General features: G+C 71.3%; 50 protein-coding genes and 1 riboswitch (2 of these 51 only partly in view). Of the genes, 33 read left to right on the forward strand and 17 right to left on the reverse strand.

Annotated features, from left to right (window positions below; genetic code table 11):
* The 8 genes from carB to metK all read left to right on the forward strand — a co-directional run.
* Positions 1-595, forward strand: partial view of a carbamoyl-phosphate synthase large subunit gene (gene carB / locus IE206_RS12865; RefSeq protein ID WP_189962234.1) — the 3' portion only. It extends 2,714 nt beyond the left edge of the window; the window shows 595 of its 3,309 coding nt (coding positions 2,715-3,309); the start codon falls outside the window, past its left edge; its stop codon occupies positions 593-595.
* A 68-nt stretch (positions 596-663) separates the two neighbouring features.
* Positions 664-1,776, forward strand: a complete 1,113-nt coding sequence (locus IE206_RS12870) for a quinone-dependent dihydroorotate dehydrogenase (protein ID WP_189962235.1) — start codon at positions 664-666, stop codon at positions 1,774-1,776.
* Positions 1,773-2,606, forward strand: coding sequence for an orotidine-5'-phosphate decarboxylase (gene pyrF / locus IE206_RS12875; RefSeq protein ID WP_189962236.1), 834 nt, complete (start codon positions 1,773-1,775; stop codon positions 2,604-2,606). Before IE206_RS12870 ends, pyrF begins: the two co-directional genes overlap by 4 nt.
* Positions 2,607-2,979: 373 nt before the next feature.
* Positions 2,980-3,303 (forward strand): integration host factor, encoded by a 324-nt coding sequence (locus tag IE206_RS12880; protein WP_053724505.1) that lies wholly within the window; start codon positions 2,980-2,982, stop codon positions 3,301-3,303.
* Positions 3,304-3,341: 38 nt separating this feature from the next.
* On the forward strand, positions 3,342-3,935 hold the full coding sequence (gmk, locus tag IE206_RS12885; RefSeq protein ID WP_053724504.1) for a guanylate kinase: 594 nt from the start codon (positions 3,342-3,344) through the stop codon (positions 3,933-3,935).
* A 98-nt stretch (positions 3,936-4,033) separates the two neighbouring features.
* Positions 4,034-4,306 carry a DNA-directed RNA polymerase subunit omega gene (gene rpoZ, locus IE206_RS12890; RefSeq protein ID WP_005319902.1) on the forward strand — a complete coding sequence of 91 codons (273 nt, stop codon included), beginning with the start codon at positions 4,034-4,036 and terminating at the stop codon, positions 4,304-4,306.
* A gap of 119 nt (positions 4,307-4,425) precedes the next feature.
* Positions 4,426-5,658, forward strand: a complete 1,233-nt coding sequence (gene coaBC / locus IE206_RS12895; protein WP_189962237.1) for a bifunctional phosphopantothenoylcysteine decarboxylase/phosphopantothenate--cysteine ligase CoaBC — start codon at positions 4,426-4,428, stop codon at positions 5,656-5,658.
* A 233-nt stretch (positions 5,659-5,891) separates the two neighbouring features.
* Positions 5,892-7,100, forward strand: coding sequence for a methionine adenosyltransferase (gene metK, locus IE206_RS12900; protein ID WP_189962238.1), 1,209 nt, complete (start codon positions 5,892-5,894; stop codon positions 7,098-7,100).
* A 76-nt stretch (positions 7,101-7,176) separates the two neighbouring features.
* Here the strand turns inward: metK and IE206_RS12905 are convergent, their stop codons facing one another.
* From IE206_RS12905 to IE206_RS12920, 4 genes are read right to left on the reverse strand one after another with little or no spacing between them, the layout of a single operon-like run.
* On the reverse strand, positions 7,177-8,259 hold the full coding sequence (locus IE206_RS12905; protein ID WP_189962239.1) for a hypothetical protein: 1,083 nt from the start codon (positions 8,257-8,259) through the stop codon (positions 7,177-7,179).
* Between the two features lie 22 nt (positions 8,260-8,281).
* Positions 8,282-10,225 (reverse strand): hypothetical protein, encoded by a 1,944-nt coding sequence (locus tag IE206_RS12910; protein ID WP_189962240.1) that lies wholly within the window; start codon positions 10,223-10,225, stop codon positions 8,282-8,284.
* Entirely contained in the window at positions 10,222-10,977 is a 756-nt protein-coding gene (locus IE206_RS12915) for a toll/interleukin-1 receptor domain-containing protein (protein ID WP_189962241.1), read from the reverse strand. Before IE206_RS12915 ends, IE206_RS12910 begins: the two co-directional genes overlap by 4 nt.
* Before the next feature lie 28 nt (positions 10,978-11,005).
* Entirely contained in the window at positions 11,006-12,292 is a 1,287-nt protein-coding gene (locus IE206_RS12920) for a helix-turn-helix domain-containing protein (RefSeq protein WP_189962242.1), read from the reverse strand.
* A gap of 212 nt (positions 12,293-12,504) precedes the next feature.
* Between IE206_RS12920 and IE206_RS12925 the strand changes: the two genes are divergently transcribed.
* Positions 12,505-14,652, forward strand: coding sequence for a primosomal protein N' (locus IE206_RS12925; RefSeq protein WP_189962243.1), 2,148 nt, complete (start codon positions 12,505-12,507; stop codon positions 14,650-14,652).
* A gap of 96 nt (positions 14,653-14,748) precedes the next feature.
* On the opposite strand, the gene IE206_RS12930 is transcribed toward IE206_RS12925, so the two are convergent.
* The gene (locus tag IE206_RS12930; RefSeq protein ID WP_189962244.1) at positions 14,749-15,288 is read right to left on the reverse strand and encodes a hypothetical protein; all 540 of its coding nucleotides are present in this window, start codon (positions 15,286-15,288) and stop codon (positions 14,749-14,751) included.
* 346 nt (positions 15,289-15,634) lie between these two features.
* On the opposite strand from IE206_RS12930, the gene fmt reads away from it, so the two are divergent.
* From fmt to IE206_RS12950, 4 genes are all read left to right on the forward strand, one after another.
* Positions 15,635-16,579, forward strand: coding sequence for a methionyl-tRNA formyltransferase (gene fmt, locus IE206_RS12935; protein WP_189962245.1), 945 nt, complete (start codon positions 15,635-15,637; stop codon positions 16,577-16,579).
* A 38-nt stretch (positions 16,580-16,617) separates the two neighbouring features.
* Positions 16,618-18,105 (forward strand): RsmB/NOP family class I SAM-dependent RNA methyltransferase, encoded by a 1,488-nt coding sequence (locus IE206_RS12940; protein ID WP_189962246.1) that lies wholly within the window; start codon positions 16,618-16,620, stop codon positions 18,103-18,105.
* A gap of 235 nt (positions 18,106-18,340) precedes the next feature.
* On the forward strand, positions 18,341-19,024 hold the full coding sequence (gene rpe, locus IE206_RS12945) for a ribulose-phosphate 3-epimerase (RefSeq protein WP_053724494.1): 684 nt from the start codon (positions 18,341-18,343) through the stop codon (positions 19,022-19,024).
* Positions 19,025-19,116: 92 nt separating this feature from the next.
* Positions 19,117-20,166: a sugar-binding transcriptional regulator gene (locus tag IE206_RS12950; RefSeq protein ID WP_078966155.1), complete on the forward strand. Its 1,050-nt coding sequence runs from the start codon at positions 19,117-19,119 to the stop codon at positions 20,164-20,166.
* 35 nt (positions 20,167-20,201) lie between these two features.
* On the opposite strand, the gene IE206_RS12955 is transcribed toward IE206_RS12950, so the two are convergent.
* From IE206_RS12955 to IE206_RS12965, 3 genes are read right to left on the reverse strand one after another with little or no spacing between them, the layout of a single operon-like run.
* Entirely contained in the window at positions 20,202-21,290 is a 1,089-nt protein-coding gene (locus IE206_RS12955) for an amidohydrolase family protein (protein ID WP_226598736.1), read from the reverse strand.
* On the reverse strand, positions 21,291-22,640 hold the full coding sequence (locus IE206_RS12960) for a glutamine synthetase family protein (RefSeq protein WP_189962247.1): 1,350 nt from the start codon (positions 22,638-22,640) through the stop codon (positions 21,291-21,293). It lies immediately after the preceding gene.
* Between the two features lie 39 nt (positions 22,641-22,679).
* Positions 22,680-24,260 (reverse strand): ATP-dependent DNA ligase, encoded by a 1,581-nt coding sequence (locus IE206_RS12965; protein WP_189962248.1) that lies wholly within the window; start codon positions 24,258-24,260, stop codon positions 22,680-22,682.
* Positions 24,261-24,330: 70 nt separating this feature from the next.
* Between IE206_RS12965 and IE206_RS12970 the strand changes: the two genes are divergently transcribed.
* The 3 genes from IE206_RS12970 (at position 24,331) to IE206_RS12980 (ending at position 26,659) form a co-directional block, all read left to right on the forward strand.
* A complete protein-coding gene (locus tag IE206_RS12970; protein WP_189962249.1) occupies positions 24,331-24,753 on the forward strand; it encodes a guanyl-specific ribonuclease in 423 nt (140 codons plus the stop codon).
* Positions 24,750-25,088, forward strand: a complete 339-nt coding sequence (locus IE206_RS12975; RefSeq protein ID WP_189962250.1) for a barstar family protein — start codon at positions 24,750-24,752, stop codon at positions 25,086-25,088. The genes IE206_RS12970 and IE206_RS12975 overlap by 4 nt, the downstream gene beginning before the upstream one ends.
* 89 nt (positions 25,089-25,177) lie before the next feature.
* A complete protein-coding gene (locus IE206_RS12980) occupies positions 25,178-26,659 on the forward strand; it encodes a GuaB1 family IMP dehydrogenase-related protein (RefSeq protein WP_189962251.1) in 1,482 nt (493 codons plus the stop codon).
* On the opposite strand, the gene IE206_RS12985 is transcribed toward IE206_RS12980, so the two are convergent.
* Positions 26,656-27,726 carry a GDSL-type esterase/lipase family protein gene (locus IE206_RS12985; RefSeq protein ID WP_226598735.1) on the reverse strand — a complete coding sequence of 357 codons (1,071 nt, stop codon included), beginning with the start codon at positions 27,724-27,726 and terminating at the stop codon, positions 26,656-26,658. The genes IE206_RS12980 and IE206_RS12985 overlap by 4 nt on opposite strands.
* A 362-nt stretch (positions 27,727-28,088) precedes the next feature.
* Here IE206_RS12985 and IE206_RS12990 point away from each other — a divergent pair, with 362 nt between their 5' ends.
* Together IE206_RS12990 and IE206_RS12995 are read left to right on the forward strand one after the other, a co-directional pair.
* A complete protein-coding gene (locus tag IE206_RS12990; protein ID WP_226598734.1) occupies positions 28,089-29,558 on the forward strand; it encodes an amino acid permease in 1,470 nt (489 codons plus the stop codon).
* A gap of 10 nt (positions 29,559-29,568) precedes the next feature.
* Positions 29,569-30,024, forward strand: coding sequence for an Lrp/AsnC family transcriptional regulator (locus IE206_RS12995; protein WP_053724485.1), 456 nt, complete (start codon positions 29,569-29,571; stop codon positions 30,022-30,024).
* Positions 30,025-30,048: 24 nt separating this feature from the next.
* Here IE206_RS12995 and IE206_RS13000 read toward each other — a convergent pair whose 3' ends face one another.
* Positions 30,049-30,624, reverse strand: a complete 576-nt coding sequence (locus tag IE206_RS13000; RefSeq protein WP_189962253.1) for a Repetin — start codon at positions 30,622-30,624, stop codon at positions 30,049-30,051.
* 308 nt (positions 30,625-30,932) lie between these two features.
* Here IE206_RS13000 and IE206_RS13005 point away from each other — a divergent pair, with 308 nt between their 5' ends.
* Positions 30,933-31,730, forward strand: coding sequence for a carbon-nitrogen hydrolase family protein (locus IE206_RS13005; protein WP_189962254.1), 798 nt, complete (start codon positions 30,933-30,935; stop codon positions 31,728-31,730).
* A 91-nt stretch (positions 31,731-31,821) separates the two neighbouring features.
* On the forward strand, positions 31,822-33,513 hold the full coding sequence (locus IE206_RS13010) for a flavin monoamine oxidase family protein (protein ID WP_189962255.1): 1,692 nt from the start codon (positions 31,822-31,824) through the stop codon (positions 33,511-33,513).
* Between the two features lie 238 nt (positions 33,514-33,751).
* Here IE206_RS13010 and IE206_RS13015 read toward each other — a convergent pair whose 3' ends face one another.
* The 3 genes from IE206_RS13015 to IE206_RS13025 form a co-directional block, all read right to left on the reverse strand.
* Positions 33,752-34,681 carry an LLM class F420-dependent oxidoreductase gene (locus IE206_RS13015; protein ID WP_189962256.1) on the reverse strand — a complete coding sequence of 310 codons (930 nt, stop codon included), beginning with the start codon at positions 34,679-34,681 and terminating at the stop codon, positions 33,752-33,754.
* A 43-nt stretch (positions 34,682-34,724) separates the two neighbouring features.
* Entirely contained in the window at positions 34,725-35,465 is a 741-nt protein-coding gene (locus IE206_RS13020) for a DUF5995 family protein (protein ID WP_226598733.1), read from the reverse strand.
* Positions 35,466-35,557: 92 nt separating this feature from the next.
* Positions 35,558-36,934, reverse strand: coding sequence for a uracil-xanthine permease family protein (locus IE206_RS13025; RefSeq protein WP_189962257.1), 1,377 nt, complete (start codon positions 36,932-36,934; stop codon positions 35,558-35,560).
* Positions 36,935-37,179: 245 nt separating this feature from the next.
* Here IE206_RS13025 and IE206_RS13030 point away from each other — a divergent pair, with 245 nt between their 5' ends.
* Positions 37,180-38,457, forward strand: coding sequence for an alginate lyase family protein (locus IE206_RS13030; RefSeq protein ID WP_189962258.1), 1,278 nt, complete (start codon positions 37,180-37,182; stop codon positions 38,455-38,457).
* Between the two features lie 19 nt (positions 38,458-38,476).
* On the opposite strand, the gene IE206_RS13035 is transcribed toward IE206_RS13030, so the two are convergent.
* Complete coding sequence (locus IE206_RS13035; RefSeq protein ID WP_189962259.1) at positions 38,477-39,679, reverse strand: MFS transporter; 1,203 nt, start codon at positions 39,677-39,679, stop codon at positions 38,477-38,479.
* A gap of 120 nt (positions 39,680-39,799) precedes the next feature.
* On the opposite strand from IE206_RS13035, the gene IE206_RS13040 reads away from it, so the two are divergent.
* Positions 39,800-40,939, forward strand: coding sequence for an ROK family transcriptional regulator (locus IE206_RS13040; protein ID WP_189962260.1), 1,140 nt, complete (start codon positions 39,800-39,802; stop codon positions 40,937-40,939).
* A gap of 78 nt (positions 40,940-41,017) precedes the next feature.
* On the opposite strand, the gene IE206_RS13045 is transcribed toward IE206_RS13040, so the two are convergent.
* Positions 41,018-43,369 carry a chitinase C-terminal domain-containing protein gene (locus IE206_RS13045; protein ID WP_189962336.1) on the reverse strand — a complete coding sequence of 784 codons (2,352 nt, stop codon included), beginning with the start codon at positions 43,367-43,369 and terminating at the stop codon, positions 41,018-41,020.
* Between the two features lie 287 nt (positions 43,370-43,656).
* Positions 43,657-43,787: riboswitch (FMN riboswitch) on the forward strand.
* Positions 43,788-43,950: 163 nt separating this feature from the next.
* On the opposite strand from IE206_RS13045, the gene ribD reads away from it, so the two are divergent.
* From ribD to IE206_RS13095, 10 genes are all read left to right on the forward strand, one after another.
* Positions 43,951-45,039, forward strand: coding sequence for a bifunctional diaminohydroxyphosphoribosylaminopyrimidine deaminase/5-amino-6-(5-phosphoribosylamino)uracil reductase RibD (gene ribD, locus IE206_RS13050; protein ID WP_189962261.1), 1,089 nt, complete (start codon positions 43,951-43,953; stop codon positions 45,037-45,039).
* Positions 45,040-45,041: 2 nt separating this feature from the next.
* Positions 45,042-45,650, forward strand: a complete 609-nt coding sequence (locus IE206_RS13055; RefSeq protein ID WP_189962262.1) for a riboflavin synthase — start codon at positions 45,042-45,044, stop codon at positions 45,648-45,650.
* A 5-nt stretch (positions 45,651-45,655) separates the two neighbouring features.
* On the forward strand, positions 45,656-46,300 hold the full coding sequence (gene pnuC / locus IE206_RS13060) for a nicotinamide riboside transporter PnuC (protein WP_189962337.1): 645 nt from the start codon (positions 45,656-45,658) through the stop codon (positions 46,298-46,300).
* On the forward strand, positions 46,297-47,595 hold the full coding sequence (locus IE206_RS13065) for a bifunctional 3,4-dihydroxy-2-butanone-4-phosphate synthase/GTP cyclohydrolase II (protein ID WP_053724474.1): 1,299 nt from the start codon (positions 46,297-46,299) through the stop codon (positions 47,593-47,595). The genes pnuC and IE206_RS13065 overlap by 4 nt, the downstream gene beginning before the upstream one ends.
* A gap of 37 nt (positions 47,596-47,632) precedes the next feature.
* The gene (ribH, locus tag IE206_RS13070; RefSeq protein ID WP_053724473.1) at positions 47,633-48,118 is read left to right on the forward strand and encodes a 6,7-dimethyl-8-ribityllumazine synthase; all 486 of its coding nucleotides are present in this window, start codon (positions 47,633-47,635) and stop codon (positions 48,116-48,118) included.
* 34 nt (positions 48,119-48,152) lie between these two features.
* On the forward strand, positions 48,153-48,434 hold the full coding sequence (locus IE206_RS13075) for a phosphoribosyl-ATP diphosphatase (RefSeq protein ID WP_189962263.1): 282 nt from the start codon (positions 48,153-48,155) through the stop codon (positions 48,432-48,434).
* A 47-nt stretch (positions 48,435-48,481) separates the two neighbouring features.
* Positions 48,482-49,330, forward strand: a complete 849-nt coding sequence (gene hisG / locus IE206_RS13080; protein WP_189962264.1) for an ATP phosphoribosyltransferase — start codon at positions 48,482-48,484, stop codon at positions 49,328-49,330.
* 68 nt (positions 49,331-49,398) lie between these two features.
* The gene (locus IE206_RS13085) at positions 49,399-49,878 is read left to right on the forward strand and encodes a PH domain-containing protein (RefSeq protein WP_189962265.1); all 480 of its coding nucleotides are present in this window, start codon (positions 49,399-49,401) and stop codon (positions 49,876-49,878) included.
* Positions 49,879-50,061: 183 nt separating this feature from the next.
* The gene (locus tag IE206_RS13090; RefSeq protein ID WP_189962266.1) at positions 50,062-51,399 is read left to right on the forward strand and encodes a hemolysin family protein; all 1,338 of its coding nucleotides are present in this window, start codon (positions 50,062-50,064) and stop codon (positions 51,397-51,399) included.
* Positions 51,396-52,490, forward strand: a complete 1,095-nt coding sequence (locus tag IE206_RS13095) for a hemolysin family protein (protein ID WP_189962267.1) — start codon at positions 51,396-51,398, stop codon at positions 52,488-52,490. Before IE206_RS13090 ends, IE206_RS13095 begins: the two co-directional genes overlap by 4 nt.
* 8 nt (positions 52,491-52,498) lie before the next feature.
* Here IE206_RS13095 and IE206_RS13100 read toward each other — a convergent pair whose 3' ends face one another.
* Both IE206_RS13100 and IE206_RS13105 read right to left on the reverse strand, forming a co-directional pair.
* A complete protein-coding gene (locus IE206_RS13100; RefSeq protein ID WP_189962338.1) occupies positions 52,499-54,394 on the reverse strand; it encodes an AAA family ATPase in 1,896 nt (631 codons plus the stop codon).
* A gap of 334 nt (positions 54,395-54,728) precedes the next feature.
* The gene (locus tag IE206_RS13105; RefSeq protein WP_189962268.1) at positions 54,729-55,379 is read right to left on the reverse strand and encodes a uridine kinase family protein; all 651 of its coding nucleotides are present in this window, start codon (positions 55,377-55,379) and stop codon (positions 54,729-54,731) included.
* 269 nt (positions 55,380-55,648) lie between these two features.
* On the opposite strand from IE206_RS13105, the gene IE206_RS13110 reads away from it, so the two are divergent.
* Positions 55,649-56,904 carry the 5' portion of a C39 family peptidase gene (locus tag IE206_RS13110; protein ID WP_189962269.1) on the forward strand. Its footprint extends 109 nt past the window's final position, so 1,256 of the gene's 1,365 nt are visible here — the first part of the coding sequence; the start codon lies at positions 55,649-55,651; its stop codon lies off the right edge, out of view.

Consider the following 56,904-nt stretch of genomic DNA (forward strand, 5'->3'; position numbering starts at 1 on the left):
GGCCGTGATGCCGTGGAGCCGCTTCCGCGACGTCCACGGGCGCGGCGTCGACACCGTGCTCGGCCCGGAGATGCGCTCCACCGGTGAAGTCATGGGCATCGACTCGGTGTTCGGCACCGCGTACGCCAAGTCGCAGGCGGGCGCCTATGGCCCGCTGCCGACGAAGGGCCGCGCGTTCATCTCGGTCGCCAACCGGGACAAGCGCACGATGATCTTCCCGGCGCGCGAACTGGTCGCCCACGGCTTCGAGTTGATGGCCACCTCCGGCACCGCCGAGGTGCTGCGCCGCAACGGCATCAACGCCACGGTCGTCCGCAAGCTCAGCGAGGGCGAGGGCCCGAACGGCGAGAAGACGATCGTCCAGCTGATCCACGACGGCGAGGTCGACCTCATCGTCAACACGCCGTACGGCACCGGCGGCCGCCTCGACGGCTACGAGATCCGTACGGCGGCGGTCGCCCGCTCCGTGCCCTGCCTGACCACGGTCCAGGCGCTCGCGGCAGCCGTCCAGGGCATCGACGCCCTCAACCACGGTGACGTGGGCGTCCGTTCGCTCCAGGAACACGCGGAACACCTGACCGCGGCCCGCGACTAGCAGACGGCGACGAGGGGGACACCGGAAACGGTGTCCCCCTCTTCATGAGCCTCCTGAGGACACCGAACATGTACAAGCTCTTCTTCAACCTCGTCTTCAAGCGCATGGACCCCGAGCAGGCCCACTACCTGGCCTTCCGCTGGATCCGCCTCGCGGCCCGCATCCCCGTCCTGCGCACCTTCGTCGCCGCCGTGCTCGCCCCCCGCCACAAGGAGCTGCGCACCGAGGCCCTCGGCCTGCGCATGCACGGCCCGTTCGGCCTCGCCGCCGGCTTCGACAAGAACGCGGTCGCCATCGACGGCATGTCGATGCTCGGCTTCGACCACATCGAGATCGGCACGGTCACCGGCGAGCCCCAGCCCGGCAACCCGAAGAAGCGCCTGTTCCGCCTTGTGCAGGACCGCGCGCTGATCAACCGCATGGGCTTCAACAACGAGGGCTCGGCGGCGGTGGCCGAGCGCCTGGCGGCGCGCAAGGCCGTGTTCCGTACGACCGTGGGCGTCAACATCGGCAAGACCAAGGTCGTCCCCGAGGCCGAGGCCGCCGCCGACTACGTGAAGTCGACCGAGCGCCTGGCCGAGCACGCCGACTACCTCGTCGTGAACGTCTCCTCGCCGAACACCCCGGGCCTGCGCAACCTCCAGGCCACCGAGTCGCTGCGCCCGCTCCTGACCGCTGTGCGCGAGGCCGCCGACCGCAGCGTGACCGGCCGCCGCGTCCCGCTGCTCGTCAAGATCGCCCCCGACCTCGCGGACGCCGACATCGACGCGGTCGCCGACCTCGCCGTCGAGCTCGGTCTGGACGGCATCATCGCCACGAACACCACGATCGCCCGGGACGGGCTCGGCCTGAAGTCCCCGGCCGGCCTCGTCAAGGAGACCGGCGGCCTGTCCGGCGCCCCGCTCAAGGAGCGCTCCCTGGAGGTGCTCGGCCGCCTGTACGCCCGCGTCGGCGACCGGCTCGTCCTGATCGGAGTGGGCGGCATCGAGAACGCCGAGGACGCCTGGCAGCGCATCCTGGCCGGCGCCACCCTGGTCCAGGGCTACAGCGCCTTCATCTACGAGGGCCCCTTCTGGGGCCGCGCGATCCACAAGGGCCTCGCGGCCCGGCTCGCATCCTCCCCGTACGCAACGCTCGCCGAGGCCGTCGGCGCCGAGACCCGGAAGAAGGCCGCCGCATGATCCCCTTCGGTACCCGACTGCGCGAGGCGATGGACACCCGCGGTCCGCTCTGCGTGGGCATCGACCCGCACGCGTCCCTGCTCGCGGACTGGGGCCTGAACGACGACATCGCAGGACTGGAACGCTTCACCCGCATCACGGTCGAGGCGCTCGCCGACCGGGTGGCGATGCTCAAGCCGCAGTCCGCGTTCTTCGAGCGGTTCGGCTCGCGCGGCGTCGCCGTCCTGGAGAAGGCCGTCGAGGAGGCCCGCGCGGCCGGCACGCTGGTCCTGATGGACGCCAAGCGCGGCGACATCGGCTCCACCATGGCGGCGTACGCTGCCACCTACCTGGACCCGGCATCCCCGCTGTTCTCGGACGCCGTGACCGTCTCCCCGTACCTCGGCTTCGGCTCGCTGCGCCCGGCGCTCGACCTGGCGGCGAAGTCCGGCTCGGGCGTCTTCGTGCTTGCCCTGACCTCCAACCCGGAGGGCGCCGAGGTCCAGCGCTCGACCGCGGCCGACGGCCGTCCCCTGGCCCAGCTGATGCTGGACCACATGGCCGCCGAGAACGCGGACGCCTCGCCGATGGGCTCGGTCGGCGCGGTGGTCGGCGCGACGCTGGGCGACGCCGGGGTGAACCTCGACATCAACGGCCCGCTGCTCGCCCCCGGCATCGGCGCCCAGGGTGCGACCCCGGCCGACCTCCCCGGAGTCTTCGGCTCCGCGGTGCGCAACGTCGTCCCGAGCGTCAGCCGCGGCGTGCTGCGCCACGGCCCCGACGTGAGCGCCCTGCGCGAAGCGGCGGCCCGTTACGCCGACGAGGTCCGCGCGGCGATTCCCCAGGCGTGATCCAGCGCGGAGCCCCGGTGTGACATACGTCGCACCGGGGCTCCGCGCTTTCCGGACGTGCGACAACGGCCGCCGGACCGGTTCGCGGAGCGGCCAGAGCGCTCGTGCGGAGAGGCCGCGGGGTGTGCGCACACGGAACGTTGACAATTTCCTTACTCAAAAGCAGGGTGTTTTGTCCGAAAAGTCCCGGTCGGTTGAGGCTGACCAGGACTTTTCGTCTGTTCTCGCTGACTGGAGCGGCCTTGGCCGCTAGTCTCCGACGAGAGCAGACGAGCACGTGCGCGAGTGCGTTGTTCGTTGCTCGCCTGGTGTGGGGCGATTAGGTTCCTCACCGGTCCGTATCCGACAGTTCGACATCCGAGGTGACGTAGGCGTGGCTCTTCCGCCCCTTACCCCTGAACAGCGCGCAGCCGCGCTCGAAAAGGCCGCCGCGGCTCGCCGGGAGCGGGCCGAGGTCAAGAATCGACTCAAGCACTCCGGCGCCTCGCTCCACGAGGTCATCAAGTCGGGCCAGGAGAACGACGTCATCGGGAAGATGAAGGTCTCCGCGCTCCTTGAGTCCCTGCCCGGCGTGGGCAAGGTCCGCGCCAAGCAGATCATGGAGCGGCTCGGGATCTCCGAGAGCCGCCGCGTGCGGGGGCTCGGCTCCAACCAGATCGCGTCCCTTGAGCGCGAGTTCGGCGGCTCCGGGGCCTGACGTCTCGGGCATACCCGAGAAGCTGGAATAATCGCCGCATGGCAGCAACACCCCGGGGGACCACCCCCGTACCCCCGGACGCACGTCCGCGGCTGACCGTGCTCTCCGGCCCCTCCGGGGTCGGCAAGAGCACGGTCGTCGCTCATATGCGCAAGGTCCACCCCGAGGTCTGGCTCTCGGTGTCGGCGACGACCCGCAAGCCGCGCCCCGGCGAGCGGCACGGCGTGCAGTACTTCTTCGTCGACGACGAGGAGTTCGACAAGCTCGTCGCCAACGGCGAACTGCTCGAGTGGGCCGAGTTCGCGGGCAACCGCTACGGAACCCCGCGCAAGGCCGTGCTCGAACACCTCGAAGCGGGCGAGCCCGTCCTCCTGGAGATCGACCTCCAGGGCGCCCGGCTCGTGCGCGAGTCGATGCCCGAGGCGCAGCTCGTCTTCCTCGCGCCGCCGAGCTGGGACGAGCTGGTCCGCCGGCTCACCGGCCGGGGCACCGAGGCACCCGAGGTCATCGAGCGCCGCCTGGCCGCCGCGAAGGTCGAACTTGCCGCCGAGGCCGAGTTCGACACCACACTGGTCAACACCTCGGTCGAGGACGTGGCCCGTGAGCTGCTAGCCTTGATGCGAGTTGTTTGATCGAGTCGTATGACGTCATCTACCCGGCACGTTCCGGGCACCGGCGTCGGCTCACTTTGATTCAGCTCACATCTTCGATCCCCATCGGAAGGCAGAGAGTGTCCTCTTCCATTACCGCGCCCGAGGGCATCATCAACCCTCCGATTGATGAGCTCCTCGAAGCAACCGACTCGAAGTACAGCCTGGTGATCTACGCGGCCAAGCGTGCCCGCCAGATCAACGCGTACTACTCGCAGCTCGGTGAGGGTCTGCTCGAGTACGTCGGCCCGCTGGTGGACACCCACGTCCACGAGAAGCCGCTCTCGATCGCGCTGCGCGAGATCAACGCGGGTCTGCTGACCTCCGAGGCCATCGAGGGCCCCGCCCAGTAGGCAGCCCCAGTAGGCGACAGAACGTTCCACCACAGGCCCGGCAGCGCGACTGCCGGGCCTGTGGTGTGTCATGGGTACGTACACGCATCAGGCGCGCGCGGGGAGAGGCGAATTTTCCGATGGCCAAGCCGAAGGTCGTTCTGGGGGTCAGCGGCGGCATCGCCGCCTACAAGGCGTGCGAGCTGCTGCGCCGGCTGACCGAGTCGGGGCACGACGTACGGGTGGTGCCGACCGCGTCGGCGCTGCACTTCGTCGGGGCCGCCACCTGGTCGGCGCTCTCCGGCCACCCCGTCTCGACCGAGGTCTGGTCCGACGTCCACGAGGTGCCGCACGTCCGCATCGGGCAGGGCGCCGACCTCGTGATCGTGGCCCCGGCCACCGCCGACATGCTGGCCAAGGCCGCCCACGGCCTCGCCGACGACCTGCTGACCAACACCCTGCTCACCGCGCGCTGCCCGGTCGTCTTCGCGCCCGCGATGCACACCGAGATGTGGGAGCACCCCGCGACGCAGGAGAACGTGGCGACGCTGCGCCGCCGGGGCGCGGTCGTCGTCGAGCCCGCCGTCGGCCGGCTCACCGGCGTCGACACGGGCAAGGGGCGGCTGCCCGACCCGGACGAGCTGTTCGAGGTGTGCCGCCGAGTGCTCGCGCGGGGGAGTGCCGAGCGGGATCTGGCCGGGCGGCATGTGGTGATCAGCGCCGGTGGCACGCGGGAGCCGCTCGACCCCGTGCGCTATCTCGGCAACCGTTCCTCGGGCAAGCAGGGGTACGCCCTCGCGCGGACCGCCGTCGCGAGGGGGGCCAGGGTCACCCTGATCGAGGCGAACACCGGGCTGCCGGACCCGGCGGGCGCCGACGTGGTCCGTGTCGGCACCGCCATACAGTTGCGGGAAGCCGTCCTGAAGGCGGCCGGGGACGCCGATGCCGTGGTCATGGCGGCCGCGGTCGCCGACTTCCGGCCCGGGTCGTACGCCGCCGGGAAGATCAAGAAGAAGGACGGCGAGGAGCCCGCGCCGCTCACGCTGGTCCGCAATCCGGACGTCCTGGCCGAGATCTCCGCCGACCGGGCCCGGCCGGGGCAGCTGGTCGTCGGTTTCGCCGCCGAGACCGACGACGTGCTGGCCAACGGCCGCCTGAAACTCCGGCGCAAGGGGTGCGACCTGCTGGTCGTCAACGAGGTCGGTGAGCGCAAGACGTTCGGCTCCGAGGAGAACGAGGCCGTGGTCCTCGGCGCCGACGGCTCCGAGACGCCGGTCCCGTACGGCCCTAAGGAAGCCCTCGCCGACACCGTGTGGGATTTGGTGAGCCGGCGTTTCGGACAAACCGGCGCCGCGTCTCCCGACTGCCTCTAGCCTTCCCGGACCCGGGCCCGGGGCTTGATCCCGGGCCCGCGCGTACTGTCGTCGACGGCCCGAAACGGACGTTCGTACGACCAGATCCGGAGATCTCCGGACTCCACAGATCGAGACACGTGGTCCAACGAGCAGAACCGACCGATAAACTGGTCTCGGAACCGCAGCCGGGCGCAGCTCCCGGCGCGACCGACCATGATCAGCCAGCAGCCGCTGCAACCCCAGGGAGCGTTGTGTCCCGTCGTCTCTTCACCTCGGAGTCTGTGACCGAGGGTCACCCCGACAAGATCGCTGACCAGATCAGCGACACGATCCTCGACGCGCTTCTGCGCGAGGACCCGACCTCCCGCGTCGCCGTGGAGACCCTCATCACCACGGGCCTGGTGCACGTGGCCGGAGAGGTCACGACCAAGGCGTACGCGCCGATCGCCCAGCTGGTCCGCGACAAGATCCTGGAGATCGGCTACGACTCGTCGAAGAAGGGCTTCGACGGCGCCTCCTGCGGCGTCTCGGTGTCCATCGGCGCGCAGTCCCCGGACATCGCGCAGGGTGTCGACACCGCCTACGAGAAGCGTGTCGAGGGCGACGAGGACGAGCTCGACAAGCAGGGCGCCGGCGACCAGGGCCTGATGTTCGGCTACGCCACGGACGAGACGCCCGAGCTGATGCCGCTGCCGATCCACATCGCGCACCGCCTCTCGCGCCGCCTGACCGAGGTCCGCAAGAACGGGACCATCCCGTACCTGCGCCCCGACGGCAAGACCCAGGTCACCATCGAGTACGACGGCGACAAGGCGGTCCGCCTCGACACGGTCGTCGTCTCCACGCAGCACGCGAGCGACATCGACCTGGAGTCGCTGCTCGCGCCCGACATCCGCGAGTTCGTCGTCGAGCACGTCCTCAAGCAGCTCGTCGAGGACGGCATCAAGCTGGACACCGACGCCTACCGCCTCCTGGTGAACCCGACCGGCCGCTTCGAGATCGGCGGCCCGATGGGCGACGCGGGTCTGACCGGCCGCAAGATCATCATCGACACGTACGGCGGCATGGCCCGCCACGGCGGCGGCGCCTTCTCCGGCAAGGACCCGTCCAAGGTCGACCGCTCGGCCGCCTACGCCATGCGCTGGGTCGCCAAGAACGTCGTGGCCGCCGGTCTCGCCGCGCGCTGCGAGGTCCAGGTCGCGTACGCGATCGGCAAGGCCGAGCCGGTGGGCCTGTTCGTCGAGACGTTCGGCACCAACACGGTCGACAACGAGAAGATCGAGACCGCGATCACCCAGGTCTTCGACCTGCGCCCGGCCGCGATCATCCGCGACCTCGACCTGCTGCGCCCGATCTACGCCCAGACCGCGGCGTACGGCCACTTCGGCCGCGAGCTCCCCGACTTCACGTGGGAGCGCACGGACCGCGTGGACGCCCTGCGCAAGGCCGCGGGCCTGTAGTCGGCACGCCATTTCCCACGAGGGCCTCGGACCGGGTTCGGTTCGGGGCCCTCGTGTGCTTGCTCCCTGAATCCGGTCATGACTTCGGGGGTGGGGCCTCGGCGGGGTTCTCGGGCATCCTGCCGTCGAAGCGGTATTTGATCTCGGCGGCGGCTTCAGTCTTTCCGTGCGCCTCGGCCACTTGGACCAGATGCTCCGCAAACAGGGCCAGGTCGGGATCGTGCGGGCCGAAGCCGAACCAGGCGAACACGTCGTCCATCCGATGGTCCGGCCCTGCCTCTGGTGGTTCCTCGTGCCGTTCCTGGGCGGTCTCCGGACCGGGCGGGCTCTGCTCGTCGAAGTCCTGCTGCGGCGGAACAAGGGGAGGAGTCACCAGGTGGCGGAACTCCGGTGCCACCTCGTCGTTGTTGGCCGCGGCGGTGAGCCTGGCCAGGACTCCGATCCGATCCACGGTCTCCTCGATCCGGTCCTCGTTGCGGGACAGCCACCACACCACGGCGCTGCCGGTGTCCTTGAGGACGTCGTCGCCCAGATAGTCGCGCTTGTTGCGTTCGTGGTTTCGCTCGTGCTCCCAGACGTCCCGCTCCTTGCGTACGGTCGAGAGTTTGGCCAGCCGTTCCAGATCCGGATCGGGAAGGCAGAGCGAGACGTCCAAGGCCATGGCGAGCAGCCGTTCGCCGGAGTCGGGCCGCATCGTGGCGAGAGCGCCTGCCAGCCGGTGCTGTACCAGCGCGCTCCGGGACGGGGGCTGGCCCGCGGTGATCTCCCGGGCCCGGTGCAGGACGGCATCAACAGCGAGCCCGGACGGGTTGATGAGGGCGGCCCCGTCCGGCGATTCGAGAAGGCTCCAGCGCACTGTGGCCGAGAACAGGAAGTCGTAGTCGGCGACCGCACTCGGCAGTGCGACCCCGCTGACGCGGATCTCCTGGCGCGGGGCTGGTGGTATGGGCAGATCGGGTTCCATGGCCAGGTGGGGCGGGAACCCGTCACGGTCCCTGGACACGAGCCGATTGACCGCCACGGCGGCGGTGACCAGCACGGCGGCCAGGACGGGCCAGGCCCAGCGCGGCCACTGCAGGGCGACTCCCGCGATGACGAGCAGCAGCCCGAGCAGGAGGGTGACGAAGACGGTCATGGTGTTGCGACCTGAGCCGATCATGCTCTCCCCCGATGAGTGGACGTCAGACGGCAGGCACCAGGAAGCCGAGCCCCTGGGCGAAGTTGATCTTCTGGAGGAGCAGGCCCGAGATGCGGGGCCCGTCGAGCCCCGGCGGACCGGCCCGCTCCCAGTCGCGGGCGAACTGGTAGAGGCCACCGAGCAGGGCGGCTTCCTTCCGGCAGCCGTCCACAAGCACGTCGAGCAGCCGCTCCGGGCCGGAGCCGTCCACGACAGCCGTGAACCAGCGGACCGCATACGGCTGCCACTCCTCGCGCGGAAGCTTCCGGAAGACCGCGGCCCAGCCAGCGGTAAGTCCCGCGCGCACCTCCTGCGAGGCGATGAGCCGCGCGAACCGGGTGAGCGCGAGGAACAGACCAAGGTCCCTGGCCCAATCCGATTCATCCAGGCTGCGGCGGACGCGCTGGAGCAGTAGGCGGTACATACGGCTGTTGCCGAGCGCGAGGTCGAGCAGGGCACTGCGCGCGGTGTCCGCCACCCGCCCGTCCGCCCGACGGTCCAGGTGGTGGAGCCGTACCAGCGCTTGGTGCGGGTGGCTGCGCGCCATCGTCTCCGAACAGACCAGTACGAGTACTTGTTTGAGGTTCTGGGGCAGATTTCTGGTGGTCGACCAGTCGTAGATCTGCTGCCGGAATCTCTGGCCGTACTGCTCGTCGGCCAGACCGCGGTTGAGTGCCTGTGCCGCATCTGGGATGAGCCGGACCTGGCCTTGACGGCCGGTCCAGGCATCGGCCAGCCACAGCAGGTCGTCGGGCCGGTCGGCCCTGAGGCACTGCTCGGTGAACCGCGCGATGGCGGGACAGTGTTCGTCCGCGCCGATCCCGGGCCGTGCCAGGCAGTCATGGAACCAGCGACGGAGCGGTTCGGCCAGATCCGGGAAGTACGTCCAGAAGTGGTCCCGGACGCCGCGGTCGTAGTTGTGTGTCCGGAACCGGACGAGCCCGTCAGGGCCGGTTTCCGCGCCCAGCTCGGTCAACTCCCGATTCAGATCCGTCTGTTCCAGGCGCGGCCGTTCGTCGGGTGGGTGGGACAGGGTCGACAGCAGTGCGGAGGCGGTGCGCAGCACCGTGGCCGGCGGGGATTCGTGGAACATCGCGAGGGCGAGCAGCAGGGCCCGTCGGCGGCCCGAGTCGTGGGTGGCCAGGTCCGCGGCGACCTCGGCGCTGCGGTCGGCTACCCGCTTGATGGCCCCGTCGCGCCAGCTCGGGAAGCCTCCGGGAATGCCGCTGTCCCGCAGGTTGCGGATCCGGTCCGCGAGCTCGGCGACCTCCCGCATCGGAACCTTCGCCAGATGGCTCACGAGGCTCTGGACACCCAGCTCCGCGGCCGTCGGGCGGATGTTGTCGAGTTGGAGATACCGGCTGAGTACGTCACGGGAAGAGGGCCTGGTGAGCTCCGCGGTCTGGGCCTTGAGCTCGACCCTCTGCAGGTAGGAGTGATGGTGCGGCAGCACGACGGCGAGCAGGGCCCGCCGCTCGACGAGTCTGGCTCGGAAGTCCGGCAGCTGACGCTGGAGGGAGAGATAGCGGGCTTCGTCAACGGCCGACAGGTCGAGCATCAGCCGGTCACCCTCACTCACCTCGCTCGCGTCGAGAACGGACCCGCTGTCGTCTTCGGTGTCCGGCAGTTCGTACAACCCGCCCGATCCGTCCGCGAGTTCGTGCAGAAGCATCAGGGCGGCGGCCCGCCTGCCCGACCCCGGGCGAGCCGAGAGGAGTACGACGGAGTTCGTCCGGAGCAGCGTGCGTGCTCGCTGCATTCCGCCAGGGGCGACGAACCTCTGGTCCAGCCAGTCGCCGTCGCGGTCCGTGATGCTGCGCAGACTCAGCCCTGCCTCGTGCCGCAGCCGATCCGAGGCGAGGGCGAGCGAGATGTTGAGCTGGGTTCCGTCGCCGGTGTGCATAGGGCCGTAGGACTCGCTGATGTGCGCGCTGTACGGCTCGGTCACTTCTCGGTCCCGGGGCGCTTCGCGTCGCCGAACCGCTGGTGGATGCCACCATGGTTGTCCCGGGCCACGTGATTGGTTCCGTCGCCGTTGATCTGAGGCCCGTTGATCTGGCTGCCGGTCCCGGTGTGCAGGGGCCCGTGCGCCTCGTTGATGAACGAGCCGACATCACCGTGCACGGCGCCTATGCCGCCGCTCTGTTGATCATTGCGGATCGTCGTGGCGCCGGAGGGTATCTTGCTCGTGGCCTTGGGTTCGGCTCCGCGGCGGTCCAGCGAGGCGAGGTCGGGGACCTGGCGGACCAGCCGGTCGCCGAGCCGAGCGAGATCGGCTTGGCCAGTGCGCATGGCGTACCGCTCGTACTGACACTCGGCGAGGGCCTTCAGGGACCGGGGGAGCCGCAGCGGATCGAGCTGCTCCACATGGCGTCCGAGGAGGACCGGCACCACCAGGACCCCGGCGGCGAAAGCCTCTTCGATCTCGCGGCGCACCCAGTCGCCAGGGTTGGTGAGAGCCCTGCGGTCAGGTCGCTTCTGGTCCGGAGCATCGAGCCAGCTGGTTCCGATCAACGCGAGTAACACCCGGCATCGACGGACGCCTTGGATCAGCGTGTCGACGTAATTGGTTCCGGGGGCGATGGACTTCTGGGCGCGGAACACGCTGTCCGTGCCGAAGCGCTTGGACAGCTCGTCGTCGAACCTGTGGGCAGTCTCTTTGCCGTCCTGGGTGCGGTAGTTGATGAAGAGCTCGTGCACGGGATCGGTCCCTTCTCTGTGGACTTCGTCAGGAGGCGCGGTGCGGCAGAACCGATGTGAGATGGGGAGCCACCTCGCGTACACCGGCGTTGCGTGGGTGCCGGGCGAGCAGCCGGGCGAGCCGGCGCAGATCGGTGGCGATGGTCGCCGAGTCGACCGCGGCGGCGGACGAGAGCAGCTCCGACGTGATGACGCAGGCCTGGTCGATCTCACCGGCCGCAGCGTGCGCGAGGGCGCGGCGCGCACCGTGCCGGGCCCGAGCGCGCAGCGCATGCGTGGAGAGCCGGGCCGTTTGCCGGTCGAGGAGTTCCGCGGCCTGCCTCGGCCTGCCCAGTTCGTACAAGCACCAGCCTGTGTACATCGCGACGACATCGGGCACGTGCGAGGCGCCGAGCACGGGTGAGTCGGAACGGTCCTTGTCCGCCGCGAGCAGTTCTTGAGCCTGGTCCAGAGACCGCATGGCCGCGCTGTGCTCACCCGTCACCGCGAGGCTCTGTGCTCGGTGCTGGGCTGCCAGCCCGCGGATCCGCGGACCCGCCGGGCTCTGCAGTGCCTGCTCGGCAAGCTCCGCGGCCTGTGCCGGATCGCCGCCGAACAGGCAGATCAGCGACCGCCGGACCAGAGCGTATGCGGCGAGGGCGCCGTCGCCGCCGCCTTGAGCGAGCTGCACCGCACGGTCCGTCCACCACAGGGCCGTACGGTCGTCGCCGGCCTCCTGCGCCATCCAGCCCGTGTATTCCGCGTACCGGGAGGCGAGGACCAGTAACTCGCCCCTCGTCCGGGGCCCGGCGAGGCGGGCCAGCTGTTCCAGGGAGTGGGTCTGGGCGATCAGCGCCGGCAGCAGGCTCCGGGGCGTTACGGCCTGGCCGATCCTGCGGAACTGGTCGAACAGCATCCGGGATGCTTCGACGAGCGTGTTCGCTCCGGTGCCCACTGGCAAGGCGTCACCGCTCAGCTGGAGTGAGAGGGCCGATGCCGCGCCGACCGCGATCAGGCTGCGGCGTTTCACCGGCTGGAGCGTGCTGTCGCCGTCCTTGTCGAGATACATCAACCACACCTCGTCGTCGCGCCCGGGAGCAGGCAGGGACATCGGTGAAACTGCCGGTTCCAGCAGCCTGGCCAGGGCGCCGTCGGCAGCGAGTTCGGTGTCGCACAGGCGGGCGAGCTCAAGACTCGGGCGCTTGAGTCCGCGTTCCACCTTGCTCAGCTGGGCCTTGCTGTAGTGCACACGCCTGCCGAGCTGCTCCAGCGAGAGTTCCGCCGCGAGACGTCGCCGGCGAAGTTCTTCTCCGAAGCTGTACGGGTGCTGCTGCACGTGAACCTCCGTCGCTGCCGTCCGGGAGGCCGACGACGACGCGAATCAGCGTGCGGCAGCCGACCGAGCGGAACAAGGCGAATGGGGACGTTTCCCGTTTCCTCATCCGGAGCGAATCGCACCCCTTTCAGGCTGTCGAGGGAGCCAGGCCGGAACCGGCCAGCGACCTGCGGCCGAGGCCGTTGTCAGTCCGGTCTGGTAGGAATTTGGCTGTGAGCAGCGAGAACGAACGGCAGGGTGGGGGCGCCGAGGGCGCGGGGCCGGAGCAGCTTGCGCTCATTCGGGAGACGGTGCGCAAGGCCAAGGTGCCCAAGGCCAAGCCGCGCACCTGGCGGGGCGCGGCGCTCGCCAAGGAGCTGCCGGTCGCCCGGGTCGTGGTGAACAAGGGGGTGCTGCATCTTGATCAGTACTTCGACTACGCCGTGCCGGAAGAGCTCGATGCCGATGCGCAGCCCGGGGTGCGGGTGCGGGTGCGGTTCGGAGCCGGGGCACGCAATGTGCGGGACGGGCGCCGGGAGGGCGGCGGTCTGATCGACGGGTTCCTCGTCGAGCGGCGTGCCGAGTCGGACTACTCGGGCCCCCTGGCCGCGCTCGCCGGCGTCGTCTCTCCGGAGCGGGTGCTCAGCGCGGACATGCTGGCGCTCGCCCGGGCCGTCGCCGACCGGTACGCGGGCAGCCTCGCCGATGTGCTGCAGCTCGCTGTCCCGCCCCGCAACGCCAGGGCCGAGGCGAAGCCGTCGCCCGAGCCGTGCCCGCCCCCGCCCGAGCCGGCCGCCGCGACCTGGGAGCGGTATCCGCAAGGGCCCGCGTTCCTCAGGGCGTTGGCCGACGGCGGGGCACCCCGCGCTGTGTGGACCGCGCTGCCCGGGCCGCACTGGACGCAGGAGATCGCCCGGGCCGTCGGGGCCACGCTCGCCTCGGGGCGCGGCGCCCTCGTCGTCGTGCCGGACGGGCGCAGCGCGGGCCGGGTCGACGCGGCACTCACCGAGCTGCTCGGCGAGGGAAGGCATGCACTGCTCACCGCGGAGTCGGGTCCCGAGCGGCGCTATCGGCAGTGGCTCGCGGTACGGCGCGGCGCGGTGCGGGCCGTGGTCGGCACCCGCGCGGCGATGTTCGCGCCCGTCGAACGCCTGGGGCTCGTCGTGGTGTGGGAGGACGGGGACTCCAGCCACAGCGACGACAACGCCCCGTTCCCGCATGTCCGTGAGGTCCTCGAACTGCGGGCCGCGCACGACAAGTGCGGCTTCCTGCTCGGGAGTACGAGCTGCACGGTCGAGGCCGCCCAGCTGGTGCAGAGCGGCTGGGCCGCGCCCCTGGTCGCCGACCGGGCCGTGGTGCGGGCCGCGGCCCCGCTCGTACGCACCGTGGGAGACGGGGAGCTGGCGCGCGACGAGGCGGCGCGGGCGGCACGGCTGCCGAGCCTGGCCTGGCAGGCCGTGCGGGACGGGCTGAAGACCGGCCCCGTTCTCGTGCAGGTGCCGAGGCGGGGCTACGCGCCCCGGCTCGCCTGCGCCCGCTGCCGTACGCCCGCCCGGTGCGGACAGTGCGCCGGCCCGCTGGAGGCGCCGGACGAGCGGGAGTTGCGGTGCACGTGGTGCGGCACGGCCGAGACCGACTGGCACTGCGCCGAGTGCGGAACGAACCGGCTGCGGGCCCAGATCGTGGGCGCGAGGCGGACCGCCGAGGAGCTCGGCCGGGCCTTCCCCGCGGTGCCCGTGCGCACCTCGGGGCGCGACCACGTCCTGGACAGCGTGCCGGGCCGGCCCTCGCTCGTGGTGTCCACGCCGGGCGCCGAGCCCGTCGCCGAAGGCGGCTACGCGGCGGCCCTGCTCCTCGACGGCTGGGCGATGCTCAGCCGGCCCGACCTCCGGGCAGGTGAGGAGGCGCTGCGCCGCTGGATCTCGGCGGCCTCGCTGGTGCGCGGTCAGAGCGAGGGCGGCACCGTGGTCGTGGTGGCCGAGCCCACGCTGCGGCCGGTGCAGGCGCTGGTCCGCTGGGACCCGGTCGGGCACGCCGTGCGCGAACTGGCCGAGCGGGCCGAGCTCGGCTTCCCCCCGGTCTCCCGGATGGCCGAGGCCGTCGGGCGCCCCGAGGCGGTCGAGGCCTTCCTCATGGCAGCCCAACTGCCGCCCGACGCCCAGGTGTTGGGCCCCGTCCCGCTGCCGGTCGCCGATCCCGGGCGGCCGCGCCGGCCCGGTGACCCACCGGTCGGAGAGCGCTGGGAGCGGGCCCTTGTACGGGTCCCGCCGGGCAGCGGCGCGGCCCTGGCCGCCGCCCTCAAGGCCGCCCAGGCCGCGCGGCTGGCCCGCGGTGGCGGCGACCCGGTGCGCATCAGGATCGACCCGCCGGACATCGGCTGAGGCCCGCACAGCCGCCCCTGGCCATCACATGGGTGTGCCCTCGCGACACGTCCGAAGACACGTACAAACGCGAGGGCACGAAGGGGCGGAAGCGGGTCAGCCGTTGCGGGGGCCGGGGAAGGCGCTGGTGCGGACCTCCTCGCGCAGGGACTGGCTGCTCGCCGTCGGCTGGGGCGGCATAGAACGGGCGGCGGGCACCGCGGGCACGGTCGGCAGCGGCGGCAGTGTGCGGGTCGGCGCCGCGTCGACGGGACGCTCGGTGTCGACCTGGCCCGCGGCCTGGGCGGTCGCCCGGCGGGACCCGTAACGGCGGTGCACCGCCTGCTTGGTGACGCCGAGCGCCGAGCCCACCGCGTCCCAGGAGAAACCGAGGGAGCGGTCGAAGTCCACGGCCGCGGTCACCAGCGTCTCGACGCTGTCCCGCAGCTCCTGGGCGAGCCGTACGGTCGGGGCCGGGGCGCGTCCGTACACGACGAAGCCCGTGGAGGGGCCGGAGCGGCGCGGGCGGTAGACGTTGCCCAGCTGCGCGGTGAGGGTGCGCAGTGCGTCCACCTGCCGGCGGACCCGCTCGATGTCCCGCACCAACAGGTGCAGGCTGGCCCGCGCTTGGGCGTCGTGGGTTGCGTGGTCGGCCATGAGCAAGCCTCTCGAACCGGCGATGAAAGGGATGAGGAAGGGGATCGTGAAGACGGAGTTGTCATGCGTTCTGCTGTTGCTGTGTTGACGTGCTGGCAGTGCTGAAAAGGTGCGGGCCGCAGAAGCGGCCCGGTTCGGTCAATCTCTCTTGACCAACGCGCTACCCGCTGTTGTGGTCACGCTGCGGGGGCGTATGGGCACATGCACGGGGCGCACAAGTCCCCGTACGCCCCTGCCGTACCGCCTCGGCGGTCGGGGCGCACAGGGGCGGACACCTGGGCGTACGCCCGCCGCCCCGGGGCCCATAGACTGAGACGCTGCTCTCGACAAAGCGAGGTAACCCCCAGTGAAGCTCGTCTTCGCAGGCACCCCCGAGGTCGCCGTCCCCGCCCTGGACGCCCTGATCGCATCCGGCCGCCACGAGGTCGCCGCGGTCGTCACCCGGCCCGACGCACCCGCCGGGCGCGGCCGCCGGCTGGTGGCGAGCCCGGTCGCCGAGCGCGCCGAGGAGGCCGGCATCGAGGTCCTGAAGCCCGTGAAGCCGCGGGACGAGCAGTTCCTGGCCCGGCTGCGCGAGATCGCGCCGGACTGCTGCCCGGTCGTCGCGTACGGCGCGCTTCTCCCCAAGGCCGCCCTCGACATCCCGGCGCACGGCTGGGTCAACCTGCACTTCTCGCTGCTGCCCGCCTGGCGCGGGGCCGCGCCCGTCCAGCACGCCGTCATGGCGGGCGACGAGATCACCGGCGCCGCCACCTTCCTGATCGAGGAGGGGCTCGACTCGGGCCCGGTGTACGGCACGGTCACCGAGGAGGTCAGGCCCACGGACACCAGCGGCGACCTGCTCACCCGGCTCGCGTTCGCGGGCTCCGGCCTGCTCGCGGCGACCATGGACGGCATCGAGGACGGCTCCCTGAAGGCCGTTCCGCAGCCCGCCGACGGCATCTCGCTCGCCCCGAAGATCACCGTCGAGATGGCGCACGTCGACTGGGCGGCCCCGGCGCTGCGCGTCGACCGTGTGGTGCGCGGCTGCACGCCGGCGCCCGGCGCCTGGACCGTGTTCCGCGGCGAACGCCTCAAGCTGATCCAGGCGGCCCTGGTCACCGACCGCACCGACCTCGCACCCGGCGAGCTCTCCGTGGCCAAGAACAACGTGTACGTCGGCACCGGCTCGCACGCCGTGGAGCTGCTCTGGGTCCAGCCCCAGGGCAAGAAGCCGATGCGCGGCGCGGACTGGGCCCGTGGCGTCCGCATCGCCCCGGGTGAGCGCCTGGGAGCGGCGGACGTACGCTGAGAGGGTTCGCCCCATCTGATCAGCGGAGCACCTTTCACGTGAACGATTCGCCACGTCGCAGCCCGAACCCCAAGGCGGGCAAGGGCGGCAGCCCGAACCCCAACGGGGGCAGGACCGGCAAGCCGTACCGCCGTCCCAAGAAGGACCCGGTCCGCATCCTCGCCTTCGAGGCCCTGCGGGCCGTCGACGAGCGCGACGCCTACGCCAACCTCGTCCTGCCCCCGCTGCTCCGCAAGGCGCGCGAGGGCGGGGACTTCGACGCCCGCGACGCGGCGCTGGCCACCGAGCTCGTCTACGGGACGCTGCGCCGCCAGGGCACGTACGACGCGATCATCGCGGCCTGCATCGACCGGCCGCTGCGCGAGGTCGACCCGCCGGTGCTCGACGTGCTCGCGCTCGGCGCGCACCAGCTGCTCGGCACCCGGATCCCCACCCACGCCGCGGTCTCCGCGAGCGTGGAGCTGGCGCGCGTGGTGCTCGGCGACGGGCGGGCCAAGTTCGTCAACGCCGTTCTGCGGAAGATCTCGGCGGACGACCTCGACGGCTGGCTGGAGAAGGTCGCGCCCTCCTATGAGGACGACGCCGAGGACCACCTCGCGGTCGTCCACTCGCATCCGCGCTGGGTCGTCTCGGCGCTGTGGGACTCCCTCGGCGGCGGCCGGGCCGGCATCGAGGACCTCCTGGAGGCCGACAACGAGCGCCCCGAGGTGACCCTGGTCGCCCGCCCCGGCCGCTCCACCACCGACGAACTCCTCGACGCGCTCGGCGAGGAGGGCGGCCTGCCCGGCCGCTGGTCGCCGTACGCCGTGCGGATGGCCGAGGGCGGCGAGCCCGGCGCCCTCGACGCCGTACGGGAGGGCCGGGCAGGCGTTCAGGACGAGGGCAGCCAGCTGGTGGCCGCCGCCCTCGCGGGCGCCCCCCTGGAGGGCCGGGACGAGCGCTGGCTGGACGGCTGCGCAGGCCCCGGCGGCAAGGCCGCGCTGCTCGCTGCCCTGGCAGCCGGCCGTGGCGCCGCCCTGCTCGCCTCCGAGAAGCAGCCGCACCGCGCCCGCCTGGTCGAGCGCGCCCTTGCCGGCAACCCGGGCCCGTACCAGGTCATCGCGGCCGACGGCACGCGCCCGCCGTGGCTGCCCGGGTCCTTCGACCGCGTCCTGGTCGACGTGCCCTGCTCCGGGCTCGGCGCCCTGCGCCGTCGCCCGGAGGCCCGCTGGCGCCGCCGCCCCGAGGACCTGGAAAGCTTCGCTCCGCTTCAGCGCGGGCTGCTGCGCGAGGCCCTGTCGGCGGTCCGTGTCGGCGGTGTCGTCGGGTACGCCACCTGCTCACCGCACCTGGCCGAGACCCGGATCGTCGTCGAGGACGTCCTCAAGGGCCGCGGCGGCGCCGAGCCCGTCGAGGCCGAGTGGATCGACGTGCGCCCGCTGATGCCCGGCGTCGCGGGCCTGGGCGACGGACCCGACGTACAGCTGTGGCCGCACCTGCACGGCACGGACGCGATGTACCTCGCCCTCCTGAGGCGCACCGCCTGATGAGCCGGGCCCGGATCCGTCCGGGCCCGAACTCGGCGCCCCCGTACGGGAGTTGAGCGGATCACGGTTTGGCTGCCCGGGGTGCCGAAAGTGCTCCAGCCGCACGTCCCGGCAGCCGAAGGATCATGTTCCGGGGCCCACCGAATCCGCAGGATCGCCCGTTCCGTACGGATCCGGACAGGCTTCGACCGGCACCGTGGCAGGCAAGTTGCCCAGGGCATGGCAGGCTTGGGGCATGGCTCAGATCAACCCCAGCATCCTTTCCGCGGACTTCGCCAGGCTGGCCGACGAGGCAAAGGCCGTCCAAGGCGCCGACTGGCTGCATGTCGATGTGATGGACAACCACTTCGTGCCCAACCTCACGCTGGGGGTGCCCGTAGTGGAATCCCTCAGCCGGGCGACGAAGACGCCGCTGGACTGCCATCTGATGATCGAGGACCCGGACCGCTGGGCCCCGCAGTACGTGGAGGCGGGGGCCGGCTCGGTCACCTTCCACGTGGAGGCGGCGGCGGCCCCGGTCCGGCTTGCCCGGGAGATCCGTGCCAAGGGCGCCCGCGCCTCGATGGCGCTGAAGCCCGCGACGCCGATCGAGCCGTACGAGGACCTGCTCCCCGAGCTCGACATGCTGCTGATCATGACCGTGGAGCCGGGCTTCGGCGGCCAGTCCTTCCTGGACATCATGCTGCCGAAGATCCGCCGGACCCGTGAGCTGATCAGCAAACACGGACTTGAACTGTGGCTCCAGATCGACGGCGGCGTCTCGGCCTCCACGATCGAGCGCTGCGCCGAGGCCGGAGCCGACGTCTTCGTCGCCGGTTCGGCCGTCTACGGGGCCCACGATCCGGCCGAAGCGGTGCGCACCCTGCGCTCCCTGGCTGAACAGGCGACGGCGAGCGCACCCTGGGCATGCGCACACTGAGCCGCCACTGAGTGAACGGAACCCTTCGGGGCTGATCAAGGACCGTTGGATCTGACAGGATGAACAGCGAGTCCGGTGCGTGAACAGCAGTTGTGAACAGCAGTGAGGAGATCGCGGTGTCTGCAATGTCGGCGGGTCGGTCAGCCCTGCGGATGGGACCCGCGGAGCTGGTGCAGGCGGCGGCCATGGCCCGCCGCTTCTACCTGGAGGGCAAGTCCAAGATCCAGATCGCCGAGGAGTTCGGCGTGAGCCGCTTCAAGGTGGCCCGGGTCCTGGAGACCGCCCTGGAGCGGGATCTCGTACGGATCGAGATCCGCGTCCCCGCCGAACTGGACGCGGAGCGCTCCGACGCCCTGCGCGCCCGGTACGGACTGCGGCACGCGGTCGTCGTCGAGTCCCCGGCCGAGGGCGAGGAGACCTCGCCCGACCCGGAGAACCTCGGCGAGACGGCCGCCGACCTGCTCGGCGAGCTCGTCAGCGAGGGTGACGTCCTGGGCCTTGCCTGGGGCCGCTCCACCATCCACATGGCCGCCGCCCTGGACCGGCTGCCGCCCTGCACGGTCGTCCAGCTGACCGGCGTGTACGACGCGGGCACCGCCGAGCGCGGCTCCGTCGAGGCCGTACGCCGTGCCGCCCAGGTCTCCGGCGGCGAGGCCCACCCCATCTACGCCCCGATGCTGCTGCCCGACCCGGCGACCGCCGCCGCGCTGCGCAACCAGACCGGGATCGCCCGCGCCTTCGAGTACTTCGACAAGGTGACGGTCGCCGCGGTGTCCATCGGCTCGTGGGAGCCGGGCATCTCCACGGTCCACGACATGCTGACCGACGAGGAGCGGGCGCACTACGCCTCGCTCGGCGTCGCCGCCGAGATGTCCGCGCACCTCTTCGACGCGGAGGGCCGCCGGGTCGGCCGCGACCTGGGGGAGCGCTGCATCACCGTCGAGGCGGACCGGCTGCGCCGCATCCCGGAGGTCGTCGCGATCGCCGGGGGCCAGCGCAAGGCCGCGGCGATCGACGCGGTGCTCCGCTCGGGCCTGGTGACCAGCCTGGTCACGGACACGGCCGCCGCCGACTTCCTCCTCAACGAGACCGGTCCCAAGCCGCGGCCCGCGCTCGACCGCGCGGACCCGGACGGAATCTGAGGTACCGGGGGCCCGCGCCCCCGGTACCGCACGTCTCACGATCCGTAGACCCGCTCGGCGTTGCCCGCCGACACCAGCGCCGCCACCCGCTCCGCGTCCGCGGCCGACCACGCCCCCGACCCGGTCCAGCCGTTCAGGAGCCGGTCCAGGGCCTCCCGGTAGAGCCGCGCCCCCACGACGTACAGCTCCGCGAGCCCGTACGCGTCCGTCGAGAACAGCAGCTTGCCGAACGGGGCCAGTTCGAGGAACTCGGCGAGCACCGCCCCGGCCCGTGCCCCGGTGTGCGTGAGCGAGAGGCCCACGTCCGCGTACACATGCGGGTACACCTGGGCCAGATAGGCCGCATTGCGGTGGTACGGGTAGCCGTGCAGCAGGATCACCCGGCAGCCCGTCGGGCGCACCGCCCGGATGAAGTCGGTGAGCAGCAGCGGATCGCAGCGGTGCAGCCTGAGGTCGGGGTCGCCGAACCCGGTGTGCAGCTGGAGCGGAAGACCCGTCCCCGCCGCCGACCACAGCAGGTGGCGCAGCAGTACGGGCGAGGTGATCCGGCCCGCCCCGGCGGCCAGCCAGCCCGCGGTGGCCGCGCGGAGTTCGGCCGGGCCCGGCGGCTCGGGGGAGAGGTCGAGGCCGTAGCGGTATCCGGCCACCGACTTGAAGCCCGCGGCGGTGCGGGCCGCGGCGGCGACCGCATCGGCGAGGGCCGCCAGGAACTTGTCCGGATCTCTCACCTCCTCGGCGACGCGCTCGGCGAGGAGTTCCAGGCGTACGATCTCGCGCGCCGCGGCCCCGCTCGCCTCGGCCAGCTCGGCCGGGCTCGTCAGATCACCCGGCAGCCCCGTGTCGACCAGGAACGTGGCGATGCCGCTGGCGCTCAGGAGCAGCCGGTTGGCCTCCTGGGCGCCCAGTTCGCGGCGGCGGGCCAGATAGCGCTCCGGCGGGCAGTGCGCGTCGAGGCCGAGCAGCGGCGGGCACCAGCGGCGCACCGCGAAGCCGAGCTGGGTGTCGAAGAAGCTGGTGCCCGGTGCGGCCGGGGCGTCGGACTCGGTCAGGAACGCCTCGAACGCGGCGTCGTCGGGGTCGGAGCGCAGCACACCGTGACAGTGGTGGTCGACGAGCGGCAGCACTCAGTACCTCCCGCGCGTGGCCTCGGCGATCTCCTGCGGGCTGTGGCCGTCGAAGAGCTTCGTCTCCGCCTGGCGCACCGAGACGATCGCCTCGAAGAGCCGGTCGCCGAGCGCCTCGCGCAGCACCGCCGACTCCGTGAAGTGGCTCAGCGCCTCGGTCAGCGAGGCGGGCAGCCGCCGGGAGCCCTCGGCGTTGACGGGGTCGCCCGACACCGGCTCGGGCAGGCGCAGGCCCGCCTCCAGCCCGGCGAGCCCGGCGGCGATCAGCGAGCCCGTCACCAGGTACGGGTTGGCGGCCGGGTCGAACGACTTGACCTCGGCGTTCGCCGCCCCCTCGGCGCCGGGCGGCCCCGGGACGAACCGCAGCGCCGCCTCCCGGTTCTCCGGGCCCCAGCACTGGAAGGCCCCGGCCCAGCGGGACGGCGCGAGGCGCAGATAGCTCGCCGGGGTCGGGGCGCCGATGGCGAGCAGCGCGGGCAGCGCGTCGAGGATCCCGGCGAGGAAGGCCTCGCTGGTCGGCGTCATCCCGCAGGGGCCGTCACCGCCCCGGCAGAGGTTGCCGCCGTCCTGCCAGAGGCTGAGATGGACATGGCCGCCGTTGCCGACGCCCTCGGGGTCGACGACAGGACCGAACCACGGGGTCAGGCCGTGCTGGAGCGACACCGCCCGGATCGTCTCGCGGACCAGGACCGCGAGGTCCGCGGCCCCCACCGGGTCCGCCGGGGCGACCGACACCTCGAACTGGCCCGGCGTGTACTCCGGGTGGATCTGGAGCACCTCGACGCCCTGCGCCTCCAGCGCGCCGACCACATCACCCACGTACGCCGAACGCTCGACGACCCGGGCCATCCCGTACGCCGGACCCGCCAGCGGCGGGTCGACGACCCACTCCGTCTCGAAGCCCATCCGCAGCTCGATGCCGCGCTCGGCGGCCCGCTCGGTCATCCGGCGCGCGAACTGCCGCTGACAGGCGTCGTACGGCTGCCCCGACTGCTCGAAGCGGTCGACCGGCGCCCACGCCCAGCCGGGCTGGGCGGCGAGCACGGTGAGCCGGTCCAGGTCGGGGATGAGGCGGAGGTCGCCGTCGGGGCCGCCGATGTATGGGCTGCTGGTGACCGAGTCGTCCACCAGGTACACGTCGAAGACCGGCGACATGCCCACCCCGTGCGCCGCGACCTGGGCGAGCCGCGTCGTCGGCACGACCTTGACGCGGGTGAGGCCCGCGACGTCCACCCAGGTCAGCGCCACCGTCCGCACCCCCTCGGCGGTCAGCCTGGCGGCCGCGAGGCCCGCCTCCTGTGACCGCCGTCGTGCCTGCTCCCGCTGTGCCGTGCTGTGACCCTGCTCCACCGGTTCAATCCCTTCCGTCGCGATGGAGGTCCCCCCGGTTCATGGGGGTCCCCCCTGGCCCTCAAGGCCTTGGGGGAGAAGCCGAGAACCTGGGGGAGCCATGACTGTCGCGACCGTGTCCGCATCCGAGGCCCTCTTGTCCTCGCGATAGCGCACTACCCGTGCGAACCGAAGTGTCACCCCTTCCGGGTACCGCGATGATCTCTGTAGGCCGTCGAAGGCCACCTCGACGACGAGTTCCGGCCGCACTCGCACACCCCACGGCTCCTCGGCCACCGCCAACTCCCGCAGCCGCTCGGTCTGCCAGACGAGCAGCGCGTCGGTGAGCCCCTTGAACGTCTTGCCCAGCATCGCGAACGTCCCGTCCTCGCGGCGCGCCCCGAGGTGCAGGTTGGAGAGCGTGCCGCTGCGCCGGCCGTGCCCCCACTCGGCCGCGAGGACCACCAGGTCAAGCGTGTGCACGGGCTTGACCTTCAGCCACGAGGCGCCGCGCCGGCCAGCCGCGTACGTCGAGTCGAGCGCCTTGAGGACCACGCCCTCGTGCCCGCGCTCCAACGTCGCGGCCGCGAACTCCTCGGCGCCGCGCCGCAGTTGGGGATCGGCCGGATCCGCCACCACGAACCGCCGTACGCGCCGCGGCTCGGGCGCGATGCGGGCGAGCTCGGCATGGCGCTCGTGCACCGGCAGGTCGAGCAGATCCCGGCCGTCCACCGACAACAGGTCGAAGAAGACGGGGGAGAGCGGCAGTCGGCCCTGGGCGCCCTCGACGTCGAGCCGGGAGCCGACGCGTGAGGCGATGTCCTGGAACGAGCGCGGCCGCCCGTCGGGACCGAGGGCGATCACCTCACCGTCGAGCACGGCCTTGCGTGCCGTCAGCTCCCTTGCCGCGGCGACCACTTCGGGCAGTCGCTCGGTGATCTCGGCAAGGGTGCGGGTGAAGACCCGTACCGCGTCCCCGTCCTTGTGGACCTGGGCGCGGATGCCGTCGAGCTTCTCCTCGACCGCGCACGGGCCGAGCCGGTCGAGCGCCTCGGCGACGTCCTTCGCGCTCTGCGCGAGCATCGGCAGGACGGGGCGGCCCACATCCAGCCGGAAGGCGGCGAGCGCGGCCGGCCCCTCGGCGAGCAACGCGCGGGCCACAGTGCCGAGCGAGCCGCCCAGCATGACCGCGCGCCGCACGTCCGCCGCGGGTGCGCCGGCCGCCGCCGCGAGCCCCTCGACGGCCGCCGCGTCCAGCGCGCCCTGCCGCACCTCGCCGGTGATCAGCGCGAACAGGAAGCGCTGCTCCTCCTCGGTGGCCGCCCCCATGAGCTCCCCGGCGAGCCGCTTGCGCTCACCCTGGGCTCCCTTCCCGGAGACGGCCGAGATTCGGTCGAGGCGTTCGTCGACCTCGCGCACGGTGAGCCGGGCCGAAGCGGCGGGCGGCGGGCGGTCCTTGAGGGTGTTCCACCCGAGCCCGGTACGCCGCTGGGGCAGCCGCCCCGCGAGGTAGGTGACGACGAGCGGCGCCTCGTCGGGCTCGGTGGCCGAGAACAGCCGGGCGAGCAGCGCGGACTTCTCCGAGCGCGAGGAGGTGGCGGCGATCTCGGCCGAGGTTCTGGCCACGTCGGCGAGCAGCATGGATCCATCGTGACCGGGGACTTCTGGGTACGCATTCGCTCGTACCGCCATCGGATGGGAGCATCGGAGCATGATCAACAGGTTTGCCCGGATCACCTTCGCCTCGGTCCTCGCCTGCCTCGCCGTGCTGCTCGTCGGCTGCGGCGGCAAGGACAGCGCGAAACCGGCGGGCGCAAAGCCCTCCACAGCCGCCTCGACGCCCGCCTGGGTCAAGGGCATGGCCACGGTCCCGGCGGACCGGCTGCCGCCCGAGGCGCGCCAGACCCTCAAGCTCATCGACAAGGGCGGACCGTTCCCGTACAGCAAGGACGGCGTGGTGTTCGGCAACTTCGAGAAGCTCCTGCCGCAGCAGAAACGCGGCTACTACCACGAGTACACGGTGCAGAACCCGAAGTCCCGGGACCGCGGCGCATGGCGCATCGTCACCGGGCAGGGCCACGAGTTCTACTGGACCGACGACCACTACAAGAGCTTCAAGGCGGTGCTGCGATGACGGCCGACCCGTTCAGCGGCCTGCTCGCCGGTGCCCGCGCCGAGGGCTGGTCCACGGTGCTGCTCGACCTGGCCGGAGTCACCGGCAAACCCGCCCTGATGGACCGCTTCGCCCGTGCCCTGGACCTTCCCGACTGGTTCGGCCGCAACTGGGACGCCCTGGCCGACTCCCTGGGCGACCTCCCCACGGGCGAGAGCGGCCTGCTCCTGATCGTCACCGGCTGGCAGGCATACGCCGACGCCTGCCCCGAGGAGTGGGCCGTCGCCCGGGAAATCCTGGACTCGGCGACGGGCCCGGGGCTCTGCGCGGTGCTGGCGCTCGGAGGATCGCACTAGGCCACACGTCCCAGCCCTGGACGATCGGCCCGGGCGGCGCAATCGTACGAACATGGGACAATGAACTACGTGCTTTTCCCCTGGCTGAAATGCCTGGGGCCACCTCGAACGACTGGGATGTTCAGCACGTGCGTTTCCTCAACGACATCAAGCCGCCGTACGACCTGACGTACGACGATGTTTTCATGGTGCCGAGCCGCTCCGCGGTGGGCTCCCGCCAGGGCGTCGACCTGGCCTCCCCCGACGGCACGGGCACCACCATCCCGCTCGTCGTCGCCAACATGACCGCGATCGCCGGCCGCCGCATGGCCGAGACCGTGGCCCGCCGTGGCGGCATCGTCGTGATCCCCCAGGACATTCCGATCGAGGTCGTCACCGACGTCATCTCGTGGGTCAAGACGCGTCACCACGTGCTCGACACCCCGATCGTCCTGGCCCCGACCCAGACCGTCGCCGACGCGCTGGCCCTGCTGCCCAAGCGGGCCCACAACGCGGGCGTCGTCGTCGACGCCGACCAGAAGCCGGTCGGTGTCGTCACCGACGCCGACCTGACGGGCGTCGACCGCTTCACCCAGCTGTCCGAGGTCATGTCCAAGGACTTGCTGCTCCTGGACGCGGACATCGACCCGCGCGAGGCCTTCAACAAGCTCGACGGCGCCAACCGCCGCTACGCCCCCGCCGTGGACAAGGACGGCCGCCTCGCGGGCATCCTGACCCGCAAGGGCGCCCTGCGCGCGACCCTCTACACCCCGGCCACCGACGCCGACGGCAAGCTGCGCATCGCCGCCGCCGTCGGCATCAACGGCGACGTGGCCGGCAAGGCCAAGCAGCTCCTGGACGCCGGCGCGGACACCATCGTGGTGGACACCGCGCACGGCCACCAGGAGTCGATGATCGCCGCGATCAAGGCCGTGCGCGGCCTCGACCCGCAGGTCCCGATCGTCGCGGGCAACATCGTCGCCGCCGAGGGCGTGCGCGACCTCATCGAGGCCGGCGCCGACATCATCAAGGTCGGTGTGGGCCCCGGCGCCATGTGCACCACCCGCATGATGACGGGCGTCGGCCGGCCGCAGTTCTCCGCGGTCCTGGAGTGCGCCGCCGAGGCCAAGAAGTTCGGCAAGCACGTGTGGGCCGACGGCGGAGTGCGCCACCCGCGCGACGTCGCCATGGCGCTCGCCGCCGGTGCGTCCAACGTCATGATCGGCTCCTGGTTCGCGGGCACCTACGAGTCCCCGGGCGACCTCCACACCTCCGCCGAAGGTCACCTCTACAAGGAGTCCTTCGGCATGGCCTCCGCCCGCGCGGTCAGGAACCGTACGAGCGACGAGTCCGCCTACGACCGGGCCCGCAAGGCCCTGTTCGAGGAGGGCATCTCCACCTCGCGCATGTTCCTCGACCCGACCCGCCCGGGCGTCGAGGACCTGATCGACTCGATCATCGCGGGCGTCCGCTCCTCCTGCACGTACGCGGGTGCGTCCTCGCTGGCCGAGTTCGAGGAGAAGGCGGTCGTCGGCATCCAGTCCGCGGCCGGCTACGCCGAGGGGAAGCCGCTGCACGCCAGCTGGAGCTAGTCGCTCGACCCCGGTACGCCCCGGAGCCCCCGCGTCTTCTTTCGCGGGGGCTCCGGCATGTGCGGGGCCAGTGCCCTCGCCACCGCCGAGCCGAGAAGCGCATGCCCCTCGTCATTGGGGTGCAGGCCGTCCGCCAGGTGGTTAGGGGTCAACAGGGGCTTCCCCGGCAGCAGTTGGAGATGGCGGTCGCCCTTCGCGATGAGATGGCGCGTCGCGGTCTCCATGGCCTCCCTCAGCTCCGCCAGCGTCGCGCCCAGGGCGTTCGGGGTCTCCTCCGCTTCCGGGCGCAGGAGCGGGGAGAGAAGGAGCAGCGGGGTTTTCGGGTGGCCCCGGCGCACCAGGCGCAGGAACGCCAGCGTTGTCTCGTGCATCAGCGTGGCCGAAAACGGTATGCGCGACCAGCAGTTGGTGCCGAAGGCGAGCGTGATCACGTCGGCCGGGAGCCGCGCCAGCTGCTCGGCGGTGGGGAGTTCGCCGCGCGCCGCGCCCGCGTAACCTAGGTTCACCGTGTCCAGGCCGAGCGCGCGGCCCGCGACGGCCGGCCAGGCGTGCGCGGGCCGGGTCGACCACCAGCCCTCCGTGATGGAGTCCCCGTGTACGAGCCAGCGCGGGCCACGCGGCGCGGGTGTGATCCGGCCGCCGATCGCGCGCACGCCGAGCACCACAGGGGAGCAGCTCTCGGGCGGGTGGAGCATGAACAGGCCGTCGGGGCAGGGGAGTTGGATCGCAACGCTTCCCTCCTCGGCCGGGGCGGCGGCGGTCTCGTGGACCAGGTGGTCGCCCTCCCAGAGGGCGAAGGTGTGGGCGAGTCCGGCCAGCGCGTCCTTTGGCTCCGGCACCCGGGCGCGATAGTGGATCTCCACCGCCGAGGCGCCCCGTGCCGTGAACTCGACCCGCATCCCGATGGGCAGCGCGGCCCGCTCGCCGGTGTCCCACGGCAGCCGCATCGCATCGTCGGGGTCCGCGCGCACCGGCCGCCCCTCGGCATCCAGCCAGGCCACCCCCCGCAGGAAAGGGCCCGGATCGAGCCAGTTCATGGCCCCCTCGTACGGCACGTCCAGCTCCATGGGGCGCGACCCTGCAACAGGCCTGACGAAGTGTCAAGGCAGCCCCGTGATCAGAACCACTGGACAGGGCCGTGAACAGGGCCCTGAGCAGGGCTTGCGCACGGATCGAACGTTGATGTGCAACAAACACCCATCCGTCGCTCTTGCGCGCAATGATCAACCGTCGATGCGCAAGGTTGCTGCATTACGACCGGGAAGCGGAAACCCATAAGGTTCTCGCCGTACGTGGAGTGGCGGGGATCGCCTGCTCGGCGGAACCGGCCACGGGAAGGCTCCATGCTGCCCGAAATATCCCTCTGTGCGGGAAGGCCGGACCGTCGCGGTCGCCCGCCGCCGATTGGCAGCGAAAAGGAGCCACCTCAGTGTTGGATCACGGCGCAGCGCCACCCTCGACCGATGCCCCCGCAGCCGGGGGCCCGCGCCCCGGTCGCGGTCTGATGCGGCGCAAGCCGGTGGAAACGCTGGTCGCGGAGGGTGGCCAGGGTGAGGGCGGCTCGCTGAAGCGGTCGCTCGGCATGTGGCAGCTGACCATGATCAGCATCGGTGCGACGCTCGGCACCGGCATTTTCGTGGTACTTGGAGAGGCCGTCCCCAAGGCCGGACCCGCCGTCACGATCTCCTTCGTGCTCGCCGGCCTCACGGCACTCTTCTCCGCCCTGTCCTACGCGGAACTCGCGGGCTCCATCCCGGTCGCGGGCTCTTCGTATTCGTACGCTTACGCAACGCTCGGCGAACTCATCGCCTGGATCTGCGGCTGGTGCCTGATCCTGGAGTACGGCGTCTCGGTCGCGGCGGTCGCCGTCGGCTGGGGGCAGTACCTCAATGAATTCCTGGACGGCACGATCGGCGTCACCATCCCCGACGCGCTGTCCGCGCCGCCCGGCGACGGCGGGATATTCAACCTGCCCGCCCTGATCGTCGTGATCCTCGCGATGGGCCTGCTGCTCGGCGGCGCCCGCGAGTCGGCCCGCGCCAACACGATCATGGTCGGCGTGAAGATCGCCGCCCTGGTGCTGTTCTGCGTGATCGGCTTCATGGGCTTCAAGTCGGGCAACTACTCCAACTTCATGCCGATGGGCACGGCCGGTGTGAGCGGGGCCGCCTCGACGCTGTTCTTCTCGTACATCGGCTTCGACGCGGCCTCCACCGCCGGTGAAGAGGCCAAGAACCCCAAGCGCGACCTCCCCCGCGCGATCATGCTCTCGCTGGTGATCGTCACGGCGCTGTACGTGCTCGTCGCCTTCGTCGCCGTCGGCGCCCGCCCCTGGAAGCAGTTCGAGGGTTCGGAAGCCGCGCTCGCCGGAATCATGAAGGACGTCACCGGACACTCCTTCTGGGCCACCTTGCTCGCGGCCTGCGCCGTGATCGCCATCGCCAGCGTCGTCCTGACCGTGCTCTACGGCCAGACCCGCATCCTCTTCGCGATGTCCCGCGACGGCCTCGTCCCGAAGGTGTTCGCCAAGGTCAGCCCGCGCAGCGGAACGCCGGTCGCCAACACCGTCGCCGTGTCGCTGTTCTGCGGCGTGCTCGCCGCGGCCGTGCCGCTCGGCAACCTCGCCGACGCCACCAGCATCGGCACGCTCTTCGCCTTCGCGCTGGTCAACGTGGCCGTCGTCATCCTGCGCAAGACCCGCCCCGACATGCCGCGCACCTTCCGCGTGCCGCTCGGCTGGGTCGTCCCGATCCTCGGCTTCCTCAGCTGCGGCTACCTGATGTGGAACCTGTCCGGAGTCACCTGGGAGTACTTCGGATACTGGATGGCCGCCGGTCTCGTGATCTACTTCGGATACGGCTACCGCCGTTCCAGGCTGGCCACCGCCTCACAGAAGTGATCCACCCGCAGTGCGACTGAATGACCTCGATGAACGCATCGTCCACGCGCTCGCCGAAGACGCCCGGCGCTCCTACGCCGACATCGGCTCGCTGATCGGCCTGTCCGCGCCCGCCGTCAAGCGGCGCGTGGACCGGCTGCGGGCCGAGGGTGCCATCACCGGCTTCACCGTCCGCGTGGACCCGGCTGCCCTCGGCTGGGAGACCGAGGGGTTCATCGAGATCTACTGCCGTCGCAACACCTCGCCCGACGCGATCAAGCGCGGGCTCGAGCGGTACCCCGAGGTCGCGTCCGCCTCCACCGTCACCGGTGAGGCGGACGCGATCGTCCAGGTCTTCGCCTCCGACATGCGGCACTTCGAGCGGGTCCTGGAGCGGATCGCGGGCGAGCCGTACGTGGAGCGGACCAAGTCGGTGCTGGTGCTTTCACCGCTGCTGCGGCGCTATACCTCCGGGTCGCCCGCGTAGTCCTTCGGGCGGTGGCGGCGCAGCCTAGGCCTTGGGCTGCTCGTACACCGGCTGCCACGGCAGCACCTTGAAGTCGCCCGTGCCCTCCTTCACCTTTTCGAAGGGAGCCGAGCTCACGCACTTCGGCAGCTCCTGCGTCTCCGCGTCCTTGCCTATCCAGCTGTAGCCGAGCCGGTCGTGCTTGCCCTGGTCGTTCACGGTGACGCCGACCCGCTTGCCCTTGAACGGGGTGTCCGAGTCGGTCACGACACCGGTGACCACCGCGACCTTCCCGCCCGTCACCAGGCAGTCCACCTTCGCCTTCGCCCAGCCGGACTTCCCGTTCGGGAAGACGTGCCTGAAGGTGAACGTGCCGTACGCCGCCTCCGGGTCCATGTTGTCCTTGGCCGCGAGGTGGGCGTCGAAGCTGAACGTGATGTCGTCCCCGGCCGGCCGGTACAGCTTCGCGGTGCCGGTCAGCGCCGCGGCCTCTCTGGGCGTGTGGCCGTCGGCTCCGTTCCCGGCGGCCGACGCCCCTCCGGTGACCACGGCGGCGATGAGGAGAGCCGCGCCCACGGCGAGGACACGGGTGCGGGTGGGAGCGAACGCGATGCGGGACATGGCAAGACCTTCCGTAAGGTCGTGAGATGCGGATTGCCCGGTCGTTCCGGGCCATGACCAGCTTTCCGCGCCCGGCGGCCCGGCACATCGCACCGTCGGGTGGACCGTTTCCCCCGCGCGGGGGAGGCGGGCCTGGGACCTGCGGCGTAAGGGCGGCGTCAACGCGGCGCAACGAATCGCCGGAGATCGACGATCACGCGCAATGAATCGTGCGGCTGCGCGCAACGGTGGTGCCTTGTCCGGGCCGAACGGCGGAACGTACCGTCTATTGACCCCACCCTGCACTTCCGCCCCGCCGAGGACTGCCCATGCCGCCGTTGCGCACCGCCCTGCTCCAGAGCTCCGGCCGTCTCTCGGACGTCGCCGCGAATCTGAAGACCCTGGACGAGGCGGCCGGGCGGGCGGCGCAGACCGGCGCCGGGCTGATCGTCTGCCCCGAGCTCTTCCTCACCGGGTACGCCATCGGCGACGACGTGGCGCGGCTCGCCGAGGCCGCCGACGGCCCCTCCGCGCAGGCCGTCGCCGACATCGCCGTACGCCACGGCCTGGCCGTCGTCTACGGCTACCCCGAACGCGACGGCGACACCGTCTACAACGCGGCCCAGCTCATCGGCCCCGACGGCAGCCGCCTCGCGAACTACCGCAAGACCCACCTCTTCGGCTGCTTCGAGCAGGAGGCGTTCACGCCGGGCGACGAGCCGGTCGTCCAGGCCGAGCTGAACGGCCTCCGCATCGGCATGATGATCTGCTACGACGTGGAGTTCCCCGAGAACGTACGGGCGCACGCCCTGGCCGGCACCGACCTGCTCCTGGTGCCCACCGCGCAGATGCACCCCTTCCAGTTCGTCGCCGAGTCCCTTGTCCCGGTCCGCGCCTTCGAGAACCAGATGTACGTCGCGTACGTCAACCGGACCGGTCCGGAGGGCGAGTTCGAGTTCGTCGGGCTGAGCTGTCTGGCCGGGCCCGACGGCGTCGCGCGGGCCCGCGCCGGGCGGGGCACCGAACTGGTCGTCGGTGACGTCGACCCCGAGTTCCTGGCCGCATCGCGCGCGAACAACCCGTATCTGCGCGACCGCCGCCCCGGCCTCTACGCCTCCCTCGTCTGAGCCCCCCGCCCCCTGAGCCCAGGGCCCCCGAGCCCCGGGCCGTGAGGCCCTGCCCCCTCAACTTCCGTACTGTGCAAGGAGTCCGTACCCCATGACGTCCACGGTGCCCACCGCCGTCCAGCACATCGACGAGCAGCCGCCCGTCACGATGTTCGGGCCGGACTTCCCCTACGCGTACGACGACTTCCTCGCGCACCCGGCCGGGCTCGGCCAGATACCCGCGACCGAGCACGGCGCGGAGGTCGCGGTCATCGGCGGCGGCCTCTCCGGCATCGTCGCCGCGTACGAGCTGATGAAGATGGGCCTCAAGCCCGTCGTGTACGAGGCCGACCAGATCGGCGGCCGGCTGCGCACCGTCGGCTTCCCGGGCTGCGACCCGGAGCTCACCGCCGAGATGGGCGCCATGCGGTTCCCCCCGTGCTCCACCGCGCTCCAGCACTACATCGACCTGGTGGGCCTGGAGACCAAGCCGTTCCCCAACCCGCTCGCGCCGGACACCCCCTCGACGGTCGTCGACCTCAAGGGCGAGTCCCACTACGCGACGTCCGTCGACGAGCTGCCGCCCGTGTACCGCGAGGTCATGGACGCGTGGAACGCCTGCCTCGAAGAGGGCGCCGACTTCTCCGACATGAACCAGGCGATCCGCGAGCGCGACATCCCGCGCATCCGCGAGATCTGGGCGAAGCTCGTCGACAAGCTCGACAACCAGACCTTCTACGGCTTCCTCTGCGAGTCGGAGGCCTTCAAGTCCTTCCGGCACCGCGAGATCTTCGGCCAGGTCGGCTTCGGCACCGGCGGCTGGGACACCGACTTCCCGAACTCCATCCTGGAGATCCTGCGGGTCGTCTACACCGAGGCCGACGACCACCACCGCGGCATCGTCGGCGGCTCCCAGCAGCTGCCGCTGCGGCTGTGGGAGCGCGAGCCGGAGAAGCTCGTGCACTGGGCGCCGGGCACCTCGCTCTCCTCGCTGCACGAGGGCGCGCCCAAGCCGGCCGTGACCCGCCTGCACCGCACCGCGGGCAACCGCATCACCGTGACGGACGCGGACGGCGACATCCGCACCTACCGCGCGGCCATCTTCACCGCCCAGTCCTGGATGCTGCTCTCCAAGATCGCCTGCGACGACTCGCTCTTCCCCATCGACCACTGGACGGCGATGGAGCGCACCCACTACATGGAGTCCTCCAAGCTGTTCGTGCCGGTGGACCGGCCGTTCTGGCTGGACAAGGACGAGGACACCGGGCGCGACGTCATGTCGATGACGCTCACCGACCGCATGACGCGCGGCACCTATCTGCTCGACAACGGGCCGGACAAGCCCGCCGTCATCTGCCTCTCCTACACCTGGTGCGACGACAGCCTGAAGTGGCTGCCGCTGTCCGCGAGCGAGCGCATGGAGGTCATGCTCAAGTCGCTCGGCGAGATCTACCCGAAGGTCGACATCCGGGGCCACATCATCGGCAACCCGGTGACCGTCTCCTGGGAGAACGAGCCGTACTTCATGGGCGCGTTCAAGGCGAACCTGCCCGGGCACTACCGCTACCAGCGCCGGCTCTTCACCCACTTCATGCAGGACGCGCTGCCCGAGGACAAGCGGGGGATCTTCCTCGCGGGGGACGACATCTCCTGGACGGCGGGGTGGGCGGAGGGCGCGGTGCAGACCGCGCTGAACGCGGTGTGGGGGGTCATGCACCACTTCGGCGGTACGACCGATGCGGCCAATCCGGGGCCGGGTGACCTGTACGACTCGATCGCCCCGGTCGAGCTTCCGGAGGACTGAGCAGGCTCGGCCTTGAGGCGCCGGGGGCTCCGCCCCCGGCCCCCGGGTCGCGCCTTGAGGGCGCTCGTCCTCAACCGCCGGACGGGCTGGGAGTTGCCGCGAGCCCCCCCCAGGAGATGCGGCAACCTCCTTCGCCGAACGCCGAACGCCGAACGCCGAACGCCGAACGCCGAACGCCGAACGCCGAACGCCGAACGCCGAACGGGTTCAGGGGGTTGGGCCGCAGCCCCCTCAGTCGTTACAAGCCCGCTGCCCGCACCGCCCCGTACACCTCCGCCGCCACGTCCTTCAGCTCCTCCGCGTCCCGGGCCGAGCCCTGGAGGTCCAGGAGGAATTCGCCTATGCCGTCCACCGCGTGGGCCGCTACGTCCTCGACTATCTGGGCCGCGCTGCCGGTGAACGGCGGTCGCTCCGCGCCCTCGAACGGCTTTGACGAGTAGCGGGTGTTGACCCGCACGCATACCTCGATCGGGCGTTCGCGGCCGCGCTCCTCGGCCAGCTCCTTCAGCCTCGTCCACTCCTCGGTGAGCTGGGCGGCGCCCTGGGCCGCTGGCAGCCAGCCGTCCGCCCGGTCCACCAGGCGGCGGGCCGACTTCGGGCTCATGGCCGGGAGGTAGACCGGGATCGGGCGGGCCGGTTTGGGGCCGACGACCGAGGGGGCGATCGTCGTCAGCTCGCCCTGGTAGGCGACCGGATCGGGGCCCCACACGGCCGCGCACACGTCGAGCAGCTCGTCGAGGACCTTGCCGCGCTTCTCGAAGGGCGCCACGCCCGCCGCCGCGTACTCGTCGTGCGACCAGCCCGTGCCGAGCCCGGCGACCACCCTGCCGCCGCTCGCCGCGTCCAACGAGGCCAGCGAGCGCGCCAGTTGGAACGGTACGTGCAGCGGGGCGACCAGGACGCTGGTGCCGAGCCGGGCCCGCTCGGTCGCGGCCGCCGCCAGCGTGAGGGTGACCAGCGGGTCGGCGACCGAGCGGTAGATGTCGGGCCAGGGCAGGCCCTCGACCCCGTACAGCCCCTGCGTCGCCGGCTCGGGGAACAGCACCCGCTCGAAGACCCACAGGCTCTCGAAACCGATCTCCTCGGCGGCCCGCGCCACCGCGGGCACGTCGCGGCCGATGTCGTACTGCCTCATCTGCGGAAGGCCGAGTCCGAGCCGGATTGCCATGGAGTGCTCCTCCGTCGGGAACCGAAAGGTCGGGAACCGAAAGTCAGTCGGGAACCGGAAGCGGTGTCAGCAGACACCGGGTCACCAGACCCACGCCCGCGTCCAACCGATCAGTGAACTCCCGGGCCAGGGCCGGAAGTTCCCGCAACTGCCACAGGACTTTCGCCGCGGACCAGGAGGCGTCCCGCGCCCGCTCCAGACTCCACGACGCAAGCAGGTGGGTCATCGGATCGGCCACCTCGAACAGGTCGGGCCCCGGCATGAGTTCTTCGCGGATCCGCTCCTCAAGAAGGGTGAGCATGTCGCCGACCCGGTCGAAGTCCCGCTCCAGGAGGGCGGGTTCGCAGTCCAGCGAGCGGCAGCTGTCCACCACGGCGAGCGTCAGGTCGTGCCCGATGTGCGCGTTGATCCCGGCCAGTGCGAACTGCAGCGGCCGCACGCCCGGATGGCGCCGGTACTGGAACAGCGGACGCCAGCAGTCCGGTGGGCGCCGGCCCGCCGACGTCGCCTCCACGGCCCCGAGATAGCGCCCGGCGAAGAGCACGTCGAGCGTGGCGGCGGCCGCCGGATCGGCGAAGCCGTCGTGCGCGATGAGCCGGGAGATCTCCTCGGTCACCGTCAGGTAGACGCGGTTGAAGACCGCGATGCCGTCCCGGGCCGGCAGATCGGCCCGCAGCGCGCGCATCCGCCGGATCACGGGGTCAAGTGGCGCGGCGAACCGGTGGGTGCGCGCGAGGTGTCCGGTCTGCGCCAATCCCGTCGGCGTCCCTACGGTCTGCGTCATGGGGGCAGCGTCCCAGTCCAGTGCCGCGCCGAGCACCGCCGTAAGGGGGCTTGACCGGAACGGATGAACCGGGACGCTTCCGGGGCTGGGGGCTAGGCGTCCTTCTCGTACGACGACGTGCCCGAATCCAGCAGCGGCTCCTGCTTCTTGAGGTGGGCCGGGGCCAGCGCGCGCAGCACGTGGTAGCCGGTGATGACCACGATCGTGCCGAGCGCGATGCCGCTGAGCTGGAAGTTCTCGGTGAACTTCAGACTGACGTTGCCGATGCCGATGATGATGCCCGCGGCGGCCGGCACCAGGTTCAGCGGGTTGCGCAGATCGACCTTCGCGTTGATCCAGATCTGCGCGCCGAGCAGGCCGATCATGCCGTAAAGGATGACGGTGATGCCGCCGAGCACGCCGCCCGGGATCGCCGCGACGACCGCGCCGAACTTGGGGCACACGCCGAAGAGCAGCGCGAATCCGGCGGCGGCCCAGTAGGCGGCGGTCGAGTAGACGCGGGTCGCGGCCATGACGCCGATGTTCTCGGAGTACGTGGTGTTCGGCGGGCCGCCCACCGCGGTCGACAGCATGGAGGCGGCGCCGTCGGCGGCGATCGCGGTGCCCAGCTTGTCGTCGAGGTCGGCGCCGGTCATCTCGCCGACGGCCTTGACGTGGCCCGCGTTCTCGGCGACAAGGGCGATGACGACGGGCAGGGCGACGAGGATCGCCGACCATTCGAAGCTCGGCGCGTGGAAGCTCGGCAGCCCGATCCAGTCGGCCCTGCCCACGCCCGAGAGGTCCAGGCGCCAGTGGTCCACGGCCTCCGCGCCGCCGTGCACCGAGTGGATCTTCCCGAAGACGCGGTCGAGCAGCCAGGAGATGCCGTAGCCGAAGATCAGCCCGAGGAAGATCGCGATCCGGGACCAGAAGCCGCGCAGACAGACCACGGCCAGACCGGTGAACAGCATCACCATCAGCGCCGTCCACTGGTCCTGGGGCCAGTACGTGGAGGCGGTGACCGGAGCCAGGTTGAAGCCGATCAGCATGACGACGGCGCCCGTGACGATGGGAGGCATCGCGGCATGGATGATCCGCGCGCCGAACCGCGCCACCGCGAGGCCCGCGAAGAACAGCACCACGCCCACCACGAAGACCGCGCCGGTCACGGTGGCGCTGGTGCCTCCCGTGGCCCGGATCGCGGCGGCGACGCCGACGAAGGAGAGCGAGCAGCCGAGGTAGCTGGGCACCCGGCCCTTGGTCGCGAGCAGGAAGATGACCGTCGCGATGCCGGACATCATGATCGCGAGGTTGGGATCGAGGCCCATCAGTACGGGGGCGACGAACGAGGCGCCGAACATCGCGACCACGTGCTGGGCGCCGAGTCCGATGGTGCGCGGCCAGGAGAGCCGTTCGTCGGGGCGTACGACGGCTCCTGGAGCGGGGGTCCGCCCGTCGCCGTGCAGGGTCCAGCGCACGCCGAGGCGCATGGGTCGCTCCAGTTCGTCCGTAGGGGTCGGTGACTCGAAAAGTCTCGAAAAGATCAGGCCAAATATTAATGCCGGATCAAGGGCGCCCATCACCGGAGCGACGGGGCCGAAGGTCCCATCCGTGAATCCGCGCCCGGGGCATTGTCAGCCGGAAGGGTGGCCTCTACGCTCGCACGGTCTTGTTCGTGAATTGGGTTCATATACATGACCATGCCTCGCGTGTCCCGACTCGATGGGAGTGCTCGATGAGCGGAAGACCCCGCCGTGGGCTCGTCGCCGTGCTGTCCTTCGCGGTGGCGTTCGCCTCCGCGCTCGTACCCGCCACCACGTACGCCGCCCCGGCCGCCGGCGAAGCGCCCCGCACCGTGGTCCTGGACGGGAAGCGGCTCCAGGACACCAAGCGGCGGCTCGATCAGGGGGACGCCCAACTGCGTGAAACCGTACGGAAGTTGACGGCCACCGCCGACGGCTGGCTCGCCCAAGGGCCCTGGACCGTCGTCGACAAGCCGAAGCCGGCCCCGGGTGGCGACCCGCACGACTACCTCAGCCAGGCCCCGTACTGGTGGCCCTCGCAGCCGAAGACCGCCGAGAACCCCTGGGGCTGCCCGTACGTCCAGAAGGACGGCGAGCGCAATCCCGAGGTCGATTCCGGCACCGACAGGCCCGACCTCGGCAAGGTCTTCAACTCGGTCACCAGCCTCAGTCTGGCCTGGTACTACACCGGCAAGGAGCAGTACGCCGAGCACGCCTCCGACATCCTGCGCACCTGGTTCCTCGCCCCGGCGACACGGATGAACCCGAACCTGAACCACGGCCAGTTCATCCCCTGCAAGTACGACGGCCGGGCGATCGGCATCATCGACTTCTCGCAGCAGTACTCCAGCGTTCTCGACGCCGTCGCCATCCTCGACACCGGGGCGCCCGGATGGAAGGCGAGCGACCACGCCTCAATGCTCGACTGGAACAAGAAGTTCCTGGACTGGGAGGTGAATTCGGCGTTCGGCAAGGAGGAGTCGGCGGCCCAGAACAACCACGGCACCTTCCAGGACCTCCAGATCGCCGCCCTCGCCCTCGCCGCCGGAAACAAGGACCTGGCCCGCCGGACCGTCCTCGGCGCCGAGAAGCGGCGGATCGACCCGCAGATCGCGGCCGACGGCAGCCAGCCCCAGGAGCTGGACAGGACCCGGAGCTGGCACTACTCGACCTTCGACCTCGTCGCCCACACCCGGCTCGCCGCCATCGGCGAGCAGGTCGGCGTCGACCTGTGGGCGTATCGGGGACCGCACGGGCAGAGCCTGTTCAAGGCCGTGCGCTATCTGCTGCCCGCCGCCACCGGGGCCGTCGCCTGGCCGCATCCGGAGCTGGAGTTCTACCGGTACGCGGCGAGCGACGTCGTCCATGCCGCCGCCGACGCCGGGGACACTGACGCGAGGGCGGCCGTGCCGAGGCTCCAGGCGCCGCCCGGCGGTGACCTGTGGGCCCTGCGCCCGGCCGCCGAACAGCTCGACTCCATCGCCGGCTGACCCCGCGCGTGGCGCCGGTTCAGGCCTGATGGACCGGCGCCGCGTCCGCCGCCTCGCAAGGCCGGGCGCCCGCCCGCAGGACCCGCGCCCCCGCCACCAGGCCGAGCGCGAGCACGGTCACCAGGCCGAACGACGCCACCAGGGACGTCAGATCGGCGATCCCGCCGATCGCGGACGGGGCGACCAGACCCGAGGTGTACGTGATGGTCGCGACGCCCGCGATGGCCTGGCTGGGGTTGGGCCCACTACGGGCCGCCGCCGCGAACGCGAGCGGCACCACGACCGCCACGCCCAGGCCCATCAGGCCGAACCCGGCCATCGCCACCGCGGCGCCCGGCGCGACCACCACGAGCAGCCCGCCCAGGGTGGCGAGGATGCCTCCACAGCGCACCGTACGCACGGCGCCGAAGCGGTCCACGCCCGTGTCGCCCACGAGCCGGGCCACGGCCATGGCCAGTGTGAACGCGGTGGTGCAGGCCGCGGCCGTGCCCGCCGAGGTGTCCAGCACGTCCCGCAGATAGACCGCCGACCAGTCGAGGCTGGCGCCCTCGGCGACCACCGCGCAGAACCCCACCGCGCCGATGACCAGCGCCGATCGGGGCGGCAGCGCGAACCGGGGCGGCGGCGCCTCCTCGGGGGCGCTGCGCAGATCGAGCACGCCCTGGCAGGCGGCCAGGCCGAGCAGGGTCAGCACGGCGGCGGCCACCATGTGGTGCTGCCGCGCGTCGGCCCCCAGGTGCGCGGCCAGCGTCCCGGCCGCCGAGCCGACCAGCGCGCCCACGCTCCACATGCCGTGCAGCGAGGACATGATCGAGCGGCCGAGCCGGTTCTCGGTCTCCACGCCGAGCGCGTTCATCGCCACGTCCGCCATGCCCGCGCTCGCGCCGTACGCGAAGAGGACCGCGCACAGCGTGTAGACGTTCGGGGCGAGCGCGGGCAGCGCCAGGGCAAGCGTCCACAGCGCGAGCAGCCCGCGCAGGGCGCCCCGCGCCCCGAACCGGTGCGTGATGGCGCCGGACAGCGGCATCAGCAGGGACGAGCCGATCGCCGGGAAGGCGAGGGCGAGGCCGAGCTGCCCCGCCGAGACCCCGGCGTGCTCCTGGATCCAGGGGACCCGGGTGGCGAAGTTGCCCGTCACCGCGCCGTGCACACAGAACACCGCGGCGATCGCGATCCGCGCCCGCCTCAACTGCCGTTGATCCAGAGCCGGTTCGGCTGCCATCGACCCGATTCCCTCCCTCGGGGCGGCCTCCCCGCCGCCGCCCCGTAAACTATCAGGAACCCTGCCTGATAAATAGAACGGGTCGCAACCCGCTTTCGTTGATCTGGAAGGATTCCCGGCATGCCCGCATCCCCGAGCACCGCCCGGGCCATCAACGACCGGCTCGCCCTGCGCCTCCTGCAGGACGAGGGCCCGTTGACGGCAGGCCAGCTCAAGAACCTCACCGGACTCTCCCGGCCCACCGTCGCCGACCTCGTCGAACGCCTCCGGGGCTCCGGCCTGGTCCACGTGGTGGGGGAGTCGGGCGCCGAGCGGCGCGGCCCCAACGCGCGCCTGTACGCGATCGTCGCCGACCGGGCCCATCTCGCGGCCCTGGACGTCCGCACGCACAGCGTGTCCCTCGTCGTCGCCGATCTGCTGGGGGCGCCGCTGGCCGAGGCGACCCTGCCGATCGAACCGGAGGCCGGCACGGGACCCGCCGTCGAGCAGGCCGTCGCCCTTCTGGAACGCACTGCCAAGGAGGCGGGCGCCGAGCGGCTGCACAGCGTCGGGATCGGCGCCCCCGGCCTCATCGACCCGGCGAGCGGCGAACTGCGCGACACCAGCGGGCTGCCCGCCTGGCACCGCGAACTCGTCCGCGTCCTGGCCGGGCGCCTGCCCGCCGCCGTGATCGTCGAGAACGAGACCAACCTGGCCGCCGTGGCCGAGCAGCGGCTCGGCGCGGCCCGCGGGCAGGACACCTTCGTGCTGCTGTGGCTCGGGCAGGGCATCGGCGCGGCCGTCGTCCTGGACGGGAAGCTGCGCCGGGGCGCCTCGGGCGGCGCGGGCGAGATCGGATTCATGCCGGTGCCCGGCACCGGCGGCCTGCCGTCCGCGACCGGCTGCGACGGCGGCTTCCACGAGCTGGTGCACGCGGGCGCGGTGGCCCGTCTCGCCGCCGCGCACGGGCGGTCCGGCAGCGTGGAGGAGGCCGTACGGGATGCCGACGGGCCCTTCCTCGACGTGCTGGCCGAGCGGCTCGCGATCGGGGCGGCGGGCGTCGTCGCGGTCCTCGACCCCGGAGTGATCGTCCTGGGTGGCGAACTGGGCCATGCGGGCGGGCAGTTGCTCGCCGGCCGCGTTCAGCGCGCCCTGGCCGCCCTGACGCCCCTTGCCACCGAGGTGAGACCGAGTGAACTGGGCGACGGCGCGGTCCTGAGCGGCGCCCTGCTCACCGCACGGGACGCGGCCCAGGACGACCTGTTCGCACCGAAGGCGTGAGGTCGCTTCGGGTGTGAAAGCCCGACGGCGGCCAAGGGCCGGGAGACCGCCGCCGGGCGTATGGGTCGGAGAGCCGGATCAGCAGGCGCCGAGGTCCTGCCAGACTCCCCAGTCACCGGTAGTACCCGGTTCCTCGCCCTTCGTCCACCACTTGGACTTCCAGGTGTGCGACTTGTACGAGACGGTCGTGCCGCCGCCGTACTCCGCACCCGCCGACCAGAGCGGCGCGGCGCACGTGCCGCCCGAAGGCGTGGGCGACGGCGAAGGGCTTGCCGAGCCCGAAGGCGTCGGGGAGGGCGAGGCGGTCCCCGGATCGCTCACCACAGCGCCCCGGGTGTGGTCGCCGGCCAGTGCGTAGGTCTTGCCACCGAAGGTCACCGTCCAGTTCGAGGGGGTGGAAACCGGCAGGTAGTAGACGAAGTCGAGGGTGACGGAGGCGCCCGGAGCCAGTGACTGCCAGCTCGGCAGCTTCAGCGAGACGCGGTTGTAGTCGCCCTTCAGTCCGCCGATGTTGTTCGCCGCGGTGTGGTCGCTGCGCACGATCGTCGTGCCGAAGCCGGACTGGTCCTTGGCGTTGGCCGGGGCCGAAGTGCCGTAGTCGAACTGGAACTCCGTGCCGCCGGGCAGCGTCGCCGTGGTGTTGTTGGTGATCGTCACCTTCGGGCTGATCGGGTAGTTGGAGTCGCCGAGCGGGAACTGCCCGAAGTCCACGCCGATGGGGAGCGCCTGCGTCGGCAGGTCGATGGTGGAGCGCTTGTTGCCGTACGGGGCGGCCGACTTGAACTTGTCGTACATCGCGCCGGTCAGGGTCGAGCCCTGCTCGTACTGGCCCTTGGCCGCGTTCCACCGGTAGTCGCCCGCGAGCTCCCAGACCATGGTGCCGCCCATGCCCTTGTCGACGACGTAGTCGGCCTTGGTGTTGACGGACTGCTCGTCCTCGGTGGACAGGAAGACCTTCTTCTGGTTGTTCCAGAGCCAGGGCGCCACCAGTGTCGCGTCGTACTGGCGGACGTAGCTGCCGGTCAGCCTGGTGTCGGCGGGCAGGCCGTACTTGCCGACGTAGTCGCCGACGATGCCCTTCTCCAGGTTCTTGGCGTGCCACATCGGGTTGGAACCGGCGGGCGCCTCCTTGCCGTCCGCGTCCAGGTCGTGCCAGAGGTTGTCGATGCCGACGGCGCCGTCACCACAGGCGGTGAGCCCCGCACCGGCCGGGCATTTCGTCGAAGGCGCCTTCCCCCACAGCCCGTTGGTGCCGCCCTGCACATTCTGGAATCCGCGGGTGTAGTACGGCAGGCCCATATTGATGCGCCCGGCCGGCAGGGAACCGCGGAAGTAGTGATAGGCCCAGTCGGCGTTGAGATAGCCGATTCCGCCGTACTGGGAGGTGGAATAGACGCCGGCGGCCGCGAGTTCCGCGTCCTTTCCGTCGTCGAAGAGCGAGGCGTTCGGGCCGACGTACTGGTTCCAGGCGCCGTGCAAGTCGTACGACATGATGTTGACGTAGTCCAGGTACTGCTGGACCTGGAAGGTCTCCATGCCGCGCAGCAGATAGCCGGAGGACGGTGCCGCGACCGAAAGGAGATAGTGCCTTCCGTCGGCCGCCCCCGCGCGGTCGAGCTTCTCGCGCAGCGACTTCATCAGAGCGGCATAGCCCTTGACGAGACCGGCCCGGCGGGCGTTGGAGATCGTCAGGTCGAGCGGGTTGCCCGCGTCCTTCATCGTCGTCGGGTATTCGTAGTCGATGTCGACGCCGTTGAAGCCGTACTTCTTGATGAAGGCCACCGCCGAGTCGGCGAACGTGTCGACGCCCGCCTGGTTGACGGAGCCGTCCGCGTTGGTGGCCATGGAATAGAAGCCGCCGGAGTCGACGCGCTTGCCGTCGTCACCGAAATAGCCGCCGGTCTCGGCCCAGCCGCCCACGGAAATAAGGGTCTTCACATTGGGGTGCTGCTTCTTGAATTTGTTGAGCAGATTGAAGTGGCCCTTGTAGGGGAGCGAGGGGTCCATGTCGGCGCCCGAGACGCCGGGCCAGGTCATTCCGGTCGCGGCGTTCTTCTCGCTGTCCGTGCCGACGGAGATCTTGTTGTCGGAACCGACGTGCGCGAAGGCGTAGTTGATGTGGGTGAGCTTGTCCCACGGGATGTCGGAGGCGAGGTAGGCGGGCGTCCCGTCCTGGCCGGTGCGCCAGCCGGTGAAGTAGCCGATCACGCGGCGCTGGTGGTCGCCGCCCATCTTCTCGCGGCCGTCGGTGTCGTACACCGAGCAGTACGGGACATCGACGCCGGGAGTCTTGTAGAGGCCGTCGGGGCGACAGGCCTCGTTGTCGGCGGCGGCCTGCGAGACGCCGGTGGACAGCGAGCCGAACAGCAGCCCGGCGACCGCGGTGGCGGTCGTGAGCAGCGCGGCCCGTCTGCGGGTGGGGGAGAGCACGAGCAGTTCCTCCTGGGAGGTCGGGCGGAACACAACGAACATGGCGGTGGTCGTGCACGGCCCCGGCGTGCGCACACCGGCGGGCCTCTCCTCGGAGGTGACGCAGAGATTAAAAGGACTAGACCAGTGCGTCAATAGGTATGGACCAAAGGGGAAGTCCTGCCCCTGGGGTGCCGCCGGATCCTGGCTGGAGTGCCGCTCGAATCCGGCCATCCTGTGAGCCAGGCCACATCCCCTCGCTCGCATGGCCTTCGATCAGGCGTGGCACACTGGCCCTGTACCAGCAGCAGCGCACTCCGGGGTCGGTGTAATTCCGAACCGGCGGTAATAGTCCGCGACCCGTCCGCATCCAGCGGCCGGTTGACCAGGTGAAATTCCTGGACCGACGGTGAAAGTCCGGATGGGAGGCAGTGCGCGGCGGGCGGACCGTTCCACGGTCGCGCCGGCCGTCTGTTACCGGTCGCCATCCAGGGCACCGGTCTCTTTCGGCCGTGGCGTGAGCTGTGCGCGATGGTCTTTACCCGCTTTCTGTCGTCATCGACAGGCCCCGGAGTCCGTGCCCGAAGAGGCAGGAGGACCCGGTGGCCACCGCAGCCGACGCAGACGCCATGCGCCGAGCCATTGAGCTCGCCGCGCGCGGACTCGGCTCCACCAGCCCCAACCCGGTCGTCGGGTGCGTCATCACCGACGCCTCCGGCGCGGTCGTCGGCGAGGGCTTCCACCAGCGGGCCGGCGGCCCGCACGCCGAGGTCCACGCCCTCGAAGCCGCAGGCGGGCGCGCCCGTGGCGGCACCGCCTACGTCAGCCTCGAACCCTGCAACCACACCGGCCGCACCGGCCCCTGCGCCCAGGCGCTCATCACGGCCGGCGTCACCCGCGTCTTCTACGCGGTCGGCGATCCAAACCCCCAGGCCACCGGCGGCGCCGACACCCTGCGCGCGGCCGGCGTCCACGCCGAGCAGGGCCTCCTCGCCGACGAGGCCGAGGCGGTCAACACCGCCTGGCTCACCTCCGTACGGCTCGGCCGCCCGCACGTCACCTGGAAGTACGCGGCGACCCTCGACGGCAGGACCGCCGCCGAGGACGGCACCAGCCGCTGGATCACCTCCGCCGAAGCGCGCGCCGACGTCCACCGGCTGCGCGCCGAGTCCGACGCCGTGGTCGTGGGCTCCGGCACCGCCCGCACCGACGACCCGCACCTCGCCGTCCGCGATATCGAAGGCTCAACCCAGCCCCTGCGGGTGGCGGTCGACACCAACGCCACCGCGGTCAAGCCCGGCGCCCGCATCCTCGACGACGCCGCGCCCACCCTGATCGCGGTCGCCGAGGACGCCGACGCGGCCCACCTGCCCGGAGCGGCGGTCCTGCGCCTGCCGCGCACCGCCACCGGTCTGGACATCCCGGCGCTGCTCGCCGCCCTCCACGCGCGCGGCGTGCGCTCCGTACTCCTCGAAGGCGGCCCCACCCTGGCCGGGGCCTTCGTCGCCGCGGGCGCCGTCGACAAGGTCGTCGGCTACCTCGCGCCCGCCCTGCTCGGCGCCGGGCCCACCGCGCTCGCCGGAGCAGGAATCTCCACCATCACCGAGGCGTTGCGGCTCGACATCACCGAGACCGTGCGCATCGGCCCCGATCTGCGCATCACTGCCACCCCTCTCGCCAAGGAGCGCTGAACGTGTTCACCGGAATCGTCGAAGAGCTGGGCGAAGTCACCGCCATCGAGAACCTCGGTGACGCCTCCCGCTTCCGTCTGCGCGGCCCCGTCGTCACCGAGGGCGCCGGACACGGCGACTCGATCGCCGTCAACGGCGTGTGTCTGACGGTCGTCGAGTTCGGCGACGGCGAGTTCACCGCCGACGTGATGGAGGAGACGCTGAAGCGCTCCAGCCTCGGCGCCCTGGACGTCGGCTCCCGGGTCAACCTGGAGCGGCCCATGGCCGTCGGCGGCCGCCTCGGCGGGCACATCGTCCAGGGCCACGTCGACGGCACCGGCACGGTGCTTTCGCGCACCCCCTCCGAGAACTGGGAGATCGTCAAGATCGCCCTGCCCGGTGACCTCTCCAAGTACGTCGTGGAGAAGGGTTCCATCACCGTGGACGGCGTCAGCCTCACGGTGGTCGAGGCCGCCGCCGACTACTTCACCATCAGCCTCATCCCGACCACCCTCGCGCTGACCACGCTCGGCATCAAGCAGCCCGGCGACCCGGTCAACCTGGAGGTCGACGTCATCGCCAAGTACGTCGAGCGGCTGCTCGGCGCGAGCCACGGGGGGAACGACAAGTGAGCGCAGTGAACTGGCTGAACGGCGAGGCCTTCACGGTCCTCGGTCAGCACATCAAGTGGTCGGACATGATCGGCAACACGATCGGTCTGATAGCCCTCGCGCTCGGCTGGCGCCGGTCCATATGGACCTGGCCCGCCCAGTTCGTGTCGGGCCTCATCCTGTTCGTCGCCTTCGCCGCCGGACACCTCTCCGGCAGCGCCGGCAAGCAGGTCGTGGTGATGGTCGTGGCGGCAGGCGGCTGGTTCGCCTGGAGCCGGGGCCGGCAGCAGGCGCAGGACGGCTCCATTGCCGTACGGTTCGCCACCTGGCGCGAGCGGGCCTTCCTGCTCGGCGGTGCCGCCCTCGGCACGGTCGCCGTCGCGGCCCTCTTCACCGCCTACCCGGCCCTGTCGTGGGACCCGTGGCCCGACGCCTATGTCTTCGTCGGCACCATCGTCGCGATGTTCGCCCAGGCCCGAGGCATGGTCGAGTTCTGGTTCGCCTGGCTGCTCGTCGACGTCGTCGGCGTCCCCCTCAACTTCGCCAACGGATACGCCTTCTCCGGCTTCGTCTACGTCATTTACGGCGCGCTCGTCCTGTGGGGCCTGCGCGACTGGTGGCTGCGCTCGCGCACGAGCGTCAAGCCCGTCCTGGAAGGAGCGACGGCATGACCACGCACGCACCCACCTGGTACTCCACCGACAACCGCGAGGACCTCTCCCTCGACCCCGTCGAGCAGGCCATCCGCGACATCGCGGCGGGGCGGCCCGTGGTCGTCGTCGACGACGAGGACCGCGAGAACGAGGGCGACCTCGTCGTCGCCGCCGAGAAGGCCACCCCCGAGATCGTCGCGTTCATGATGAGCGAGTGCCGCGGCCTGATCTGCGCGCCCATGGAGGGCGAGGACCTCGACCGGCTCGACCTGCCGCAGATGGTCGACCACAACACCGAGTCGATGAAGACCGCCTTCACCGTCTCCGTCGACGCGAGTGCCGAGCACGGCGTGAGCACCGGCATCTCCGCCGCCGACCGCGCCACCACGCTGCGCCTGCTCGCCGACGGCCGCTCCGCCTCCGGCGACTTCGTCCGGCCCGGCCACATCTTCCCGCTGCGCGCCAAGCCCGGCGGCGTGCTGGTGCGCAACGGCCACACCGAGGCCGCGGTCGACCTCGCCCGGCTCGCCGGGCTCGCCCCGGCCGGCGCCATCGTCGAGATCGCGGGCGAGGACGGCGTCATGCTGCGGCTGCCCGAGCTCGTCCCGTTCGCCCGCAAGCACGGCCTGACGATCATCTCCATCGAGGACCTGATCGCCTACCGGCGCTCCGCCGAGCCGACCGTGCGCCGCGAGGCCGAGGTCCAACTGCCCACCGCCGCCGGTGAGTTCACCGCCTACGGCTACCGCTCCACGGTCGACGGGGTGGAGCACGTGGCCCTGGTCCACGGCGACATCGGCGACGGCGAGGACGTCCTGGTCCGGGTCCACTCCGAGTGCCTGACCGGCGACATCTTCTCCTCGCTGCGCTGCGACTGCGGCCCCCAGCTCCAGGCCTCCATGGAACGCATCACCGAGGCCGGCCGCGGCGTCGTGGTCTACCTGCGCGGCCACGAGGGCCGGGGCATCGGCCTGCTCTCCAAGCTGCGCGCCTACGAACTCCAGGAGCGCGGCCGCGACACGCTCGACGCCAACCTGGAGCTCGGCCTGCCCGCCGACGCCCGCGACTACGCGGCCGGCGCCCAGATCCTCGCCGACCTCGGCGTGCGCAGCCTGCGGCTCATGACCAACAACCCCGACAAGATCACCGCGCTGGTACGGCACGGCCTGAAGGTGTCGGGGCGCGAGCCCATGCCCGTCCAGGCGGGCGAGCACAACCTGAGCTACCTGCGCACCAAGCGGGACCGCATGGGGCACGACCTCCCGTGGCTGGACGCGGCATCGACGCCGATGTCCGCCTGCGGCAACCAGTAAGCCAAGCAAGCACACCGGAAACACCTGAGGAGAGCACGTGAGTGGCAAGGGCGCACCCGAACTGTCCGTACGCAACTGCGGGGACCTCCGTGTCGCCGTGGTCGCGGCACAGTGGCACGAGAAGGTGATGGACGGACTCGTCGACGGCGCCCTGCGCGCCCTGCACGAACTCGGCATCGACGAGCCGACGCTGCTGCGCGTCCCCGGCAGCTTCGAACTGCCCGTCGTGGCGAAGGTCCTGGCGGGCCGCGGCTACGATGCCGTCGTCGCACTCGGCGTCGTCATCAGGGGCGGTACCCCGCACTTCGAGTACGTGTGCCAGGGTGTCACCAACGGCCTCACCCAGGTCAGTGTCGACACCGGCGTACCCATCGGATTCGGCGTGCTGACCTGCGACACCGAGGAGCAGGCCCTGGACCGGGCCGGCCTCGAAGGGTCGAACGAGGACAAGGGGCATGAAGCGGTCACCGCCGCCGTGGCCACCGCCGCCACGCTGCGCACGGTCAGCGAACCCTGGCGCTGAGCGACGGGGCCCACCCCTTACTCTAAGAAGCATCATGGCGAACAAACCCTCTAAGAGTTTCGAAGAGCTTTTTACCGAGCTCCAGCTCAAGGCAGCCAATGGCGACCCCTCCACCTCCCGCACCGCGGAGCTGGTGGAAAAGGGCGTGCACGCCATCGGCAAGAAGGTCGTCGAGGAGGCCGCCGAAGTCTGGATGGCCGCCGAGTACGAGGGCAAGGAAGCCGCCGCCGAGGAGATCTCGCAGCTGCTCTACCACGTCCAGGTGATGATGGTCGCGCGCGGGATCTCCCTCGACGACGTCTACGCCCACCTCTGAGCCCGCCCGCATTCCACACCACCCCGCACAAGAAGGAAGCTGACCTCATGCTGCGCATCGCCGTTCCCAACAAGGGTTCACTGTCCGGACCTGCGTCGGCGATGCTCCATGAGGCCGGCTACCAGATGCGCAAGGAGTCGAAGGAGCTCGTCCTCGTCGACCCCGTCAACGAGGTCGAGTTCTTCTACCTGCGTCCCAAGGACATCGCGATCTACGTGTCCGCGGGCAAGCTCGACATCGGCATCACCGGCCAGGACCTCCTGGTCGACTCGGGCGCCAACGCCGAGGCGATCCTGCCGCTCGGCTTCGCCCGCTCCACCTTCCGCTACGCCACCAAGCCCGGCACCGCGAGCGGCATCGCCGACTTCGGCGGCATGACGATCGCCACCTCCTACGAGGGCATTGTCGCCAAGCACCTCGCGGACAACGGCGTCGACGCCTCCGTCGTCCACCTGGACGGCGCCGTCGAGACCGCCATCGAGCTGGGCGTCGCCCAGATCATCGCGGACGTCGTCGAGACCGGCACCTCGCTGCGCAACGCGGGCCTCGAAGTCATCGGCGAGCCGATCATGAAGTCCGAGGCCGTCGTCATCCGCCGCACCGGCGCCGACGCCGACGACCCCAAGGTGCAGCAGTTCCTGCGCCGCCTCCAGGGCGTCCTGGTGGCCCGCAGCTACGTGATGATGGACTACGACTGCCGCGCCGAGCACCTGGAGCGGGCCGTGGCCCTCACCCCGGGCCTGGAGTCGCCGACCATCTCCCCGCTGCACAACGAGGGCTGGGTCGCCGTCCGCTCGATGGTCCCCGCCAAGGACTCCCAGCGGGTCATGGACGACCTGTACGAGCTGGGCGCCCGCGCGATCCTCACGACGGCCATCCACGCCTGCCGCCTCTGACCGGCCCGCCGGAAAGAGTGCCCCACAAGACAGCGCCACCGAAGACAGCGACGAAAGCGAACGACACCGTGTCCGCCCCCGCGCCCCAGCCCCCTGACCTGCCGGTCACCTTCAGGCCGACCCGCACCCGGGCCGTCCTGCTGATCAGCGCGGCCGCCATGTTCGTCGCCATGACGGTGATGTCGCTGCTCCTGGAGACCCTGAGCGGGGGCGAGCGGGGCAGCTTCATCCTGATGGCCGCCCTGTTCGCCGGGGTGCTCGTGCTGCTCAGCCGGCCCAAGGTCGTCGCCGACGACACGGGCGTCACGGTCGTCAACCTCACCGCCAGGCGCCGCCTCGCCTGGGCGGAGATCCTCCGGGTGAACCTCCGCCCCGGCGACCCCTGGGTCTTCCTCGACCTCAGCGACGGCACCAGCCTGCCCGCGCTCGGCATCCAGCCCGGCATCGGCAAGGCGCGGGCCATCCGCGACGCCAAGGCCCTGCGCGCGCTCGCCGAAACCCACGGCACGGGCGCCGATTCACCCGGCACGGTTAGCGACAACGGCTGAGCCCCCTGCCCCACCTGGCAGCATCTTGATTACCCTGATGTCGGCGGCGCCGAGCGCGCCCCGCCCCGCACACGGTCCTGCACCATCGGCCGCGGGGCACCAGCGACCCGAGGAGTGACTCCCTCCAGCAATGGACGGATCGTCCGGTAGTACCTGCGCCGCCCCCTCCCTGGAGGCGGCGGCATGACCATCACGCTTGTGCTGCTCTTCGCGGCATTCCTTCTGATCCTCGCCAACGGCTTCTTCGTGGCGGCCGAGTTCGGCCTGGTCACCGTCGACCGGCCGGACGCCGAGCGCGCCGCAGCCGAGGGCGACCGCAGAGCCCGCACCGTGGTGCGCGCTCTGCGCGAGCTGTCCTTCCAGCTCTCCGGCACCCAGCTCGGCATCACCATCACCTCGCTGGTCGTGGGCATGCTCGCCGAGCCCGCGCTCGCCGACCTGCTCGACGGGCCGATCGGCGCCACCGGGCTTCCGGCGGGCGCCGTCTCCGGCATCAGCGTCGTGCTCGGCATGCTGCTCGCCGCCGCCGTGCAAATGGTGATCGGCGAGCTCGTACCGAAGAACTGGGCGGTCTCCAAGCCGCTCCAGGTGGCCCGCTTCGTGGCCGGGCCGCAGGACCGCTTCTCGCGGCTCTTCCGGCCGGTCATCTCCCTGCTCAACACCGTCGCCAACCGCCTGGTGCGGGCGCTCGGCGTGGAGCCCGCCGACGAGCTGGCCTCCGCCCGCACCCCGGGCGAACTGGTCTCCCTGGTCAAGCACTCGGCGCGGGCCGGAGCGCTGGAACAGGACACCGCCGACCTCTTCGTACGGACGCTCTCGCTCGGCCACCTGACGGCCGAGAACGTGATGACCCCGCGCGTCAAGGTCAGCGCCCTGCAGACCACCGCCACCGCCGCCGACGTCCTCAACCTCACCCGCGCCACGGGCCTGTCCCGCTTCCCGGTCTACCGGGAGCGGATCGACGAGGTCGTCGGCATGGTCCACCTCAAGGACGCACTCGCCGTGCGGCCGCCCGAGCGGCTGCGCACCGCGGTCGGCCTGATCGCCGTGCCGCCGCTGCTCGTCCCGGAGACGCTGCCCGTGCAGCAGCTCCTGGAGCGGCTGCGCAGCGAACAGCCGATAGCCGTGGTCGTCGATGAGTACGGGGGCACGGCCGGCGTGGTCACCCTGGAGGACATCATCGAGGAGCTCGTGGGCGAGGTCCGCGACGAGCACGACGGCGCGGACGCCGCCCGGCCCGAACTCGCCGTGGTGGCGGGCGAGGACGGCCGGCCCGCCTGGGAGGCCGACGGCAGCTGCCGCGTCCTCTCGCTCGGCCGGATAGGCCTGGACGCACCCGAGGGCCCGTACGAGACCGTCGCAGGCCTGGTCGCCGATCTGCTCGGCCGGATCCCGGTGCCGGGCGACCGGGTCGAGGTGCCCGGCTGGCGGATCCAGGTCCGCCAGGTCGAGCGGTACCGCGCCGAGCGGGTCCGCTTCGTGCGGGCGGTCGACGCACCCGTGGCGGAGGCGTCCCGATGAGCCTGCTCCAACTTCTGTTCGCGATGCTGCTCGTGCTCGCCAACGGCTTCTTCGTCGGCGCCGAGTTCGCGCTCGTCTCCGTACGCCGCAGCCAGATCGAGCCGCTGGCCGCCGGCTCCGCGCGGGCCCGCCAGGTGCTGCACGGCCTGGAGAACCTGCCGCAGATGATGGCCGCTGCCCAATTCGGCATCACCATCTGCTCGTTGACGCTCGGCGCGGTCGCCGAGCCGACCGTGGCGCGGCTCCTGGAGCCCGTCTTCCACGCGGCCCGGATCCCCGAGGGCCTCGTCCACCCGCTCGGCTATGTGATAGCGCTCGCCCTGGTGGTCTCGCTCCACCTCGTCATCGGCGAGATGGTCCCGAAGAACCTGGCGATGGCGGCGCCCGAGAAGACCGCGCTCTGGTTCAGCCCGGGCCTGGTCGCCTTCGCCCGGGTCTGCAAGCCGGTGACGATCGCGCTCGGCGCCTGCGCGCGGCTGATCCTGAGACTGTTCCGGGTCGAGCCGAAGGACGAGGTGGAGGCCGTCTTCACCAGCGTCCAGCTCGGCCGCCTCGTCGAGGACTCCGGCCAGGCCGGGCTCCTGGAACCCGAGGCCCAGGAACGCCTGGAGGACGCCCTGGAGCTGGGCAGCCGCCCCGTGACGGACGTCCTGCTCGACCGGGCGTCCCTGGTCACGGTCGGCTGCTCGGTGACACCGAGGGAGCTGGAGGAGCTGACGGTACGCACCGGGTACTCCCGCTTCCCGGTGTGCGCGGAGGGCGGCGCCTTCATGGGCTTCCTGCACGTCAAGGACGTACTCGACGTGGAGGACCGGGAGCGTGCGGTGCCGCAGCAGCTGTGGCGGCCGCTCGCCACCCTGCGGGCCGAACTGCCCCTGGACGACGCCCTCACCGTGATGCGCCGCGCGGCAACGCACCTTGCCCAGGTCGTCGACGGCTCGGGCCGGGTGCTCGGCCTGGTCGCCATGGAGGACGTCCTCGAAAAGCTGGTCGGCGAGGTCCGCGACCCCGCCCACCGCGAGGAGCCCGCCCCGCTGGCCCGCCTGGCCGAGCCCCGCGGCGAACAGGCCCAGCAGGCGCTGGCCGGATAGCCGGAGAGCTAGAGGGGATCCTGCGGGTCGCGGCGCGTGGGGCCGCGGCCCGACAGGACCTCCCCGTACGCCTGCATCAGATCGGGCAGGCGCAGCGTGGACAGGTCGTCCCGGGTCGGCGTCGTCGGGTACATCGACAGCCTCAAGTCCCGGTAGGCGCAGCTCTTCTCGTACAGGGTGCGCAGGAAGCGGCCGTTGCCGAGCTCGTCGATCCAGCCCTGGTCGACGACGTGCCCGCTGATCGAGCGCAGCTCCTCAAGGGCCTCCTCGTCCCACGCGTCCCCGTTCTCCCCGGCGAGCACCTCGCCGATCGAGGTGAGTTCGAGGGGGCGGTAGGAGGGGAAGTCGACGCGGGTGGTGAAGCGGGAGGACAGGCCCGGGTTGGTGGCGAGCAGCCGGTCCATGCCCTCGGGGTAGCCGGCGAGGATCACCACCAGGTGGTCGCGGTTGTCCTCGGCGCGCTTGAGCAGCACCTGGAGCGCCTCGTCGCCGTACGCGTCGCCCTTGCTGTAGCCGGAGTTGGAGAGCGAGTACGCCTCGTCGACGAAGAGCACGCCGCCGAGCGCCGAGTCGATCAGCTCGTTCGCCTTGACGGCGGTCTGGCCGAGGAACTCGCCGACCAGGTCCGCTCGTTGGGCCTCCACGAGGTGGTCGCCGCCGAGCAGTCCGAGTGCGTAGAAGACCCGGCCCAGGATGCGCGCCACGGTGGTCTTGCCGGTGCCGCTGGGGCCGGAGAAGACAAAGTGACGTTTCGGCGGCTGGACCGGCAGTCCCTGACTGGCCCTGAGCCGCGCCATGTTGAGCTGCGCGGACAGCGCCTTGACCTGACGCTTGACCGGTTCGAGCCCCACCATCCGCTCCAGCTCGGCGAGCGCCTCGGCGAGCAGCACCGGATCGGTGGGGCCGGCCGGGAACTGCGGGGAGCCGGGCTGCGCCGGAGTGCCAGGCTTGTGCCGCGCGCCGTCGCGCGCGGCCTCCGGCGGGCCGGACAGCGGCGCCTGCGGCTCGCCGCCGAGCCGGAGCTCGCGGCCCTCGGGCTGATCCAGGCCGAGGGCGGCCTCGGCCTCCGCCTCGACGGTGTCGCCGAAGCCGGACAGGGCGACCGCGGCCAGGTCGGGGGGTTCCTCCGAACCGTCGAATCCGTCGTTCTCGGTGATCGCGGTGAGCCGCGCCGAGGTGTCCATGAACGCCGGGTCGACGCGGTGCACCGCCCGGTACAGGGGGAGGGCCGCGGCCGAGCGCCCGGTGCCCTCGTGGGCGCGGGCCAGCCAGTAGCGCAGCTCCTTGCGCTGGGGCTGCTCGCTGCGACAGCGCATCAGCGCGGCCGAGAGCAGTGGCTCGGCCTGGCCGTACATCTCCAGGCGGACGCGGGCCATCCCGCCGAACAGACCGGCCTCGATCCCGAGCAGTGGATCGTCGACCAACGGCTCGGTGTGGCGGACCAGTTGCTCCCAGTCCTTGACGAGATAGGCGCGGCAGGCGTGCAGGAAGCGCACCTGCGGATCGGTGTCGACGGGCGGGAGTCCCGCCAACGCCCGGTCCAGCTCCGGGACATGGCGCCCGTCCAGCCAGTGCGAGGCATGGGCGAGCAGCAGATCGCGCGGGCTCTCCAGGACCGGCTGGACCCACCAGCCGAGCCAGTACCAGGAGTTGAGGGTGCGCCGGTGGCCCGCCCGCTGTTCGCCGAAGCGTTCGCGGTGCCGGTACATGCGAAGCAGCGCGGTCGTCGTGTCCACGCGCAGCGCGTGCAGCCCGAGCCAGCCGTCCGCCATCGAGGGGTCGAGCCGCACCGCCGTGCGGAACTCCTCCTCGGCCTGCGGATATGCGCCCATGGTGTACGCATCCACACCGCGCAGCCAGGCGAGATCGGCCGGGGCGTGTGCGCCCGTAGTGCCGAAGTCCATCACGTCCCCCACCACCGTGCCCCGTGCTGAACCGTCCATTCGCACAACGGAATTGACGGTAGTTGACCGCACCGATGTGCATCGTACCTGCGGGAAGGCCCACTGCCGAAGGGGGCGCGTGGGGAGCATCGGTGGTGACACAGGGTGAGTGAAATGCCCTGCGTGACGGCCCGGTTGAGGGGCAAGAGGCAGAACGAAGCCCCCGATCACGGGGGAACAACCGGGGGCTTCGCGTCCGCGGCGGCTTCGGAAAGCCGCACATTGAGAACGTAAGACCTGTATGGCCCCCGGGTCAAGCGGAGTTGAGGCACTCGGTGGGCTGTTTTGCGACTGTTCAGTGCGGTGGGGTGAGGTCGTCACGGTGAGTGAGGAAGCGATCCGCGCGGGGTGCGGAATCGGGCCCCGGGAACCACTCGTACCCCTCCTGTACCTGGCGTACCAACGTGTCGGCGAAGGGTCTCGACGGATCTTCGGCGAAATGGCACATCTCCGCCGCCGTCCAGTCGTCCCAGAAAGCGGAGAGTCCGATTCCGTCGCGGCGCCGGCCCCGCCCCCAGGAGGCTTCGGCGTCCAGTTCCATCCATACGAGCAGGGCGAGCGAGGGCCGCAGCGCCCGGCGACCGGCTCCCACGCCCTCGATCAGCACCACGGGCGCGGGCTCCAGGGCGCGAGCGTCTCCGAAGTCCCGCAGATGCCAGTCGTACGGGTCGTACGTCGCGGCCTCGCCGCGCGCGAACGGTTCGAGCACTTGGTGGCGGAACCGGTCCGTCCAGCCGAAGAACTCCTGGTGCGTGGCCAGATCGTCCAGGTGCAGCACCGGCGCCCCGCCCAGCGCCCGAGCGAGGCGGCCCGCGAACGTGGACTTGCCGGAGCCCGCGTGCCCGTCCACCCCGACCAGCCGCACCGGGCCGCAGGACGGCGGCAACTCCCTTACCAGGGTGGCGAGTTGGGCCACGGCGGTGTCGGGTTGCGGCGTGCTGTGCATGCGTCCTGCCTGGTGGTGCGGGGGCGGCGGTCGGTGTCCCCGCTGCGGGGGTTCCGACCGTACCGGGCGCCCGGGGGAGGCGCCCGGAGCCCGGGCCCTCATGGCCGGTTCCACGAGCTTTGGCTCCCGCCCAGGTCACGTCAGCGGTCGAGACCAATATTGGACGGGGGACGCGTGCCGAATCACTGGCCGAAGGGCATCGGACCCGAGATAGTGGGCCCGCTGTCGTGCACTCGCCGCCCCATCCGTAACCGACTGGGGGTCCCACCGTGACCAGTCCAACCTCGCGCAGAACCGTCCTCGCCGCGGCCGTCGCCGTCGCGGCCGGTGCCGTCGTGAGCTCCTCGTCGGGGCCCGCGGCCGCGTCCGGCGTCGCGGCCCGGCCGAAGCAGGGCATGCACCTCGTGGACAACCGGGCCTGGACCTCGCACGCCGAGTGGCGCTCGGGCGCCGGGAACGGCGTACGCGCCCAGGGCGGCCGCCGCCCCGGCATCGTCATCGACCGGCCCGCCGGAACCACCTCCTACACCGACCCGCACACCAACAGGACCGCCACCTGGGAGTACGCGAGCTGGACCTCCCCGGCCCACTGCTCCACCGTGCCCGCCACCGAGGCCGTCGCCCACTGGAACGCGCACACCCCCGCCGGCACCTGGCTCCAGGTCGAGCTGCTCGGCACCTACACGGACGGGACCGCCACACCCGCGTACGTCATGGGCCGCTGGACGGCGGGCGACGGCGACACCGACATCCGGCGCACCTCCGTGGACGGCCAGAGCGACGGCAAGAGCTCGATCTCGACGGACACCTTCGCCATCGACACCCCGGCCACCGGCCTGCGCCTCGCCTCCTACCGGCTGCGGGTCACCCTCTACCGCCTCCCGGGCAGCCGGCTCACGCCGACCGTGTGGCGGCTCGGCGCGATGGCCTCCGACATCCCGGACCGGTTCACGGTCGACGCGTCGACCCCCGGTTTCGCGGGCGAGCTGGTGGTGCCGAGCTACTCGCAGGAGATCCACAAGGGCCAGTACCCGCAGTACGACAACGGCGGCGAGGCCTGGTGCAGCCCCACCTCCTCGCAGATGATCATCGAGCACTGGGGGCGGCAGCCGAACCCGGCCGACCTCGCCTGGGTCGATCCCTCCTACGCCGACCCGCAGGTCTGCCAGGCGGCCCGCCAGACGTACGACTACCAGTACGCGGGCTGCGGCAACTGGCCCTTCAATGCCGCGTACGCCGCCACGTACCGGGACATGAGCTCCGTGGTGACCCGGCTGCGGTCGCTGAACGACGTCGAGACGCTGGTTCGCGCGGGCATCCCGGCCATAACGTCCCAGTCCTTCCTGGCTGCCGAGCTGACCGGCGCGGGGTACGGCACCGCGGGGCACCTCATGACGGTGACCGGCTTCACTGCCGAGGGCGACGTGATCGCCCACGATCCGGCGGCGCCCGACGACGCGGCCGTCCGCCGCGTCTACAAGCGGCGCGAATTCGAGAATGTGTGGCTGCGGACCAAGCGGCACAA

This window comes from Streptomyces violascens (genome assembly GCF_014649955.1).
Taxonomy (GTDB): domain Bacteria; phylum Actinomycetota; class Actinomycetes; order Streptomycetales; family Streptomycetaceae; genus Streptomyces; species Streptomyces violascens.

What these genes read in the sequence shown, in the direction of transcription:
- IE206_RS13095 (WP_189962267.1), top strand. Translation starts at nt 51,396, where the DNA reads ATGAGCCTGCTCCAACTTCTGTTCGCGATGCTGCTCGTGCTCGCCAAC.
- hisG (WP_189962264.1), top strand. Translation starts at nt 48,482, where the DNA reads ATGCTGCGCATCGCCGTTCCCAACAAGGGTTCACTGTCCGGACCTGCG.
- IE206_RS12930 (WP_189962244.1), bottom strand. Translation starts at nt 15,288, where the DNA reads ATGGCCGACCACGCAACCCACGACGCCCAAGCGCGGGCCAGCCTGCAC.
- IE206_RS13025 (WP_189962257.1), bottom strand. Translation starts at nt 36,934, where the DNA reads ATGCGCCTCGGCGTGCGCTGGACCCTGCACGGCGACGGGCGGACCCCC.
- coaBC (WP_189962237.1), top strand. Translation starts at nt 4,426, where the DNA reads ATGGCCAAGCCGAAGGTCGTTCTGGGGGTCAGCGGCGGCATCGCCGCC.
- IE206_RS13010 (WP_189962255.1), top strand. Translation starts at nt 31,822, where the DNA reads ATGACGTCCACGGTGCCCACCGCCGTCCAGCACATCGACGAGCAGCCG.
- IE206_RS13065 (WP_053724474.1), top strand. Translation starts at nt 46,297, where the DNA reads ATGACCACGCACGCACCCACCTGGTACTCCACCGACAACCGCGAGGAC.
- IE206_RS13040 (WP_189962260.1), top strand. Translation starts at nt 39,800, where the DNA reads ATGCCCGCATCCCCGAGCACCGCCCGGGCCATCAACGACCGGCTCGCC.
- IE206_RS13090 (WP_189962266.1), top strand. Translation starts at nt 50,062, where the DNA reads ATGACCATCACGCTTGTGCTGCTCTTCGCGGCATTCCTTCTGATCCTC.
- IE206_RS12965 (WP_189962248.1), bottom strand. Translation starts at nt 24,260, where the DNA reads ATGCTGCTCGCCGACGTGGCCAGAACCTCGGCCGAGATCGCCGCCACC.
- IE206_RS12970 (WP_189962249.1), top strand. Translation starts at nt 24,331, where the DNA reads ATGATCAACAGGTTTGCCCGGATCACCTTCGCCTCGGTCCTCGCCTGC.
- IE206_RS13030 (WP_189962258.1), top strand. Translation starts at nt 37,180, where the DNA reads ATGAGCGGAAGACCCCGCCGTGGGCTCGTCGCCGTGCTGTCCTTCGCG.
- gmk (WP_053724504.1), top strand. Translation starts at nt 3,342, where the DNA reads ATGGCAGCAACACCCCGGGGGACCACCCCCGTACCCCCGGACGCACGT.
- IE206_RS13105 (WP_189962268.1), bottom strand. Translation starts at nt 55,379, where the DNA reads ATGCACAGCACGCCGCAACCCGACACCGCCGTGGCCCAACTCGCCACC.
- IE206_RS13035 (WP_189962259.1), bottom strand. Translation starts at nt 39,679, where the DNA reads ATGGCAGCCGAACCGGCTCTGGATCAACGGCAGTTGAGGCGGGCGCGG.
- IE206_RS13075 (WP_189962263.1), top strand. Translation starts at nt 48,153, where the DNA reads ATGGCGAACAAACCCTCTAAGAGTTTCGAAGAGCTTTTTACCGAGCTC.
- IE206_RS13000 (WP_189962253.1), bottom strand. Translation starts at nt 30,624, where the DNA reads ATGTCCCGCATCGCGTTCGCTCCCACCCGCACCCGTGTCCTCGCCGTG.
- IE206_RS13005 (WP_189962254.1), top strand. Translation starts at nt 30,933, where the DNA reads ATGCCGCCGTTGCGCACCGCCCTGCTCCAGAGCTCCGGCCGTCTCTCG.
- IE206_RS12980 (WP_189962251.1), top strand. Translation starts at nt 25,178, where the DNA reads ATGCCTGGGGCCACCTCGAACGACTGGGATGTTCAGCACGTGCGTTTC.
- rpe (WP_053724494.1), top strand. Translation starts at nt 18,341, where the DNA reads ATGGCTCAGATCAACCCCAGCATCCTTTCCGCGGACTTCGCCAGGCTG.
- IE206_RS13015 (WP_189962256.1), bottom strand. Translation starts at nt 34,681, where the DNA reads ATGGCAATCCGGCTCGGACTCGGCCTTCCGCAGATGAGGCAGTACGAC.
- IE206_RS12985 (WP_226598735.1), bottom strand. Translation starts at nt 27,726, where the DNA reads ATGGAGCTGGACGTGCCGTACGAGGGGGCCATGAACTGGCTCGATCCG.
- IE206_RS13100 (WP_189962338.1), bottom strand. Translation starts at nt 54,394, where the DNA reads ATGGACTTCGGCACTACGGGCGCACACGCCCCGGCCGATCTCGCCTGG.
- IE206_RS12870 (WP_189962235.1), top strand. Translation starts at nt 664, where the DNA reads ATGTACAAGCTCTTCTTCAACCTCGTCTTCAAGCGCATGGACCCCGAG.
- IE206_RS13020 (WP_226598733.1), bottom strand. Translation starts at nt 35,465, where the DNA reads ATGACGCAGACCGTAGGGACGCCGACGGGATTGGCGCAGACCGGACAC.
- pyrF (WP_189962236.1), top strand. Translation starts at nt 1,773, where the DNA reads ATGATCCCCTTCGGTACCCGACTGCGCGAGGCGATGGACACCCGCGGT.
- IE206_RS12905 (WP_189962239.1), bottom strand. Translation starts at nt 8,259, where the DNA reads ATGATCGGCTCAGGTCGCAACACCATGACCGTCTTCGTCACCCTCCTG.
- IE206_RS12975 (WP_189962250.1), top strand. Translation starts at nt 24,750, where the DNA reads ATGACGGCCGACCCGTTCAGCGGCCTGCTCGCCGGTGCCCGCGCCGAG.